General features: G+C 72.9%; 53 protein-coding genes and 1 pseudogene (2 of these 54 running past the window's edge). 28 read left to right on the top strand and 26 right to left on the bottom strand.

What is annotated here, in order from left to right; translation table 11 throughout:
- Positions 1-606, bottom strand: the 5' portion of a protein-coding gene (locus ADK86_RS32175; protein WP_053699753.1) for an ANTAR domain-containing protein. The gene continues 72 nt to the left of window position 1, outside the view; 606 of the gene's 678 nt are visible here — the first part of the coding sequence; its start codon is at positions 604-606; its stop codon lies beyond the left edge, outside the window.
- Between the two features lie 669 nt (positions 607-1,275).
- Between ADK86_RS32175 and ADK86_RS42705 the strand changes: the two genes are divergently transcribed.
- Both ADK86_RS42705 and ADK86_RS32170 read left to right on the top strand, forming a co-directional pair.
- Positions 1,276-1,557, top strand: coding sequence for a hypothetical protein (locus ADK86_RS42705; RefSeq protein WP_159394009.1), 282 nt, complete (start codon positions 1,276-1,278; stop codon positions 1,555-1,557).
- Positions 1,554-2,063: a hypothetical protein gene (locus tag ADK86_RS32170; protein WP_107088616.1), complete on the top strand. Its 510-nt coding sequence runs from the start codon at positions 1,554-1,556 to the stop codon at positions 2,061-2,063. Before ADK86_RS42705 ends, ADK86_RS32170 begins: the two co-directional genes overlap by 4 nt.
- A gap of 656 nt (positions 2,064-2,719) precedes the next feature.
- Here the strand turns inward: ADK86_RS32170 and ADK86_RS44965 are convergent.
- The 3 genes from ADK86_RS44965 to ADK86_RS32160 form a co-directional block, all read right to left on the bottom strand.
- Entirely contained in the window at positions 2,720-3,223 is a 504-nt protein-coding gene (locus ADK86_RS44965) for an SH3 domain-containing protein (RefSeq protein WP_234346144.1), read from the bottom strand.
- A gap of 342 nt (positions 3,224-3,565) precedes the next feature.
- Positions 3,566-3,949 (bottom strand): hypothetical protein, encoded by a 384-nt coding sequence (locus tag ADK86_RS43470; RefSeq protein ID WP_159394008.1) that lies wholly within the window; start codon positions 3,947-3,949, stop codon positions 3,566-3,568.
- 13 nt (positions 3,950-3,962) lie between these two features.
- Positions 3,963-4,337, bottom strand: coding sequence for a hypothetical protein (locus ADK86_RS32160; RefSeq protein ID WP_053699750.1), 375 nt, complete (start codon positions 4,335-4,337; stop codon positions 3,963-3,965).
- A 195-nt stretch (positions 4,338-4,532) separates the two neighbouring features.
- Here ADK86_RS32160 and ADK86_RS32155 point away from each other — a divergent pair, with 195 nt between their 5' ends.
- Positions 4,533-8,393, top strand: coding sequence for a WD40 repeat domain-containing protein (locus ADK86_RS32155; protein ID WP_053699749.1), 3,861 nt, complete (start codon positions 4,533-4,535; stop codon positions 8,391-8,393).
- Between the two features lie 262 nt (positions 8,394-8,655).
- Positions 8,656-9,639 (top strand): DMT family transporter, encoded by a 984-nt coding sequence (locus tag ADK86_RS32150; protein ID WP_053699748.1) that lies wholly within the window; start codon positions 8,656-8,658, stop codon positions 9,637-9,639.
- 4 nt (positions 9,640-9,643) lie between these two features.
- On the opposite strand, the gene ADK86_RS32145 is transcribed toward ADK86_RS32150, so the two are convergent.
- Entirely contained in the window at positions 9,644-9,997 is a 354-nt protein-coding gene (locus tag ADK86_RS32145; protein WP_053699747.1) for a cupin domain-containing protein, read from the bottom strand.
- Between the two features lie 197 nt (positions 9,998-10,194).
- Here ADK86_RS32145 and ADK86_RS32140 point away from each other — a divergent pair, with 197 nt between their 5' ends.
- From ADK86_RS32140 to ADK86_RS32125, 4 genes are all read left to right on the top strand, one after another.
- Positions 10,195-11,688 carry a PLP-dependent aminotransferase family protein gene (locus ADK86_RS32140; RefSeq protein ID WP_234346143.1) on the top strand — a complete coding sequence of 498 codons (1,494 nt, stop codon included), beginning with the start codon at positions 10,195-10,197 and terminating at the stop codon, positions 11,686-11,688.
- A gap of 153 nt (positions 11,689-11,841) precedes the next feature.
- Positions 11,842-12,522 (top strand): dienelactone hydrolase family protein, encoded by a 681-nt coding sequence (locus tag ADK86_RS32135; protein WP_053699746.1) that lies wholly within the window; start codon positions 11,842-11,844, stop codon positions 12,520-12,522.
- The gene (locus ADK86_RS32130; protein ID WP_199834511.1) at positions 12,512-13,861 is read left to right on the top strand and encodes an erythromycin esterase family protein; all 1,350 of its coding nucleotides are present in this window, start codon (positions 12,512-12,514) and stop codon (positions 13,859-13,861) included. The genes ADK86_RS32135 and ADK86_RS32130 overlap by 11 nt, the downstream gene beginning before the upstream one ends.
- A gap of 61 nt (positions 13,862-13,922) precedes the next feature.
- Positions 13,923-14,609, top strand: a complete 687-nt coding sequence (locus tag ADK86_RS32125) for a phosphoribosyltransferase (RefSeq protein WP_053699745.1) — start codon at positions 13,923-13,925, stop codon at positions 14,607-14,609.
- Between the two features lie 28 nt (positions 14,610-14,637).
- Here the strand turns inward: ADK86_RS32125 and ADK86_RS32120 are convergent, their stop codons facing one another.
- A complete protein-coding gene (locus tag ADK86_RS32120) occupies positions 14,638-14,931 on the bottom strand; it encodes a hypothetical protein (RefSeq protein WP_053699744.1) in 294 nt (97 codons plus the stop codon).
- Complete coding sequence (locus ADK86_RS32115; RefSeq protein ID WP_053699743.1) at positions 14,928-15,395, bottom strand: hypothetical protein; 468 nt, start codon at positions 15,393-15,395, stop codon at positions 14,928-14,930. The genes ADK86_RS32120 and ADK86_RS32115 overlap by 4 nt, the downstream gene beginning before the upstream one ends.
- Before the next feature lie 271 nt (positions 15,396-15,666).
- On the opposite strand from ADK86_RS32115, the gene ADK86_RS32110 reads away from it, so the two are divergent.
- Both ADK86_RS32110 and ADK86_RS32105 read left to right on the top strand, forming a co-directional pair.
- On the top strand, positions 15,667-16,617 hold the full coding sequence (locus tag ADK86_RS32110; RefSeq protein ID WP_030589139.1) for a GlxA family transcriptional regulator: 951 nt from the start codon (positions 15,667-15,669) through the stop codon (positions 16,615-16,617).
- Positions 16,618-16,702: 85 nt separating this feature from the next.
- Complete coding sequence (locus ADK86_RS32105; protein WP_234346142.1) at positions 16,703-17,341, top strand: HAD family hydrolase; 639 nt, start codon at positions 16,703-16,705, stop codon at positions 17,339-17,341.
- 27 nt (positions 17,342-17,368) lie between these two features.
- On the opposite strand, the gene ADK86_RS32100 is transcribed toward ADK86_RS32105, so the two are convergent.
- Positions 17,369-18,220 carry a class I SAM-dependent methyltransferase gene (locus tag ADK86_RS32100; RefSeq protein WP_053699741.1) on the bottom strand — a complete coding sequence of 284 codons (852 nt, stop codon included), beginning with the start codon at positions 18,218-18,220 and terminating at the stop codon, positions 17,369-17,371.
- 109 nt (positions 18,221-18,329) lie between these two features.
- Between ADK86_RS32100 and ADK86_RS32095 the strand changes: the two genes are divergently transcribed.
- From ADK86_RS32095 to ADK86_RS32085, 3 genes are all read left to right on the top strand, one after another.
- Entirely contained in the window at positions 18,330-18,920 is a 591-nt protein-coding gene (locus ADK86_RS32095; protein ID WP_053699740.1) for a TetR/AcrR family transcriptional regulator, read from the top strand.
- Between the two features lie 160 nt (positions 18,921-19,080).
- Complete coding sequence (locus ADK86_RS32090) at positions 19,081-21,723, top strand: SpoIIE family protein phosphatase (protein WP_199834510.1); 2,643 nt, start codon at positions 19,081-19,083, stop codon at positions 21,721-21,723.
- 298 nt (positions 21,724-22,021) lie between these two features.
- Positions 22,022-22,564: a GNAT family N-acetyltransferase gene (locus tag ADK86_RS32085; RefSeq protein WP_053699739.1), complete on the top strand. Its 543-nt coding sequence runs from the start codon at positions 22,022-22,024 to the stop codon at positions 22,562-22,564.
- A 10-nt stretch (positions 22,565-22,574) separates the two neighbouring features.
- Here the strand turns inward: ADK86_RS32085 and ADK86_RS32080 are convergent, their stop codons facing one another.
- Both ADK86_RS32080 and ADK86_RS32075 read right to left on the bottom strand, forming a co-directional pair.
- Positions 22,575-23,369: a GNAT family N-acetyltransferase gene (locus tag ADK86_RS32080; protein WP_053699738.1), complete on the bottom strand. Its 795-nt coding sequence runs from the start codon at positions 23,367-23,369 to the stop codon at positions 22,575-22,577.
- A gap of 149 nt (positions 23,370-23,518) precedes the next feature.
- Positions 23,519-24,064 (bottom strand): YrhB domain-containing protein, encoded by a 546-nt coding sequence (locus ADK86_RS32075; RefSeq protein ID WP_053699737.1) that lies wholly within the window; start codon positions 24,062-24,064, stop codon positions 23,519-23,521.
- Between the two features lie 115 nt (positions 24,065-24,179).
- On the opposite strand from ADK86_RS32075, the gene ADK86_RS32070 reads away from it, so the two are divergent.
- The 4 genes from ADK86_RS32070 to ADK86_RS32055 all read left to right on the top strand — a co-directional run bounded on the left by ADK86_RS32070 (position 24,180) and on the right by ADK86_RS32055 (position 26,654).
- Positions 24,180-24,401: a hypothetical protein gene (locus ADK86_RS32070; RefSeq protein ID WP_003981743.1), complete on the top strand. Its 222-nt coding sequence runs from the start codon at positions 24,180-24,182 to the stop codon at positions 24,399-24,401.
- 244 nt (positions 24,402-24,645) lie between these two features.
- Positions 24,646-25,089: a hypothetical protein gene (locus tag ADK86_RS32065; protein ID WP_053699736.1), complete on the top strand. Its 444-nt coding sequence runs from the start codon at positions 24,646-24,648 to the stop codon at positions 25,087-25,089.
- Positions 25,086-25,736: a hypothetical protein gene (locus ADK86_RS43985; protein ID WP_199834509.1), complete on the top strand. Its 651-nt coding sequence runs from the start codon at positions 25,086-25,088 to the stop codon at positions 25,734-25,736. The genes ADK86_RS32065 and ADK86_RS43985 overlap by 4 nt, the downstream gene beginning before the upstream one ends.
- Positions 25,737-25,844: 108 nt before the next feature.
- Entirely contained in the window at positions 25,845-26,654 is an 810-nt protein-coding gene (locus ADK86_RS32055; protein WP_053699735.1) for an SAM-dependent methyltransferase, read from the top strand.
- 82 nt (positions 26,655-26,736) lie between these two features.
- Here ADK86_RS32055 and ADK86_RS41640 read toward each other — a convergent pair.
- Positions 26,737-27,173: pseudogene (locus ADK86_RS41640) on the bottom strand (pyridoxamine 5'-phosphate oxidase family protein).
- A gap of 243 nt (positions 27,174-27,416) precedes the next feature.
- On the opposite strand from ADK86_RS41640, the gene ADK86_RS32050 reads away from it, so the two are divergent.
- The 4 genes from ADK86_RS32050 (at position 27,417) to ispH (ending at position 31,873) form a co-directional block, all read left to right on the top strand.
- Positions 27,417-27,731, top strand: coding sequence for a hypothetical protein (locus tag ADK86_RS32050; RefSeq protein ID WP_053699734.1), 315 nt, complete (start codon positions 27,417-27,419; stop codon positions 27,729-27,731).
- A 168-nt stretch (positions 27,732-27,899) separates the two neighbouring features.
- A complete protein-coding gene (locus ADK86_RS32045; RefSeq protein ID WP_053699733.1) occupies positions 27,900-28,676 on the top strand; it encodes an SDR family NAD(P)-dependent oxidoreductase in 777 nt (258 codons plus the stop codon).
- 387 nt (positions 28,677-29,063) lie between these two features.
- Positions 29,064-30,461 (top strand): hypothetical protein, encoded by a 1,398-nt coding sequence (locus tag ADK86_RS32040; RefSeq protein ID WP_053699732.1) that lies wholly within the window; start codon positions 29,064-29,066, stop codon positions 30,459-30,461.
- 413 nt (positions 30,462-30,874) lie between these two features.
- Positions 30,875-31,873, top strand: a complete 999-nt coding sequence (gene ispH / locus ADK86_RS32035) for a 4-hydroxy-3-methylbut-2-enyl diphosphate reductase (protein WP_053699731.1) — start codon at positions 30,875-30,877, stop codon at positions 31,871-31,873.
- Between the two features lie 56 nt (positions 31,874-31,929).
- Here ispH and ADK86_RS32030 read toward each other — a convergent pair whose 3' ends face one another.
- Complete coding sequence (locus tag ADK86_RS32030) at positions 31,930-33,087, bottom strand: FecCD family ABC transporter permease (protein ID WP_107088614.1); 1,158 nt, start codon at positions 33,085-33,087, stop codon at positions 31,930-31,932.
- A complete protein-coding gene (locus ADK86_RS32025) occupies positions 33,084-34,172 on the bottom strand; it encodes a FecCD family ABC transporter permease (protein ID WP_420718892.1) in 1,089 nt (362 codons plus the stop codon). The genes ADK86_RS32030 and ADK86_RS32025 overlap by 4 nt, the downstream gene beginning before the upstream one ends.
- Positions 34,173-34,314: 142 nt before the next feature.
- Between ADK86_RS32025 and ADK86_RS32020 the strand changes: the two genes are divergently transcribed.
- The 4 genes from ADK86_RS32020 to ADK86_RS32005 all read left to right on the top strand — a co-directional run bounded on the left by ADK86_RS32020 (position 34,315) and on the right by ADK86_RS32005 (position 40,889).
- Positions 34,315-35,292, top strand: coding sequence for an ABC transporter substrate-binding protein (locus tag ADK86_RS32020; RefSeq protein WP_053699730.1), 978 nt, complete (start codon positions 34,315-34,317; stop codon positions 35,290-35,292).
- Between the two features lie 122 nt (positions 35,293-35,414).
- Complete coding sequence (locus tag ADK86_RS32015; RefSeq protein WP_030589087.1) at positions 35,415-35,645, top strand: phosphopantetheine-binding protein; 231 nt, start codon at positions 35,415-35,417, stop codon at positions 35,643-35,645.
- A gap of 62 nt (positions 35,646-35,707) precedes the next feature.
- Positions 35,708-39,673, top strand: coding sequence for a non-ribosomal peptide synthetase (locus ADK86_RS32010; protein ID WP_053699853.1), 3,966 nt, complete (start codon positions 35,708-35,710; stop codon positions 39,671-39,673).
- A gap of 112 nt (positions 39,674-39,785) precedes the next feature.
- Positions 39,786-40,889 carry a YncE family protein gene (locus ADK86_RS32005; protein WP_053699729.1) on the top strand — a complete coding sequence of 368 codons (1,104 nt, stop codon included), beginning with the start codon at positions 39,786-39,788 and terminating at the stop codon, positions 40,887-40,889.
- Positions 40,890-40,908: 19 nt separating this feature from the next.
- Here ADK86_RS32005 and ADK86_RS32000 read toward each other — a convergent pair whose 3' ends face one another.
- Entirely contained in the window at positions 40,909-41,898 is a 990-nt protein-coding gene (locus ADK86_RS32000; RefSeq protein WP_053699728.1) for an ArsR/SmtB family transcription factor, read from the bottom strand.
- Between the two features lie 87 nt (positions 41,899-41,985).
- Here ADK86_RS32000 and ADK86_RS31995 point away from each other — a divergent pair, with 87 nt between their 5' ends.
- Positions 41,986-43,245, top strand: a complete 1,260-nt coding sequence (locus ADK86_RS31995; protein ID WP_053699727.1) for an MFS transporter — start codon at positions 41,986-41,988, stop codon at positions 43,243-43,245.
- Here the strand turns inward: ADK86_RS31995 and fes are convergent.
- Positions 43,161-44,438 (bottom strand): enterochelin esterase, encoded by a 1,278-nt coding sequence (fes, locus tag ADK86_RS31990; RefSeq protein ID WP_053699726.1) that lies wholly within the window; start codon positions 44,436-44,438, stop codon positions 43,161-43,163. The two genes, ADK86_RS31995 and fes, sit on opposite strands and share 85 nt — an antisense overlap.
- A gap of 71 nt (positions 44,439-44,509) precedes the next feature.
- The gene (locus ADK86_RS31985; protein ID WP_053699725.1) at positions 44,510-45,112 is read right to left on the bottom strand and encodes a GNAT family N-acetyltransferase; all 603 of its coding nucleotides are present in this window, start codon (positions 45,110-45,112) and stop codon (positions 44,510-44,512) included.
- Between the two features lie 171 nt (positions 45,113-45,283).
- On the opposite strand from ADK86_RS31985, the gene ADK86_RS31980 reads away from it, so the two are divergent.
- Positions 45,284-46,162, top strand: coding sequence for an alpha/beta fold hydrolase (locus ADK86_RS31980; protein WP_053699724.1), 879 nt, complete (start codon positions 45,284-45,286; stop codon positions 46,160-46,162).
- Between the two features lie 46 nt (positions 46,163-46,208).
- Here the strand turns inward: ADK86_RS31980 and ADK86_RS31975 are convergent, their stop codons facing one another.
- A complete protein-coding gene (locus tag ADK86_RS31975; RefSeq protein WP_234346141.1) occupies positions 46,209-47,021 on the bottom strand; it encodes an AraC family transcriptional regulator in 813 nt (270 codons plus the stop codon).
- Between the two features lie 6 nt (positions 47,022-47,027).
- On the opposite strand from ADK86_RS31975, the gene ADK86_RS31970 reads away from it, so the two are divergent.
- A complete protein-coding gene (locus ADK86_RS31970; protein ID WP_053699723.1) occupies positions 47,028-47,603 on the top strand; it encodes a class I SAM-dependent methyltransferase in 576 nt (191 codons plus the stop codon).
- Between the two features lie 33 nt (positions 47,604-47,636).
- Here the strand turns inward: ADK86_RS31970 and ADK86_RS31965 are convergent, their stop codons facing one another.
- The 9 genes from ADK86_RS31965 to ADK86_RS31925 all read right to left on the bottom strand — a co-directional run.
- Entirely contained in the window at positions 47,637-48,878 is a 1,242-nt protein-coding gene (locus ADK86_RS31965; protein ID WP_053699722.1) for a TolB family protein, read from the bottom strand.
- A gap of 168 nt (positions 48,879-49,046) precedes the next feature.
- Complete coding sequence (locus ADK86_RS31960; RefSeq protein WP_030589060.1) at positions 49,047-49,232, bottom strand: hypothetical protein; 186 nt, start codon at positions 49,230-49,232, stop codon at positions 49,047-49,049.
- 167 nt (positions 49,233-49,399) lie between these two features.
- Positions 49,400-50,473, bottom strand: coding sequence for a FecCD family ABC transporter permease (locus tag ADK86_RS31955; protein WP_053699721.1), 1,074 nt, complete (start codon positions 50,471-50,473; stop codon positions 49,400-49,402).
- Positions 50,470-51,522 carry a FecCD family ABC transporter permease gene (locus ADK86_RS31950; RefSeq protein ID WP_420718891.1) on the bottom strand — a complete coding sequence of 351 codons (1,053 nt, stop codon included), beginning with the start codon at positions 51,520-51,522 and terminating at the stop codon, positions 50,470-50,472. Before ADK86_RS31950 ends, ADK86_RS31955 begins: the two co-directional genes overlap by 4 nt.
- Positions 51,519-52,121: a dTDP-4-dehydrorhamnose 3,5-epimerase family protein gene (locus ADK86_RS31945; protein ID WP_053699720.1), complete on the bottom strand. Its 603-nt coding sequence runs from the start codon at positions 52,119-52,121 to the stop codon at positions 51,519-51,521. The genes ADK86_RS31950 and ADK86_RS31945 overlap by 4 nt, the downstream gene beginning before the upstream one ends.
- Positions 52,109-52,996 carry a dTDP-4-dehydrorhamnose reductase gene (gene rfbD / locus ADK86_RS31940; protein WP_053699719.1) on the bottom strand — a complete coding sequence of 296 codons (888 nt, stop codon included), beginning with the start codon at positions 52,994-52,996 and terminating at the stop codon, positions 52,109-52,111. The genes ADK86_RS31945 and rfbD overlap by 13 nt, the downstream gene beginning before the upstream one ends.
- Positions 52,993-53,991, bottom strand: a complete 999-nt coding sequence (rfbB, locus tag ADK86_RS31935; protein ID WP_053699718.1) for a dTDP-glucose 4,6-dehydratase — start codon at positions 53,989-53,991, stop codon at positions 52,993-52,995. The genes rfbD and rfbB overlap by 4 nt, the downstream gene beginning before the upstream one ends.
- 51 nt (positions 53,992-54,042) lie before the next feature.
- Positions 54,043-55,110, bottom strand: a complete 1,068-nt coding sequence (locus ADK86_RS31930) for a glucose-1-phosphate thymidylyltransferase (RefSeq protein ID WP_053699717.1) — start codon at positions 55,108-55,110, stop codon at positions 54,043-54,045.
- A 7-nt stretch (positions 55,111-55,117) separates the two neighbouring features.
- Positions 55,118-56,700, bottom strand: the final stretch of a protein-coding gene (locus tag ADK86_RS31925; RefSeq protein ID WP_159394007.1) for an ABC transporter ATP-binding protein. It continues 2,071 nt past the right edge of the window; 1,583 of the gene's 3,654 nt are visible here — the last part of the coding sequence; its start codon lies off the right edge, out of view; the stop codon is at positions 55,118-55,120.

Genomic DNA, 56,700 nt, shown 5'->3' with positions numbered 1-56,700 from the left:
GCGCAGCCGCACCAGTGCCTCGTCGACCGCCACGCCCAGCCGGTGGCTGAGGACGCCGGCGGCCTGATAGACCTCGATGCGGTGCACCTCCACCGCACCCGCGGCCCCCCGGCCTCCGTGGGCGGCTTCGGCGCCCGGGCGCCAGGCCAGCAACTGCCCGGCCAGCACATCGGCCACCCGCAGCCCGTCGTGCGCCTGCCGCCCGGTCAGCGGACCGGGCCGGCTGCGGTAGCCGGTCAGGGTGCCGAAGCGGGCCGCGCCGGCCCGCAGCGGCCAGACGAACACGGCCCGCACGCCGAGCCTGCGGGCTTCGGCGGCGAACTGCGGCCACCGCTCGTCCAACTCCTGGCCCAGGTCGGCCACCTGGTAGGGCACCTGATCGAAGTCCGGGGCCAGGCCCGGACCCTGGCCCAGGGTGAACTGCGCATCCTCCAGCCGGGCACTGGTGTCGTCGCTGAACCACACCAGCTCCGAGTTCAGCGAAGCCGCTATGCCTTCCAGCTCCAGCGCCCGGGCACACCGCTGCGCCCACCGGCGGCGCTCCTCGGCTTCGGCGGCCTGCGCCAGGCCGTCCAGCAGCTGGGGCAGAACACCCGCGTCCTCCATCGCGGCCTCCCTGCGACGATGGCGCGCCGACTCCGACAGGCGGTCACACGCCGTACTCGCAGGTTAGTGGCGCCACGGCGCCGCGGAGCCCTGGACGCGGAAAGCACCGTTCAGCTTGGTAGCGGACCTGCTGCAGTGGTATTGCCCGTGTCACCTTTGTGACGGATGCGGTGTGGCGGGCGGCGCCGGACAAGCCGTGCGCGCGGAAGGGGATATGGGGCCGCGTTCGGTGGGCTCGGGGGGAACGCGGCGATCGCATTGCAGGGAAAGCGGGGCTGTACGACGAAGGACCGCACAGCGCCGGTCGGCCGAGGCAGCCCGGCCGTTCCCTGCGACGCCGGTCCGGCGCCGCGGACGGGGTGCGGCACGCATCGGCGGTGCCGGCGCGCGAAACGGGCAGGTAACCACCCGAACGGATGGCGCGACGACTGCACGGACGTTCGCGTGTTCCGGGCCCAGACTGGTGCCACTACGGTGCTCGTGTGCTGCCCGCGGTGTCCTGCCGACCGCAGACGCCGCGAGCTGACCGGCTGTCTCACGGTGGAGAGCGCATGTCCGAGCAGCAGCACCGCCGTTCGGCAGCCGTACCACCCGGCCCGGCGGGCTTGACCGGCCGCTGGTGGCTGTGCGGCTACCTGTTCTGTGATGTCACCGTGGTCGACCTGCACGGTGAGTTCAACCCGCTCGGCACGCGGCCGCCTCACCGCGGCCATGGACGCTGCGGAGTCGGCCGTGCTGCTCGACCTGCGTCCGGCCACGTTCTTCGACTGCTCCGGACCATGGTTACTGCTGTGCGCGCATCAACGCCTGAGCGCACGGCGCGGATGGCTGAGGGTGGTGGGCGACCACGTACCGACACTGCGCCTGCTGCACGTCACCGGTATCGCGGCAGTGGTGCGGCCCGCCCTGTGTACGGGCTTGCCTGCGCACGGCACCACTACGGCCGGGTGATCCGTGACTACCGGGTCGCGGAGATCGGCAGCCTTCGCAACAGCGGTTTCGTCCGCCAACTGCTGCTCGGTGCCCGGCAGGGCTTCCAGCGGATCGGTGTCATGCACGGCGAGGCTTGGTCATTGATCGAGCTTGCGGTCATCGCCGCAGGCAGCGGGCTGCCATCCCAGGCGCTGGCGCTGTGCGAGGAGGCAGCCGCCCTCTTCGCCTCGTACGACAACCGGCGCGGTGAGGACTGGGCTCGCTTTCTGCGCTGCACGCTGCTGCCGTATGCATCAACGGGCGGCGCGGAAACCGGCAGACAGGTGGCTCTGGAAGACTTCTCACAATTGATCCGAGCTGCACATCCGCTGCGCGACAGCAAACTGGCAGACTGCATGCCCGCATTCGCGCTGCTGCTACAGAGCGAGGCGGAACTGGAAGCGGGCTTGCCGGCGTGGCGCCCGGGCATGATCCCCAGCCGTCGCCCGCGAGAGGTCAAAGGCGCAGCGGTGACAGATCCGTAACCGTGCCCCCGGCCTGGTAAGAGAACTGCAAAGTCACGGGCCGGGCGATCGGTGCCTCTCGGGCCGCTCGGACGCTGGCCCGATCCCGGCGGGGACGGACCGGGCGGTGCCCGGCAGGCACAGCGGACGGCGGGCGCTCTTGGTCTTGTGCCGCTTGTGCCGACGCCATGGGCGGCGGCCGAGCATCCGGTGGCCCTCCGTGGCGGGCCGCTGGGGGTACGTCATCGTCTTCTCCGCCCGACGAGATCACGACCAGGGCGATGCGGGCCGGCGGTCTGCTCGCCTTGGTGGCCTGAGTGGTGCGAGGAGGCGACCGGTGCGGCGCGCCGGAATGGGCACGCCGCGAAAATCCGGTGCTCGTGCTGATTCCGTGTTCGGGGAGAATCAGGCAGTGGAGGGCCTGTTCAGCACTGGGGGATGCAGGGCCACGGGCTCGTTGTTCTTGCCGCCCCGGATGAAGACGCTATCGGTCCGTCCCCCGCCGTGGGCGGTGATGTACGTCCACCAATGGTTGGTGGACCGGCCCTACGCCACCTGCTCGCCGATGTTCCGGAAGACGGCGGTGACGTTGCCGGTGCCCACCTGGCCGAGGGTCCGCTCCGACCCCGCAGTACGGTCTTCAGGTGTGGAGGCCGGTGGTGTGGCGGGTGATCCAACTAAGGGCGCTGCTCGTCCAGGTACTGGCCGTGGATCCAGACATTGCGTGGACCGCCCCACAAATTCCCCTTGAACCAGGGGCCCGCCCAACTGGTCACGTCGAAACCCTGCCCCCTGTGCACCTGGCCCAGCGAGGGGTAGTTCGTTCCCGGGCCGGTGCGGAAGTTGACGTTGTTCTCCTGCACCCAGCAGGTGTGCGGCACGTGGCAGAGGCCGCGTGCTCCGCTGAGTGGTACGGAGACGCTGGCTGCGCTCGGCGCGATAGCCGGGGCGGGGGCATTGGGAGAGTGGTTGCCTCGTTCTTCTGTCGGGGTCTGCGCGCACCCTCCGGCGCACTGGGGTTTGCCGCCCGGCTCCTCGACGAACGCCCCACTGCTTACCTCCGTCGGCGGCTTGTTGGGGACATGGTTGCCGGCTGCGGCGGGGGAAGCTCCGAAGAGGGGCATGACACTGAGAGCTGCGGCGATCAGGGTGCCGCTGGTGTACCGACGGTTCTTCTTCATCGTTTCTCCTGTCTTGTGGCCCGGCCTTTGGGGCGGGTGTTGCCCCGAGCAGGGGTGCGCGGCGGTGACGGTCCCCGCGAGCGCGCCGGCCCGCTGGATGACATCTGGCCGTTCTGCTGTGGGGTGCGGAATCGTGAGTCCACCTGGTTCCTCATCGATTGGGGCACCCCCGGGGACCGGTAGGTCGATCAGGACACTCTGCTGGCATGCACATCCGACAGGTGGCGGCCAGACACTTGCTTGGCCAGGGAGTGGGGCTGTACTGCCCAGCGGTTCGGGGAGTGGCCCGCGGTGCCCCTGGTGCTCGGGCCACGGCGCCCTGGGCAGAGCTGGGCCGTGACCTCAGCAGACGGGAATTCCGGGGACGGGTTCGTTGTTGTTGCCGCCCCGGACGAAGACATCGGAGATGTAGCCCATTTCTCCGCTGCCGGGAATGGTGATCAGCGTCCACCAGTAGTTGGTGTAGCGGCCGTAGGTCACCTGATCACCGGGGGTCTGGCATCGGGCGGACACGTTGCCGGGGCCGACCTGCCCTAAGGCGGGCTGCCATACGTTCGGTCCCCAGCGGACATTGACCTTGCTGGCCCATACGTACGCGGTCACGTCCCTGGGGCCTAGGACGGCAGGTGCGGCCGCCTGGGCTGTCGGGACAGCGGTGAGTGCCGCTGCCGCTGCCACCGTCGCCAGCAGGCCGGCGCGGCGTCTTGCGCTGTATGCGCTGGGCATGTGCGTGGCTCCTTCAGGGACAGATGCCGATGCCGGGAACGGGTTCGTTGTTGTTGCCGCCCCGGATGAAGACGTTGTTGATCCAACCGCCACCGTGGGCGGTGATGTACGTCCACCAGTGGTTGGTGTAGCGGCCGTAGGTCACCTGCTCGCCGGTGTTCTGGCAGTGGGCGCTGACGTTGCCCGGACCTACTTTCCCGAGGACCCGTTCCGAGAGGTACGGGGCGTAGCGGACGTTGACGTTGCTGGCCCATACGTATGCGGTGACATTACGGGTGTCGGCGCCGGCGGAGGGAACTGCGCCAGCTGCCGGGGCGAGGGCGATCCCGCCTGCGCCCACGGCGGTCAGTGCCGCCGCTACCAGGTGCCTTCTTTTGGCCTTGGTCATCGATGGCCCTCCTCTTCGGTCGCTTGATGACCGCGTTCTAGCAGTGATGCGTTGTTCAGTGTCTGGGCCCTGGCGGTGAACAAACGGTTCGTGAACAATGCGGGCCTCGGGGGAGCACGTAGGCGAATGGGTCTCGGGGCGCCGTAGGAGACCAAACCCTGTGCCGCCGGGCACGAATGTGCGAGGGGTGGGGTGATGCCTCGTAAAGAGCGTCCGCTTGACCAGGAGGACAGTGCGCTGCTGCGGTTCGCCGCGCAGCTGCGCGAGCTGCGGCATGCGGCCGGCAGTCCTACGTACCGGGAGTTGTCCGCCCGCGCGCACTACTCGGCTGCTGCGCTGTCCGGTGCTGCGGCGGGACGGCAGCTGCCCTCCCTGGCGGTGACCTTGGCGTATGTCCAGGCTTGCGGGGGTGACGTCCGGCAGTGGGAGCGGCGCTGGCACGAGGTAGCCGCTGAACGGGCTGTCGAGGCGGCTGAGGTGGTGCCGGCCGCAGGGGAAGCGGAGGCGCCGTATGTGGGACTGGCGGCCTTCCGAGCCGAGGACACGGACCGGTTCTTCGGCCGGGAGAGCCTGGTCGACGAGCTGGTGCAACGGCTGGCCCGGCAACGGTTCGTGGCCGTCTTCGGTGCTTCGGGCTCGGGCAAGTCTTCGCTGCTGCGCGCGGGTCTGCTTCCCCGCATACGGGCCGCCGACAGCAGGCCACTGATCAGCGTCCTATGTACGCCAGGCGCTCACCCGCTGGAAGAATGCGCGGTCCACCTGGCACCGCACGCCGGCATCGCGCCGGGCCGACTCCACGAGGATTTCGTGTCCGACCGCGCCAACCTGCACCGGGTGCTGCGCCAGATCGCCCTGCACCACCACGACGACGCGGAGGTCGTCATGGTGGTGGACCAGTTCGAGGAGATCTTCACCCTGTGCCACAGCGACCTGGAGCGCGCCGCCTTCATCACCGCGCTGGTCACCGCGGCACGCGCCCCGAACAGCCGTTGCCGGGTGGTGCTAGGTGTACGTGCCCATTTCTACCCGCACTGCACACGCCACGCGGAGCTGGTCGAGGCGCTGCGTGATGCCCAGGTCACCCTGGGGCCGATGAGCAGCTGTGAGCTGCACCGGGCCATCGTCCAGCCGGCCACCCGCGCCGGATGCCGGGTGGAGGGGACGCTGCTGGCGGCGCTGACCGCGCAGGTTCACGGGCAGACGGGCATGCTGCCGCTGCTCTCCCACGCCCTGCTGGAGACCTGGCGGCGCCGGCACGGCACCACGCTGACGCTGGCCGGCTTCCAGGCGGCCGGCGGCCTCGACGGCGCGTTGACCCAAAGCGCGGAAGCCGTCTACACCGCCCTCACCGCTGCCCAGCAACGCCTGGCCCGGCAACTCTTCCTACGGCTGACCGCCCTGGGCGAGGGCACCGAGGACACCAAACGCCGCATCCCGCGCAGCGAACTCGACGAAACCGCGGACCTCACGGCCGTTCTGGACCGTGCCGCCCGCGCCCGCCTCCTGACCCTGGACCGTGGCCATGTGGAGATCACCCACGAGGCATTGATCCGTAACTGGCCCCGGCTGCGTCGGTGGCTGGCCGAAGACCGCGACCGGCTGCGCCTGCACTGCCAGCTCACCGAGGCCGCCCGGGAATGGGAGGCGCTCGGCCGCGATCCCGGCGCACTGTACCGAGGTACCCGACTCGCCCTGGCCAAGGACCTCCTCCACCACGACGAGACCACCCTGACCGTACGCGAGCGGGCGTTCTTGGACGCCGGCCTGGCCGCCGAAGCCGCAGAGAGCGCCACGGCCCGCCATCGCGCCCGCCGACTGCGCCAACTCGTAGTGCTGCTCGCGACGTTCGCCGTGCTGTCCGCCGCGACCACCCTGTTCACCGTCGGTGCCGAACGTCGGGCGACCGAGGAGCGCAACAGCGCCCTGGCCCGCAAGGCGGTGGCGCAGGCCGCCGCCCTGCAGGTGCAGGATCCGGCGCTGGCGGCGCAGCTGCGGCTGGCCGCCCACCGGCTCGCACCGCAGGACGAGACGCGCGACAGCGTACTCAGCACCTCATCGCAGCCGTACACGACACGGCTGGCCGGGCACCACCGCGGCACCACCGACGTGGCCTTCAGCCCCGACGGCACCGTACTCGCGACCACCAGCATGGACAGGACCATCAAGCTGTGGGACATCAAGAACCGGCACCGCCCCCGGGAACTGTCCACCTTGAGGGGGCACACCGCCACCGTCCAGGCTGCCGCGTTCCGCTCCGACGGCCGTGTACTGGCCACCGTAGGCTGGGACCGGACGGTGCGCCTGTGGGATGTCGCCGACCCGGCACGGCCCCGCCGGCTGTCTGTAGCCACGGGCCACTTCGGGGATATCAGCACGCTGGCCTTCCACCCCGCTGGTTCGCTCCTGGCCACAGCGGGCCAGGACGGTACGGCACGGCTCTGGGACGTGACCGATCCACGCAGGCCGCGCGCGCTGGCCGTGCTGAGGAACCATCGCGACAACGTCAGTTCCGTGGCCTTCAGCCCTGACGGCAAGACCCTTGCCTCGGCCGACTACGACGCCACGACCCACCTGTGGGACGTCACCCGATCCGCTCGCCCCCGCCACCTCACCACCCTGACCTCGGCGGGCTACGCGGCGGCCTTCAGCCCCGACGGCAAGACGCTCGCCACCGCCGGGACCGGCCGGACCGTCCAACTGTGGGACATCACCGCGGCTTCGCGGCCCCGCCTGCGCTCGGCGCCGCTCAGCGGCCACACCGACCTCGTCAACGCTCTCGCGTTCAGCCCCGACGGCGATACGTTGGCCAGTGCCAGTACCGACGACACCACACGGATCTGGCAAACCGCCGATCCGCCCCGGGCAACGCTGCTGACCGTCCTCACCGGTCACACCGACATGGTCTCGTCAGCCGCGTTCAGCCCGGACGGCACCACATTGGCCACCGCCAGTGACGACTACAGCGTCCGCCTGGAGGACCTGCGTGCCCTGACCGCACGTCACACCGGGATCGCCTACAGCGCGGCCTTCAGCCCCGACGGCCGGATACTGGCGACCGGGAGCGCCGACCGCACGGTCCGGCTCTGGGACGTGACCGACCCCGCCGCGCCCTACCGCATCGCCACCCTCACCGGTCATCGTGCGGCTGTCCATACGGTGGCTTTCAGCCCCGACGGCCGGGTGCTCGCCACAGGCAGTGCGGATCACACCACCCGGTTGTGGAACGTCAGCAACCCCCATCGCCCCGAACACCTCACCACTCTCCCCGAGCCCGCCGGTACTCCTGGCGGTGGGCCCGGGAGCGGTGTCATGTCGGTCGATTTCCACCCCCGCGGCCACCTCCTGGCCAGCGCCGGCGCGGACCGGGTCATCCGCCTGTGGGACCTCACCCGCCCGTCTCAGGCCCGGCGCCTGGCCGCCATCCCCATCCGCACCGGTGCCCTCATGTCGGTGAGCTTCCACCCCGGCGGCACCCTCCTGGCCGCCAGCGGCATCGACCCCACCGTCCGGCTCTGGAACATCACCGACCCCCGAAACCCCAAGCGGCTACGCGGCATGGGCGGCCACACGGACGTCACCGGTCTGTCCTTTGCCGCACGCGGCGACCTCCTGGCGAGCTACAGCGCGGACCGCACCATCAGACTGCGCACCGTGACGCTGACAGGGGCCACCCGCGAACTGTCGGTCCTGCGCACCCACACCGCCACCCTCCAGGACGCGGCCTTCAGCCCCGACGGCACCAGTCTCGCCAGCGTCGGCAACGACCAGATCGTCCGCCTGTGGAACACCGCCGACCCCCAGCGACCCGTGGAGACAGCACGGCTCACCGGACACACCGCCAAGATCTACTCAGTGGCCTTCCACCCGCGCGGGACCACCCTCGCCACCACGGACGCAGACGGCTCCGTCAAGCTGTGGGACACCGATCTCGACCGCGTCACCGCCCGCATCTGCCGCACCGTCCACCCGGACATCACCCGCGCCCAATGGAAGCAGTACTTCCCCGGCATCGCCTACAGGCCGCCCTGTCCAAGTACGCCGACACACCGCGAATGACCTGGCTTTCCGTACGAGCGGCTCGGCGGCCGCGTTCGCTCAGCGGTCGGGTGGCTTCTTGGATCTGTCGGTGGCCTGCCCTGGCAAGAACCGAACCCGCCGCCCCGAAAAGCCACATCAGCCGGACCGATTTCCTCGCCCCAGGCGTGCTCCTGGCCGACATGGGCGGCAACGTGTCGGCGGTAGTCCGTCTGCATGCCAAGCCCCGACAGGCGCACCAGCGTTCAAGACCCGCGGAGGCCATGACCGCCACAGTCCCCCCATGACCAGAACGAAGACCCCAGCCAGCCCCTACCTCCTCCTGTCGATCACCATGATGCTGTGGGGCAGCGCCTTCTCCAGCTCCAAGTCGGTGGTGGAGCACCTGCCGCACTCCGTGGCCGCCCTCCTGCGCTTCGGCGGCGCCGCCCTGGTGCTGCTGATGGTGCTGGCGCTCTTCGGAAAGCGGTTCGGCGACGGGCAGAAAAAGACACTGCCCCGGGCCGCCGGCCGCCCGGCCCTGGCAGGCATAGTCGGCGTCTTTGCCTACAACGGGTTCTTCTTCTGGGGGCTGTCGCTCGCTCCCTCCCTGGACGCCGGCATCCTCATCCCGGTCATGAGCCCCGTCCTGACCAGCCTCTTCCTTCTGCTGACCCGGAGGGAACGGGCATCGACGGTCCGTCTGGCGGGGCTCGGTCTCGGACTGGCCGGTGCTGCGATCTTCTTTCTGGGCGCAGGGGGCAGTGCGCACGGGAGTCCGACGCGGCTTGCCGGGGACGCGTTGTTTCTGCTCAGTGCGGTGTGCTGGGCGGTCTACACCCTCGCCGGTCCCCGCGTCCTTGCCGGCGTCGACCCGCTGCGTGCCACTACGTATGCCACCTGCGCCGGAGCCCTGCTGCTGGGCGTGGTCGCCGCCCCCGATCTTCCGGATGTGGACTGGAGCGGTCTGCCGTCCGCTGTTTGGTTGAACGCCGCCTATTTGGCGCTGGGTGCTGCCGCCGTCGCCAATCTCCTGTACTACCGGGGCGTCGCGGCCGTGGGGCCCGCCTCGGCCTCGCTGATGATGTTCACCGTGCCGGTGGTGAATACGGTGTGCGGCACGCTGTTCCTCGGCGAGACCTTCGGACCCGTACAGGCAGTGGGTGCCCTGGTGCTGCTGGCGGGTGCGGTGCTCGCGGCGCTGCATGGACGGCTCGCGCGGCGGAAGGGTGCACTGTTTGTTTCCGAGGAGGAGGGCAGGGGGCGGCGGGTCGCCGAGCGCTGCTAGGGACTCAGTTCCCGTACTGCTTGGTGTCCGGGTGCTCGATGAGCAGGACGTGGGCGGCCTTCTCGGCCACGGGGCGGTGCCGTACTCCCGCGGGGACGACGAAGAGTTCGCCGGGCTTCAGCACCACGGGGCCGTGGCCCTCCAGCTCGACCCGGAAGGTGCCGTCCCAGCACAGGAACAGTTCGTCCTCGTCGTGGTAGTGCCAGGGGAAGGAGCCTTCCAGTCGTGCGAGTCGGACGGCCGTGGTGTCGTTCACCCTCGCCAACTCGTGCTGCTGGAAGGGGCCGGGGAGTGCGGTGATGGCTTCTGGTACCGAGACGGTGGTGAGGTGGCCCGGGATCTCGTGTCGTGTCGTCATGCCATGATCCTCGCCGCCGTCCGGGGTGCGGCACAGAGCCAATGGGCGAGGATTGGTCCGCTCGTTGGGACGGCCCCATGGCCGACCAGCCCGGCGCGTTCATGCGAGGGCCTGCCTCCCCGCGCGAGCGCGCACCCCCTACAAGGACGTGACTGTCCTCTCCGCATCCACCACCACCGCATCGAAAGACGACGCCCATGACCATGGCCCCCACCGCACTCGCCGACCGCCTGGGCCGGTGGTCGGCCGGCCGCGGTCCCCTGTACCTCCTGCTCGCCGCGCGGCTGCGGCGCCTCGTCGATCAGGGGGAACTCGCCCCGGGGACCGTGCTGCCGCCCGACCGGTCGCTGGCCGCCGCGCTCGCGGTGGGGCGCGGGACCGTTGTCGCCGCGTACGAGCAGCTGCGTACGGAAGGCCGGATCGTGCGGCGCCAGGGGAGTGGCACCCGGGTGGCCGGTCCGGCGCGCGACCGGAACCGCGAGACGACTGGGGCGCCGGTTTTCCTTCATCTGCTGGAGCGGCAGGACGCCGACGTGATCCTGCTGGCGTGTGCCGCGCCCGCCGCGCCTCCGCCGGTTCTCCTGTCCGCGTACGAGCGGGCCGTGGCCCAACTGGCCACGCTCACGGGCGACATCGGCTACCACCCGTCGGGCCACCCGCGGCTGCGCCGCGCTGTCGCCGACCACTACACGCGCCGTGGGGTGCCGACCGCCCCCGAGCAGATCCTCGTCACCAACGGTGGCCAGCAGGCTCTGTCCCTGCTCGCCCGCGCCTTTGTCGGGCCCGGCGGCGAGGTGCTGGTCGAGGCGCCCACGTATCCGGGCGCGCTGGAGGCGTTCCGTGAGCGGTCCGCCTCGCTGCGGACGCTGCCCGTCGGCCTGGACGGCTTCGAGACGGCGGTCCGCTCGCCGGCCCACCGCCCCGATCTGGCCTACGTCGTCTCCACGCACCACAACCCGACCGGCGCGGTACTGCCGCCGCTGGCACGCCGTCGGCTCGCCGTCGCCGCCGCGGCGGCCGGTGTGCCGCTGATAGACGACGAGGTCCTCGCTCAGCTGTCCTTTCCCGGTCATGACACGCCGCCTCCGCTGGCGGCGTACGGCGCGACGGTCATCACCGTCGGGTCGCTCAGCAAGAGTGTCTGGGGCGGGCTGCGTATCGGCTGGATACGGGCCACGGAAGCGGTCGTGGACCGCCTCGCGCGGCTGCGCGCGGTGCATGACCTGGGCGGCAACCTTCCCGCGCAGCTCGCCGCCGCGGAACTGCTGCCCGGTCTGGAGCGGTGGTGCCGGGACACGGCGGCGGACCGCCGGGCACGTCACGATCACCTGCTCGCGGAGCTGGCGCGGCGGCTGCCGCAGTGGCAGGCCCGGCCGGTCGGCGGCGGCCAGACCCTATGGGTACGGCTGCCCCACGGCGACGGGGACACCTTCGCGCAGACGGCCCTGCGGCACGGAGTCGCCGTACTGCCCGGCAGCGGACTGGACGCCTCCGGAGCGAGCACGGAGCACGTCCGTCTTCACTTCCTCGCCGCGCCGGACGACCTGACCGAGGCGGTACGCCGCCTGGCGGTGGCCTGGCACGCGTACGGGGGCGGCCGGGGCAGCGGCGCTCCGGCCGGTGCCGGTGTGACGGCCCGGGCGGACGAGCGCTCGGCCGATAGGCGGAACCCGGTGCGGCGTACAGGATAAGAAGCGCGTGGCGCGGTACGTGACGAAGGCAGGTGGGCGTTTGTTTGCCCGGCGGGCCGTGAGGAACCCTCAGGGCCGAGGAGGAACGGTCCGGCCCGGGTGTGCGCGCGTGCGGCCGGTGCCGTCCGGAGTCAGTGCCGGAAGGAGGATGCAGTGACAACGCAGGAAACCGTGTCCGCACCCGGCGGGGTGGTGCTCGACGGCGATCTGGAGCTGCCGGACTCACCGCGCGCCGTGGTGCTGTTCGTCCACGGCAGCGGCAGCTCGCGGCGCAGTCCGCGCAACCGCGCGGTCGCCCTCGCGCTGCGCCACTCCGGCCTGGCCTCGCTGCTGCCTGATCTGCTGACCCCGCAGGAGGCCGAGGAGGACGCCGTCTCCCGCAAGCACCGCTTCGACATCCCCCTGCTGGCCGAGCGGGTGGTCGCGGCGGTCGACTGGCTGAGCGAGCACCCGGCGACCCGGGAGCTGCCCCTGCACCTGTTCGGCGCGAGTACGGGCGCGGCGGCGGCTCTGGTGGCGGCGGAGCGGCGGCCCGCGCGGGTCCGGTCCGTGGTGAGCCGCGGCGGCCGGCCCGACCTGGCGGAGGAGTCGCTGGAGCACGTACGGGCGCCCGTGCTGCTGCTCGTCGGCGAGCTGGACACCGACGTACTGCGGCTGAACCGCGAGGCGGCGGCCCGGCTCCAGGCGCCCTGCGAGGTGGAGATCGTGCCGGGCGCGAGCCACCTCTTCGAGGAGCCCGGGACCCTGGAGCAGGTGACCGAGTCCGCCCGGAACTGGTTCCTGCACCCGCCGGCGCCCGCGGGCAATCACGGGAGCGGCGGCGATGTCCGCTGAACCGGCGGCGTCGGACCTGGAGCTGATCCGCGGGACGGCCGTACCGCTGCCGGACCCCGGCGCGCTGGACCCGCTGCTGGACCGGATCGGCGACGCCCGCTACGTCCTCCTGGGCGAGGCGTCGCACGGCACCGCCGAGTACTACTGGTGGCGGGCGCGGCTGACCGAGCGGCTGATCGCGGAGAAGGGGTTCTCCTTCGTCGCCGTCGAGGGGGACTGGCCCGACTGCCTCGACCTGCACTGCTCGGTCACCGCCGAGCCCGGCGCGCCCGCGGACCCGCAGGCGGCCCTGGAGGGCTTCCGCCGCTGGCCGCGCTGGATGTGGGCCAACACCGACGTGGCCCGCTTCGCCCGGTGGCTGCGCGAGCACAACACCGGCCTTCCGCCGCGGGAGCGGGTCGGCTTCTACGGCCTGGACGTCTACAGCATGTGGGAGTCGCTGGACGCGGTGCTGGCCTACCTGCGCGAACACCACCCGGACCACGTCGAGCAGGCGGTGGAGGCGTACCGCTGCCTGGAACCGTACGAGCAGGACCCGCAGTCCTACGCCCTGGCGACCCGGATGCTGCCCTCCGGGTGCGAACCCGAAGTGGTCCGCCTCCTGGTGTCGCTGCGCGAACGGGCCCGGCGCCCGGAGGACACCTCGTCCGTCGCGGAACTCGCCGCCCTCCAGAACGCCGAGACCCTCGCCGGGGCGGAGCGGTACTACCGGTCGGTGGTCCACGGCGGGCCCGAGTCGTGGAACATCCGCGACCACCACATGGCCGACACCCTCGACCGGCTGACGGCCCACCACGGCCCGGACGCCAAAGCGGTGGTGTGGGCCCACAACACCCATGTCGGCGACGCGCGGGCCACCGACATGGCCGGCGCCGGACTGGTGAACATCGGGCAGCTCGTACGGGAACGGCACTCCGCGGACGGTGTCGTGCTCGTCGGCTTCGGCTCGTACCAGGGGTCGGTCGTCGCCGGGAGCGAATGGGGAGCCACACCCCGGGCCCTGACCGTGCCCGAGGCCCGTCCCGGCAGCGTGGAGGAACTGCTCCACCAGGTCTTTCCCGAGAAGCGGGCCCTGTTCGTCTTCCCGCCGCGGGACGCCGCCACCGGCCTGCACCCGGAGGTGCCGCGCCCGGCCTCCTGGTCCGGTGTACGGCGCGACCACCGGGCCATCGGCGTCGTCTACCGGCCGGAACGCGAGGCGTTCGCCAACTACGTGTCCACCACGCTCGACCAGCGATACGACGCTTTCCTGTACCTGGACCGCACCCACGCCCTGACTCCGCTGCACGCCGAGCCGTCCGCCACCGGTGAGGCCGAGACCTGGCCCACCGGCCAGTGACCCGCGGCCCACCGCCACCGACCCCGAGCGCCCCTCCCGACCGAGGGCAAGGAGCAACACCATGCGCTTCACCGACCGCCGGCACGCAGGCCGGTCCCTCGCCCAGTGGCTGCGATCACCGGACGACGACACGGCCGGTGCCACCGAGGCCGGTACGTGGCCGTACGGGGCGGCCGACCCGCTGGTCCTCGCCCTGCCGCGCGGCGGCGTCCCGGTGGCCGCCGAGGTCGCCCGGGAGTTCCGGGCGCCCCTCGACGTCCTGGTGGCGCGCAAGATCGGCGTACCCGGCTCGCCCGAGACCGGCATCGGCGCCATCGTCGCCGAGGAGCCGCCCGTCTTCGACCGGCGGGCCCTGCAGTTCCTGGGCCTGGCCGAGGACGAACTCGCCCCCTCCGTGGCCCGGGAACGCACCGAGCTGCACCGCCGCGAGGACCTGTACCGCCGCGGCCGCCCGGAGCCCGGCATCACCGGCCGGACCGTGCTCCTCGTCGACGACGGCCTCGCCACCGGCCTCACCGCCCTCGCCGCACTGCGCCATCTGCGCCGCCGGCAGCCCGCCCACCTGGCGCTGGCCGCACCTGTCGGCTCCCGCAACGCCGTCGGCGAACTGTCCGAGGAGGCCGACCGCGTACTCGTCCTGCACCAGCCGGACCACTTCCGGGCGGTCGGCGAGTGGTACGACGACTTCGGGCAGGTGAGCGATGACGAGGTGATCGCGCTGTTGGGGACGTCGTCTTCCGTGGCGTGACGGGCGGTACAGCCGGTTCCGGCCGACGTCATTCCCGTACGGGGACCGGATCACCCCGCTCCGCGCCCCGCGTCAGGCGCCGTACGGCCAGCATGCCGCCGACGCCGGGCAGCAGGGACAGGCCGACGGCCGTGGCGGTACGGCGTGGATCGCGGGCGGTGGCGACCACGGTGAAGAGGTAGGCGCAGCCGTGCAGCGGGCCGGCCAGGGAGGAGATGGCGGGCAGGTGCGCGGTCGCGAGGTTGCCCAGCAGGACGACGAGCGAGGCGAGTTCTACGGCCGCGGCGATACGCAGGGCCCGGCGGTCGCGGCGCACGGTCACGCTCCCGTGGTGGAGCCGGGGCGGATGATCATGAGTACCGTCACCACGGCCCAGAGCAGGTTGAACGTGCCGGTGAGCATGGCCAGCCGCGCGGTGGCGCCGCGGTCCACGGGCGGCCCGGAACCGTCGAGCCGGCCGAGCAGCCGCTCCTGGCCCGGCAGGACCAGCAGCGCCAGCACGCCGGCCGCGGCGGCGGTGAGCACGATCGACGTGATCAGCCAGGCGTCGCCGAGGACCCCGAGGCTGCTGGCGGTGGCGAAGCCGAACACCGGCACGGCCATGCCGAGGGCGGCGTAGACGCGGCAGACGCGGTGCAGCAGCCGTACGCCGGACCGGCCCGCGGCGTCCGGCCCGGCCGCCTGCGCGCGGCGGACGGCCGCGGGGAACATGCTGGCCGCCACGGTCACCGGCCCGACCGCGATGATCGCGGCCAGCACGTGGACGGCGAGGAGGAACTTGGTCACCGCACGGCTCCGGACCGCTCAGTGGCTTTGTCGGCAGACACGGGCATGGCGGGATGCTCCTTCTCGTCGCTCAGGGGCGGGCGGTGCGCTTTTGCGCGACCACCCGGGAATGTGCCGCGCCAGGCTAGGCCGGGCCTCGACCGGCACCCCAGGGGCTGAAATGACAATTTCCAACGGGTTCCCGCCACCGGGCCCTGCCTGCGGCAACCGCCGGCCCAGCCCTGACACCTGGGCATTTGTGAACGGCGGTTTCTCGCTTACCGTGTCCGGCATGCATACGGTGGCGGTCCTGGTGCTGGACCAGGTGGTGGCGGCCGACATGGCCTGCCCGATCGACTCGTTCGGGCGCGCCCGGCTGGCGGACGGGCGCAACCCGTACCGGGTCCGGGTCTGCGCACCGGAACCCCAGGTGGCCTCCGAGGCTTTCACGATCATCGCGCCGCACGGCCTGGAGGCGCTGCGGGACGCGGACACCGTGGTCGTGCCCGGCTGCTCGGAGGCCGCCGCGCCGCCCGCCCCGGAGGTGCTCGACGCGCTGCGCGCGGCCGCCGCCGCGGGCACCCGTATCGCCTCCATCTGCACGGGCGCGTTCATCCTCGCCGAGGCCGGGCTGCTGGACGGGCTGCGTGCGACCACGCACTGGGTGGCGGCCGACCTGCTGGCCGAACGGTTCCCGCGCGTCGACGTACAGCCGGACGTGCTCTACGTCGACAACGGCCAGATCCTCACCTCGGCCGGGGCCGCCGCCGGGATGGACCTGTGCCTGCACCTCATCCGGCGGGACTTCGGCTCGGCGGTCGCGGCCGACTCGGCGCGGCTGGCGGTCGTGCCGCTCGAACGGGAGGGCGGACAGGCGCAGTTCATCGTGCACGCCCGGCCGCCGGTGCCGCGGGGCTCGCTGCTGGAGCCGGTGCTCAAGTGGATCGAGGACCACCTCGCCCAGGAGGTGACCCTCGCCGAACTGGCCGCGCGCAGCGGGCTCAGCGAGCGGACGTTCAGCCGACGCTTCCGGGAGCAGACGGGTACCACACCGTTGCAGTGGCTGCTGCGCGCCCGGGTGCGGCGGGCGCAGTTCCTGCTGGAGACCACCGACCACGGCGTCGAACGCATCGCCGCCCAGGCCGGTTTCGGCTCGCCCACCGCGTTCCGCGAACGGTTCAAGCGCGTCGTCGGGGTGACGCCGCAGTCGTACCGGTCGGCGTTCCGGGCCAACGGGTCCTGAGGGCGGCCGGACGTCCGGTGCATTTCTTCGAGCCGTGTACGGGGTGATGCCGGCGGGCCGGGAGCAGATGGCACGATCACCTGTCATGGACTTGCCTGCCATGGACATGGACGCGCCTGCGTACGACGCGGTGCTGTGCGACTTCGACGGGGTCGTGAACCTGTGGGACCCGGACGGGATGACCGCGCTGGACCGCTCCTGGGGGCTGGCCGAAGGCACCCTGGCCGCGGTGGCGTTCGAGGCCGGGCTGCTGGAGGCGGCCGTCACCGGACACCTCAGCGACGAGCAGTGGCGGCGCCGGGTCGCGGACGGCCTGGCACCGGCCTGCGGCTCGGTAGGGCGGGCCCGCGATCTGGTCGCCGCGTGGAGCGCGCTGACCGGGCGGGTGGACACCGAGGTCGTGGCCCTGCTGGCCGCGCTGCGCGGCACGGTGCCGGTGGTCCTGGTCTCCAACGCCACCACCCGGCTGGAGACATACCTCGCCGCCGTGGGGCTGGCGGAGGCGTTCGACGCGGTGGTCAGCAGTGCCCGTATCGGCGTGGCCAAGCCGGACCCGCGCGTCTTCACGACGGCCGCCGGCCGGGCCGGGGCCGAACCGCGCCGCTGTCTGTTCGTCGACGACAGCCCCGGCAACGTCACCGCGGCCCGGGCGGTGGGCATGGCGGGCCTGCACTACCGGCACATCGGTCAGCTGCGGGAGGCGGTGGCGCCGCTGCTGGGGTGAGCGGCAGCGGCCCACGTACTGACCGGCTCAGCTGATCTCGTTCCGCCTCGCGGCGACCGCCAGCGTGCTGTACCGCATCGTGAAGCTGCCGCCCGCCGCGTCGATGGCCGCGCCGATGCCCGCGAGCACCTTTTCCAGTTCGGCGGGGGAGAGCCGGGTGTGGCTGCCGGTGGTGGGGACCTGGTCGAGCCATGCGTCGCGGGTGTACGTGTGCTCCCAGTCGAAGCGCCACTGTTCCGGAGCGCCGTACGCGTTCGCCGCCCGTATGCCGTCGGCCGCCTTCGCGCACAGCGCTGCGTACCCGTCCACGGCCGAGGCCGACCACTGGCGGGCGGCGAGCGAGTCGGGCAGGAGACGGCGGTAGACGTCGGCGAAGGACGCCGCCAGTCGGGGCGGGGGACTGCCCGCGTTCCAGAACACGGTCAGCAGACCGCCGGGCCGCAGCGCCTGTGCCGCCTTGGCGGGCCCGGCCACCGGGTCCACCCAGTGCCAGGTCTGCCCGGAGACGACGGCGTCGAAGGTCCGGCCGGCCGGGTCCCACGCCTCGAACGCGGCGACCTCGGCTTCGAGCCCGTACTGCCGTGCCAGTCCGGCCATCCGCGCGTCCGCGTCGACCCCGAGCACCCGGCACCCGGCCGCCGCGAACTGCCGGGCCACAATGCCCGTGCCGCAGCCGACGTCGAGCACGCCGGCGCCGGGCGCGGCGGCGAGAATCCGGTCGATCAGGGCCCGGGGGTAGCGGGGGCGGGCCCGGTCGTAGCGTTCGGCGTCCGTGCCGAACGATTCGGCCACTTCGCGGTGCCGGTACGGCTCCGGAGCGGGGCGGGGGGACGGTTCCCGGGCAGGAGGGAGCGAGCCCTCCGACGGTATAGTGGGCATGTGCCCACTATGAGTGGGCGAGTGCCCACTCGTCAACGGGTATGCGGGGCAAGCGGAGATACACGAGGTGCGTGGGGTACGCCCCGGCGCACGGAAACGGAGACTCACGGTGCCGACAGGGGTGGCCATCCGCGACGCACGCGAGCAGCTCTTCGACGCGGCCGAACGCGTCCTGCTCCGCGACGGGCCCAGCGCGCTCAGCAGCCGCGCCGTCACCACGGAAGCGGGCTGCGCCAAGGGCGTGCTGCACCGGCACTTCGACGACTTCGACGCCTTCCTCGCCGAACTCGTACGGGACCGCATCGCCCGGATGGACGGCCGTGCCGCCGCGCTGCGCGATGCCGCCGGGGCCGGGACCGTCGTCGGCCACCTGACCGAGGCGCTGACGGAGCTGTTCGGGCCGGTCGCGGTGGCGATCGTCGGCCTCGTCACCTCGCGGGACGAACTGCGCGCACGGCTGCGCCGTACCACGCCGACCGGCATCCCCCTGCTCACCGAAGCCGCCGCCGCCCTGGCCTGCTACCTCGCCGCCGAACGCGAACGGGGCCGCATCGCGCCGGACACCGACATCGACAGCCTCGCCCCCACGCTGATCGGGAGCGGACATCTGCTCTTCGCCGACCGGATGGGGGAGCGGCCGGAGGAGGAGGCGGTGCGCAAGGTGGTGGCTGCGGTGATGGGCGGGGTTGTACGGGGGTAGGCGGGGGCTTCCTGGAGTGATGCGCGGTGGCCGCCGGGGAGCCTTCCGGGCGGCCGGGCACCGGCCCCGCTCACCCGGTCGGCGGATTCCCGCGAGCGGGTCGGCGGAACTCGCTCCGTAGCGCAGAGCCTCGGGAAGCCGTGTGCAGCACACTGGCGGCATGGACCACATCAGTCAGCCGGAGGAGGCGTCCTCGCGGAGTTTTCCGCCGCGGCCGGAGAGCGTGGCGTCGGCCCGGCACTTCGTGCGGGCCGCGCTCGCCGGGGCTGACCCGAACGCAGTGGAAACCGCCGAGTTGCTGGTCAGCGAGCTGGTGACCAACGCGGTGCTGCACGCGCGCACGGAGGTCGACGTGTCGGCCCGGGGTCTCGACGGCGAGGTACGGGTGCGGATCGGCGACCGGCGGCCGTGCCGCGCGCTGGTGCCGCAGCGGTCCCTTCCGTACCCCGGACCGGGGCAGGGGCTGGCGTTGGTCGAGCAACTGGCGTCCGCCTACGGGGTCGACTCCGGCGACGAGGGCAAGGCGGTGTGGTTCGCGCTGCGGCGCGACGGGCGACCGCCCCCGCCGTCCGGATGGCAGACCGCCGCCCCGGACTGCGGCCCCACCCGTACGGCGTCCCTCGTCGACCTGCCGGGCGCGCTCTACCTGGCGGCCCAGAGGCACCAGCACGCGTTGCTGCGGGAGCTGACCCTCGCCGCCTTCGCCGGGACGGACACCGGTGTACGCCCGGAAGACCTCGCCATCGCCCATGACATGAACAACGTACTCGTCGCCGGTATGACGGCCGCGCTGGAGGAACAGCCGTCGGTCACCCACGGCCACTCCCTGAACGTGACCCTTCCGGCGGACGTCGCGCAGGCCCTGCCGACGCTCCGTCAGGTCCTCGACACCGCCGAGAGGCTGGCCCGGGACGAACGTCTGCTGGTCTGGCCGTCGCTGCCCCAGAACCGCGTCTTCCGGCAGTGGCTGTTCGACCAGATCACCGGCCAGTTCGCGGGCGGGCCGCCCACCGCGTGGACCGTGATCCCCCGCGAGCCGAGCGCCAGCACCTCGGACCTGGTGCCCTGGGACGCCAGTCATGCCTGGGCCAGCCGGGTCCCCACCATCGCCGCCGACGACGAGAACCGCATCATCGTGGCGAACGGGCCCGCAGCGGACATGCTCGGCTGGCAGACGGGCGAACTGGTGGGGCAGCGGCTGACCGTGCTCGTCCCGGAGCACCTGAGGGAGCGCCACATGGCGGCGTTCACCCGGCTCCTGCGCAGCGGGCGGCCGCACATCCTGGGCCGCTCCGTACCGCTTCCGGCGCTGCACCGGGACGGCCGGCTGGTTCCCGTACGGCTGTTCATCCAGGCCCAGGGCACCGCGGACGGCCGTACGGTCTTCGTCGCGCAACTCGCCCCCAGAACGGCCCCGCCCGTCCCCGCGCCGTTGTCACCGGGGGAGAGCCGGGCCGCGTCGCCGGAGCGGCCCGGCGGGCCGGACCTGCTGGAGGGCGGCCCCGAGCGCATCGCGACGAGTGCGGCGGGCGAGGCGGACGGCGGAGCGGCGCGGGAGCGCAGACTGCTGGCCGACATCGGGGAGTCGCTGAGCAGCACCCCGAACCTGGACGAGGGACTGCAACGGGTCTGCCAGATCCTCACACGGCGGCTGGCCGACTGGTGCGTGGTGGACCTGCTCAACGACTGCGACCAGCTGGAGCGGTTCTGCGTCGCGCACCACAGCCCCACGCCCCTGCCGGCCGAGGCGTACGCCGGCCGGCTCCCGCCGGTGACGGGGGCCGCGCGGGGGCCGCTGGCCCGGGTGCTGCGCGGCGCCGGGCCGCTGCTGCTCACCGGGCCGCCGGAGCCGAGCGACGTCAGGAGCCCGCTCGACACGCACTATGTCGAGCTGTTCGAGCGGGTGGGCGCGAACAGCGCCGTCGTCGCGCCGCTGCGGACCCGCGGAGCGGTCTTCGGCGCCCTGACCCTCGTCCGTACCGGCCGGAACCGGCCCTTCACCGAGGACTCCCTGCTCCTGATCGGCGACCTGGTCCGCAGTCTCGCCCTCGGGGTGGAACACGCGCGCCTCTACCAGGAGACCCGGCACATCGCCGAGCGCCTCCAGCGCTCCCTGCTGCCCGTACTGCCCGAGATCGAGCACCTCCAGATGGCCGCCCGTTACGCGCCGTCCTCCACGACCGCCCAGATCGGCGGCGACTGGTACGACAGCTTCGTGGTCCCCGGCGGGAAGACCGCCGTGGTCATCGGTGACGTCGCCGGGCACGACCTGGAGGCGGCCGTCGCCATGAGCCAGCTGCGCAGCATGCTGCGCGGCATCGCCATCGACCGGGAGGAGCCGCCCGACGAGGTGCTGCGCCGACTGGACATCGCGAACCACAGCCTCTCCCAAGAGGCCACCGCCACCTGCATCTACGCCCTCGTCACGGGCCCCGCGAGCGGCCCATGGGAACTGAAGCACTCCTCCGCCGGGCACCTGCCGCCGCTGCTGACCACACACGAAGGCGACACGCGCTATCTCGACGGAGGCTCGGGCCTCCTGCTCGGCATGGAACCGGACATGCCCCGCCCCTGCGCCACCGACGCCCTCCCGGCCCACTCGACCGTCCTGCTGTACACGGACGGTCTCATCGAACGCCGCGACGAATCCCTCGACCACGCCATGGACCGGCTCCGCCGCCACACCGCAGCCCTGGCCCGCGAACCCCTCGACGTCTTCTGCGACGAACTCCTCATCGGGCTGAGCGCCGACAGCGCCGACGACATCGCGCTGCTGGCTCTGCGGCCGGTGCCGCGGGGGTGAGGGGGTGGGTGGGGGCCGTGGGTGTGCTGCGCCCACGTTGTCGCCGCCCCGCCCGGGACGGGCTGAGCCGGGGCACGGTGCTGTTGCCGGCCTGCACGCACCGGCCCAAACCACGCACCTGGACTGGGAAGTGCTCCTCGACCACGACCCGCAGGAAGCCGAACGCTCACGCGAGGTGAGGACTTGTCGGGGCCCGCGCCTGGCCGGGCACTCGGGCGCGGGACCCCGCCGTCCGACCGCGTGGCGCATTCGCTGATCGGCCAGCGCTGTTGTCAGTGGCTGGTGCCACACTCCCGGGATGCACGACGACTCTCTTGAACTGCGCCAGTTCGTATCGCCCCATATGGTCGACGACCGGCTCCGCCAGGCCCTGATCGACTGCTGGGTCGATGTCACCAACGCCGGCGGGGCGGCCGGCTTCCCGTTCCCGCCCATCGACGACCGGCAGGCGGCGCCCGCCCTCGACGCCATCCTCACCAGCCTCGCCCCGGACACCTGCCGCCTGCTCGTGGCCCTGTCCGAGGGGGAGGTGGCGGGCTGGCTGAACCTACGCCGCGACCCTTTCGCCCTCATCGCACACTGGGGGACCCTGCACCACGTCCAGACCCACCCCCGCGTCCGCGGCCGCGGCATCGGTGTCGCGCTGATGGAACTGGCCCAGCAGGTCGCCCGGGACGAGATGGACCTGGAACACCTGCACCTGGCCGCACGCGGCGGAGTGGGGCTGGAACGCTTCTACGGACGGCTCGGCTGGAAGGAAATAGGCCGCTGGCCCGACGCACTGCGCCTGGCTCCCGGGGACGACCGCGACGAGATCCTCATGATCCTCGCGCCTCTCTGATGGCGCCGCATCAGGAATACGTGGCGTGGCGGGGTCGGTACACGTACGGAGTCGTGGTGGTCAGGGCGGTGAAGCCCAGGCGCTGCAGGATGGGGCGGCTCTGGGTGGACGCGTCGACCTGGAGGTAGTGGTAGCCGCGTTCGGCGGCGATGCGGGCGCGGAAGCCGATCAGGGCGCGGTAGATGCCCCGGCCGCGCCAGGCGGGCACCGTTCCGCCGCCCCAGAGCCCGGCGAAGCCGGTGCCCGGCACCAGTTCCATCCGGGCCGCGCTCACCGGGACGTCACCGGCCATGGCGACGACGGCGACGACCGTGTCCGGCCGCTCGGTGAGCTGTGCCAGGAGTTGCTGCCGGTGCCGGGTGCTGTCCCTGCCGAACGCCTCCTCCTGGGCCTGCGCCATCAGCTCCACGCCGGCGGCGTCCGTCACCGGGCGCAGTTCGATGCCCGCGGGGAGTGCGCTGTCGGTGGGGAGGTCGGCGATGCGCGCGACCATGAGGGTTTCCGGTTCCTCGGGGACGAATCCGGCGGCCTCCAGCCGGTCGGCGAGGTCGTCCGGCTGGTCGTGACCGTACAGTTTCCACTCGAATTCCCGCCCGAGCGCCGTGTAGTGGCCTATCTGCTCCGCGATGGCCTCGTCCGCGCGGGACCGGTCCAGCGCGGACCACAGCACTCCGTTCCAGGCGGTGTCCGGGCCCGTCTGGCGCACCACGTCCCCTACCCGTTCGACGTACGCGCCGGGGGCGTCCGGCGGTGCGTTCTTCCTCATCCGGTCGTCGAACACCGCAAGCATCGCGTCGTGATCCATGCGCGAATGAGACCACCGGGGTGCGCGTTCGGCAATCGGTTATGGCGCGGGCCTCGCGAGGACTCGCCGCGTCGTCGGCCGGTCGCTGCCGTCAACATCGCCAACGCCGGACCGAGATGCCGGACGCGATGCCGAGCCGCGATGCCGGCCTACGGGCGTCCGGCCTCCGGGGACGCCGCGCGGACCGTCCATACGCCATGGACGGGATTCGGTTCCGGGACGAGCGCTTTGGTGACGATGGCCGCGAGAGCGGCCGGGGGAGGGCCGGAATGGAGGGCGGTCGTGTAGGTGGCCGCTTGGGTGGGGCTGAGGGCGGGGACTCGGGTGCGTAGCAGGCGCATGGCGGGGATACGGCCGTGTGCCGCCAGGATTGCGCGCAGTTCCTCGTGCAATGCGTCCACCGCCGTCCGTACCGGAAGTCCCCGGATGCGGGTGCGGTAGTCATGCTCCCATTCCCTGTTCAACGCGGCTGCCGATCCGACGGCATGCACGCTGCCGTCGACGCGGTCGACCAAATAGGGGCCGTGCCCCACGAAGAAGTCCCGGTAGTCGCCGGAGCGGACGAATTCCGCGGACTGGAAGCCGACGATCCACACCAGTTCGTGTTCCTCGGCGCCGGTCACCAGCAGCCGTCCCGGGTCTTCGAGGTCCAGGATTTCCTGGACGGTACGCATGGCGGATTCGCGTTCGATCATGTTGTGAGTTTCTCGCACGCCCACCCGCCCCCACTCCGCGGCGGCGGCCGCCGGTTGGCCGAATCCGGGCCGGTGCCGGGTCGCGGTCGCCGGGGAGCGGGACCAGGCTGGGGGTATGACTGCGCCGATCACCGTGCACCGGCCGTCCGCGAGCGGCGGCCGGCGGGTTTCCGTGCGTACGGCCGGGCTCGACACCGACCTGGGCGTGGCGTACTCGGACGCCGATGTGGAGGAGTTTCTGCGGCGTGCCGGGCTGCCGGAAGGGGTGTCGCTGCTCGATGACCCGACGTGGGTGGACTGGTCGGGCGACCGCGGGTGGGATGCCGGGCAGCACTGACGCCGCCCCCCCCAGACGTGACGGGCATCAGGCCTGGCGATATGACCCGGCGATCAGACCCGGCGGAAGCCCGCACCGAAAAGCGCCGCCCGAAACGCCGCCCGAAACGCCGCCCGAAGCGCCGCTCGAAGCACCACCCGAAGTGACGCCCGACACAACGCCCCACGAAATGCCCGACGAAGGCTTGTTATGTGGTGACAGGGCGAGCGTGGCATTCGGCGGAAGCGCATGTCACAGTCGGGCCATGAAGAAGATCACGGCGTTTCTGTCACCCGTCGCAGCTGCAACGATCCTCCTCGCCGGGGCCGCCGCGCCCGCGAACGCGGCACCGTGGTGGAACAAGAAGGAGAGGTGCAGCGCGGTCGACCCCGACGGCCGGGAGATACCGACGCGCATCGGCAACGCCGAACTGGGCTGGAACCACTTCACCGGACGGCACAACATCCGCAAGTGCGATCTGCTGAACATTCCGATCGGCGGCAAGGTCGACAAGAAGAACGGGGCCAACCTGCAGTACGAGGGCATTGCCTCGAACCGCCAGTACGGTCGGGTGACCATCATCGTCAAGGCCCGCTACGCGCGGAAGACGGACGACAAGCGTTACGACGCCGGGAAGGGGAATACGATCGGCGTGATCACCGCCTATTGCAAGGGCATGCAGAAGTGTCCGAACTGGGTGAATCAGTGACGTACGAGCGGGAAGAGATCGTGGAGCAGCAGGCCGACATCGCGGGCCTGCTGATCCACCACGTGGACGCGCCCCTCGTCGAGGACCAGTACGTACGCGGCGTCCTCCCGGCGCCTTCCGCGACGGACGCCGTGCGCGTCGTGCTCGGCGACAAGGGCGAGTACGCCCCGGACCGGCTCACCGCATACGAGATCCCCCTGCGTACGGGCGACGCGCTGCGCACACCGCACGACATCGCCGCCCTCCTGCGTACCGTTCACACGGGCACCCACATCTACCCCCGCGACAGGGTCGGCACCGTCATGGGAATGACCCTGTTCACCGTGGACCCCGCGACCGTGACACCGGCCCCCTTCACCAACGACGACTGGAGCCTCACGCTCCTGCGCTGTCTCGCCTCCCCCTCCACCGAGGAACCCCCGGAGGCGCGTTTGTGCGGCTTCCTGTTCCTGGCCCCGGACCGGCTGCGTCTCTATCTCGACGCCGAGGAGGCTCCCCCCGGGGTGACGGCCGCCGATGTACGTCCCGGCGGCGCTCTGACGGCGCTGCTGGCGGCCCTGCCGTCGCTGCTCGACGAACAGCGCCTCACGACGACCGGCGCCGACGATCCGCACTGTGCACGCGTGGTCGACCTCACCGACTGGTAGGCAGCCGGTAAAACCGCAGGCCACTGGAAGGGCGCTGATCGGCCGCAGCCTAGACTCCCCCTGGCACCGGACCGTCGTGGTGCCGTATGACCGTAAGGAGCAAGGGTGTTGGACCAGGGATACCCGGCGGACCGTATCGACACCGGTACGGCGCACTCGGCGCGTGTGTACGACTACATCCTCGGCGGCAAGGACCACTACGCCGTGGACCGCGAGGCCGGCGACGCGATGTGCCGGGAGTGGCCGGCGCTGCCCGTGCACATGCGGGCCAACCGCAAGTTCATGCACCGCGCCGCCCGTTACCTCGCCCAGGAGGAGGGCATCGGGCAGTTCCTGGACATCGGCACCGGGCTGCCCACCTCGCCCAACCTGCACGAGGTGGTCCAGGAGATACGGCCCGACGCGCGGGCGGTGTACGTCGACAACGACCCGATCGTGCTGACCCACGCGCGGACGCTGCTGACCGGCTCCGCCGAGGGCCGGACCGCGTACGTCGACGCGGACATGCGCGACCCCGAGGCCATCATCGGCTCCGCGCAGTTCCAGGAGCTGCTGGACCTGCGGAAGCCGGTCGGCCTGATGATCATCGGCATTCTGCACTTCATGCTCCCGCCCGAGGACCACAGCCTGGTGCGGCGCCTTCTGGAGCCGCTGCCCGCGGGCAGTTTCGTGGCCATGACGATCGGCACCGCCGACTTCGCGCCGCGCGAGGTCAACCGGGTCGCCGACGAGTACGCCGGCCGGGGCATGCCGATGAAGCTGCGGACGCGGGCCGAGGCGGAAGCGTTCTTCGCAGGGATGGACCTCGTCGCCCCGGGGCTGACGCAGGTGCACCACTGGCGCCCGGACGCCGACCAGGAAGCGGTCGACGACCGGGACATCGCCATGTACGGGGCGGTCGCCCGCAAGACCGCCTGACGCGCATGTTCCATAGCCCGTACGGCTCGTAGGCCCCTACGGGCCGTCCGCGCCTCCGGCCCCGCACCGGCCCCCGCGCCGGTCAGCCGGAGGCGCTCCAGATCTCCGGCTCCCACACGCCGGAGCGCCGCAGCGACGCGGGGCAGTGCAGGTACACGCAGGTATATCTCGTCGATGTCGAGGAGCAGGGCGAGCGTGGGCCGCTGCCCCCCGGACCGTCATGGCGTCGAAGAACGGCGCGTCGGTGAGGACGCGTGCCCTGCCGTTGATGCGGAGTACGTCCTTGCCGCCCGGTATCAGATAGAGCAGCCCGGCGTGCGGGTTCTCCAGGACGTTGTGGAAGGTGTCGGCCCGCCGGTTTCCCGGCCGGTCCGGCAGGGCCGGTGTGGTGGCGTCCAGGACCTGGGTGAAACCGGGCAGGTCGCCGTGTGGGGAGACGTCGCAGTTGCCCTGTGCGTCGGACGTGGAGACCAGGCAGAACGGCGACCGGCAGCGGTCGGCGGGGCCGGGGGGCAGTATGTCGCCGGCGGGGGTGGGGGAGGGTTACCTTGCTTGAGGGCTCGGAAAGGGGCGGCCGGTGCGGCGGTTGGGCCGCTGACCTGCGGCGAAGCGCTTGCCGAGCACCGTCCGGCCGTCCTTGGACACCGCCATCCGGGGGATCACCCCCGGGCCACCCGGCTGCCTCCGCCGGCATGCGGCGGCCGGCGGGAGCGGGTGTGCTGAAGACGTACGTAGCTGGTTCACGACTTAGGAGCGATCTGCATGCGTATACGTCTCACCCTGGCCGGCGCGGCGCTGGCCGCGGTTACCGTCGTCGCCGGAGCCCCCGTCGCGGGAGCGACCGACGACCCCGGGACACCGCCGAAGACGAACGGCCAGGCCGGTAAGACGAACGGCCAGACCGGCACCAAGAAGGACACGGCGACCACCGGCACCAAGAAGGACACGGCGACCACCGGCACCAAGAAGGACACGGCTGCCGCGGACACGAACACCAACACTCCCGACCTGGGCATGGCCGCGATTCCCGCGGGCAACCGGGAGCTCGTCGGGCGCATCATGACCGGCCTCGGCTGAGAGGGTTTTCCCCCGGTTCCGGGACGCCGGCGTCAGCTCCTTGGCGCCGGCGTCCTGTGATGTGCGGTGCGGGCCGCGGTGCCCGGTGCGGACGGGAACAGAAAGCCGGGCCCGTCGGTTCCCTGGGCAACAGCTTTCAGGTCTGCACCACTTGAGGGGAAACTGATCATGAGCAGCGAGGGGCGCTTCGCCGGCAAGGTCGTGATCGTCACCGGCGCCGGGTCCGGGATCGGTGCCGCCACGGCGCACCGTTTCGCACGCGAGGGCGCCACCGTCGTCGCGGTCGGGCGTACGGAGGAGAAGCTGCGCCGGACGGTCACCGGGGCGCCCGACGGTTCGACCGTCGTCGCGCACGTGGCGGACATCTCCGACGAAGCGGCGGTCACCGCTCTGGTCGAAGCGGTGACCGGCGACCACGGCCGGCTGGACGTGCTGGTCAACAACGCGGCGGTCGCCACCGGCGGCACCGTCGAGCACACCGACACGGCCGGTTGGCGTCGGATCATGAGCGTCGACGTGGACGGCACCTTCTACATGTCCAGGGCCGCCGTACCGCATCTGCGTGCCGTCGGCGGCAGCATCGTCAACGTCGGGTCGGTCTCCGGCCTCGGCGGGGACTGGGGCCTGGCCGCCTACAACGCGGCGAAGGGCGCGGTGGTCAACCTCACCAACGCCATGGCGCTCGACCACGGGGCCGAGGGCATACGGGTCAACGCCGTACACCCGAGCCTCACCGCCACGGAGATGGCCGGGCCCCTGCTCGCCGACGAGTCCCTGGTGGCCGCGTTCCGGCAGCGCATCCCGATGCGGCGCCCCGCCGAGCCCGAGGAGGTCGCCGATGTCATCGCGTTCCTGGCGAGCGACGACGCCCGGTTCGTCAACGGCGTGCACATCCCGGTCGACGGCGGCCTGAGCGCGTCGTCCGGCCAGCCCCGTATCTTCTGAGGGGGCGGACGCGGTGGTACGGCGCCCGACGGGCGGAAACCCGGTGCGGGTGCCTTCTCCTGTACGCGGAAACCCAGTGGTCTCATCTCATATTAGTAATTGCCCGATAGAGCGAATGTAGGAATATCGCTCACCGTGCGTGGGCATCGCGCCAGACGAAGAGTGCTCCCTGCATCCGCCTGGTCAGAAGGCGTCGCACGACTGCCACGCGTGCCGCCGCCGAGTCCCCGCTGACCGGTGCCTGCGCACCGGCGGGACGGCTTGCGAAGTCCTCCCGGCCGGACACGGAGGTGCGGGACACCTGCCAAGACGACGGGCGTTCAGCTGTATGACGCTGCCCGGGTCGCGGCGCAACCCTGGTGCGGTTCCACGCGTTGGAGGAGGGGGATGGCCGCCGACCGTCGCGCAGCCAACGATGCCCTGCGGGCGCTGCTCTCGGCAGCCGGCTGGACCTATGAAGCCCTGGCGAGGAACGTCAACGCGCTCGGTGCCGAGAACGGTATACGGCTGCGCTACGACCGCACCTCGGTGGCGCACTGGCTGGCCGGGTCGGTTCCCCGCCCGCGTACCAGGGAATTGATCGCCGAGGCGTTCACCCGCAAACTCCGCCGTCCCGTTCCCCTCGGAGCATTGGGCATGGGGAAATCCGCCGCCCCTGATGTCCTCGACAGCCTCGACGCGTACGTGCGGAAGGGTGCCGACGGGGAAAGGCGCGCGGTGCCGCTGCTGGCCACGCTGTGCGGAATGGACGCCGACCCCGCGCGGCGGCGTCTGGTGCAGCAGTCCGTCTACAACGCCGTGGAAATCGATGCGCCGGTGTGGCCGGGAAGGAGCGCCGAAAGCGCCGTTACGGAGCGGCCGTTGTCGCGGAAAGACACCGGCCGCCCGGGAGGCGCCGCGGGACTGCGCAGCGCCACGGATTTCTTCCGCCGTGCCGGTGACTTCGGCGGCCGCCACGCCCGTTCGGCCCTGGTGTCCTATCTCCACGACGATGTGGTGCCCCGGCTGCATGCGGGAGGCCCCGAGAGTATGTACCTCCCGCTGCTGGCCGAGGCGGCGCGGCTGGTCCATGTGCTCGCCGGCATGTACGTCGACGACGTGTGCAACGGCGCGGCCCAGCACTATCACCGTGCCGCTCTCCTCCTGGCCGCCGAGGCCGGTGACCGTACGACGTACGCCGTCGTGCTGCGGAGCATGAGCGGCCACGCCCTTGACCTCGGCCACCGCCGCACGGCCCTGCGCCTGGCCGTGGCGGCCCTCGGCATCGCCACGGCCGACGCGCCCCCCGAGGTGCGGGCGCCGCTGCTGGCCCAACTCGCGCTCGCCCAGGCCGCGGTCGGGGACCGCCGCCGCGCGCTGGCCTCCCTGTCGGAGGTGGCGCGGCAGCAGTACGAGATGTCCGATCGGCGCACGTCAGGGCGCTGCGTACCCGGTTCCTCCGGGGCCGCGCTCGCCTGCCGGAAGGGGCGGACGCTGGCGCTCCTGGGGGACCGCACGGCGGCGATCACCGCCCTGCGCGCGTCCCTGGAGCAGCGCTCGGCGACCGCGTACCTCCCCTGCGCGCTCACCCGCGCGGAGATCGCCCGGCTGCTCCTCGGCGACGGCCGGCTGGAGGAGGCGTGCGCGACCTGGCACCGGTTCCTCGACGACTACCTGCACCTGCGCTCCGGCCGCGCCGACCGCATTCTCGCCGGGCTGCGCGGGGAACTGCGGGTGCACGCCACGCGCCGACCGGTCCGGTCCCTGTTGCGCCGGGTGGACGCGTTCGTACGGAATCCGGAGTGAATGCCGCGCGTGCGAACGCCTGTTGTTGCGCCATTGCCGCACAACACGTTCAACACGCTGCGGTCGCCGAACCGGAATGAGGGCCTTTCGGCGCGTGAACTCATGGAGTGACACCGCGATTTCCACGGACGGGCCGGAGAGGTTCGCCCATGCGGATGTCCGGTCGTCGCTGTAAAGGGAGCCGCGGTAACGGGAAAGGGGAAATGTGGGGGAGCGGCCGGAGCCGTCCGTGCCGAGCACCCCGGTCAGGGGACCGCACAAACTCTCCGGCCGCGTCATCCGCCCCACGGGACGCGGCCGGAGGCCGGAATACGGCGCGCCCGGAACGCACGACTCCCTCGAAGGCCCCCGTTCCCGTCGGCCGTACGGGCCGCGCCGTACCAGCTCGCCACCATCGCCACCGTGAGGACCCCATGACGTACTCCGTATCGTCCGCTGCCCGTTCCGCCGCCGCGACCGCGGGACCCGGGCGGGTCCTGCTCGCCTCGCCCCGCGGCTACTGCGCGGGGGTGGACCGTGCCGTCGTCACCGTGGAGAAGGCCCTGGACCGGTACGGGCCGCCGGTGTACGTCCGTCAGCAGACCGTCCGCAACGCGCATGTGGTCCGCGCCCTGGAGCGCAGGGGAGCGGTCTTCGTCGGGGCGGCCGACGAGGTGCCCGAGGGCGCGGTCCTGGTCCTCCCGGAGCACGGGACCGCCTTCGAGGCCCACGCCGAGGCGGCGCGGCGCGGTCTCACCACCGTCGACGCGAGCTGCCCGCGGATCACCAAGGTCCCCGTGGAGGCCCGGCGGTTCGCCCGCGAGGGCTATGACATCCTCCTGATCGGCCGCGAGGGGCACGAGGAGGTGCTCGGCGCGTTGGGTGAGGCGCCGGACCGCGTCCACCTGGTGGGCGGCCCCGACGACGTCCCGTACCTCCGGGTCGCGGACGAGGGGCGGGTGGTCTGGCTGTCGCAGACGACGCTGTCGGTGGACGAGACGGCGGTGACCGTCCACGCGCTCAAGGCACGGTTCCCCGCGGTGCTCGGCCCGCCCGGCGACGACATCTGCTATGCGGCGCGCAACCGGCAGGCGACGGTGCGACGGCTGTCCGGCGTCTGCGACCTGGTACTCGTGATCGGCTCACGGAAGTCCGCCGCCGCGGCCCGGCTGGCCGAGACGGCGGTCCTGGCCGGTGTGCCCGCGGCCCATCTGGTCGACTGCGCGGAGGAGATCGACCCGGCCTGGCTGCGGGGCATGTCCATCGTGGGGCTGACCAGCGGCGCTTCGGTGCCGGAGATTCTGGTTGCCGAGGCGTTGGACCGGCTTGCCGCGTATGGCTTCGATGATGTCGAGGTCATTCGTGCCGAGGGGGGTGGGCCGGAGTGGGGGCCCGCTGCGGTTGCTTGGTGGGGGGACGGTCGCGGGTTCTGAGCCGGCTCGGCCGTATGGCGATGTCCGCCCGTACGGCCATGCCCGCCCCCACCGGGTCACCGCCGCCCCGTCCCCCGCTCCGGGCGGAAGAGTACCCACAGCAGGAAGGGGCCGCCGAGCACGCTGGTGATCACGCCGACGGGGATCTCGACGGGGGCGATCACCCGGCCCAGTGCGTCGGCCCCGGCGATCAGGGCGCCGCCCACCAGCCCGGAGGCCAGTACGGGTACCCGCGACCGGCCGCCGAGGCGGTCGGCGAGGACGGGGGCGGCCAGTGCGACGAAGGCGATGGGGCCGCCGATGCCCGCCGCCGCGCCGGAGAGCACCACCGCGAGGGCCAGCGCGAGGGCGCGGATGCGGCGGACGGGCACGCCGAGTCCGGCGGCCGTGTCGTCGTCGAAGCGCAGCAGTTGCAGCCGGTTCCCGGTGGCGAGGGCGAACGGAAGCAGGACGAGCAGGACCAGCAGCAGCGGTGTGCCGACCGACCAGTCGCGGCCGCTGAGGCTGCCGACCGTCCACAGGAAGACGCCGCCCGCGGTGTTGTCGTTCTGGCGGGACATCACGAGGTCGGTGACGGCGCCGACGACGGTCGAGACGCCGATGCCGACGACGAGGACGCGGTGGCCCCGGTGGCCGGCGCCGCCCGCGCACAGCACGACCAGCGCGGCGGCCAGCACCGCGCCGACCGGCCCGAGCCACCACTCGCCGATCATGCCGGTGGACGAGCCGACGACGGAGGCGACGACGGCCGCGGTGGCGCCCTCGTTCACGCCGATGATGTCGGGGGTGGCGAGCCGGTTGCCGGCCAGCGTCTGGGTGAGGCAGCCGGCGATGCCCAGTGCCGCGCCGACCATGACGCCGACGGCGATCCGCGGCAGCCGGAAGTCCTGGACCAGCATCACGGTGGCCGGATCGCCCGTACCGAACAGGCCGGAGAGCGTTTCGGCGAAGCCCATGCCGGTGGAGCTGGCGAGTGTGCCGAGTGCGACCAGGACCAGGATCAGCAGCCCCAGCGCCACGGCGACCAGCGCGCCGCGGCGGGGGAACAGCCAGGAGAGGGCGCCGGTCCGCAGGACGAGGCTGTCGGGCGGGGTGACGTCCGGGGGAGGTGCGGAAGCCGTGGAGGGGGCCGGGTCCGTATGGGGGCCGGTTTCGGCGGGCGGCCTGGGGGAGGGGATACGGGCCGCCCGGCCCTTCGCCGTCGGGTCCGTCATGCCGTGCCTCCCGCCGTGGACAGCCGCCGGGAGCGGGCGATCCAGATCAGCAACGGTCCGCCGACGAAGGCGAGGAGGACGCTCACGGGGGTCTCCCAGGGGCGGATGGCGACCCGGGCGAAGATATCGGCCGCGATCATCACATCGGCGGCGATCAGGGCCGACAGGGCGAGCTGCGCCGCCATGCGCGGGCCGGTGACGGCGCGGGCGGCGTGCGGGGCCAGCAGGCCGAGGAAGGCGATCGGCCCGGCGATCGCCACCGCCGACCCGGCCAGCAGCGTCACCGCCCCGGCGACGACCACCCGGATCAGGCCGGGGCGGTGCCCCAGCGCCCGCGCGCCGTCGTCGCCGAGCGCCAGGGCGGCCAGCGGACGGGCGGCGCCGAAGGCGACCAGCAGGCCGATGGCGATGAGCGGGATCAGCGGGTAGGTGTCGGAGGTCTTGAGGCCGGCCAGGGAGCCGATGGTCCAGTAGCGGAAGGTGTCGAAGGTCGACTGGGTGCTGAGCAGGACGTAGGAGGTCATGCCGTGGAAGGTGGCGCCGAGCGCGGAGCCGGCCAGCACCAGCCGCAGCGGTGACGCCGCGGCCCGGCCCGAGGCGGCGAGGAGCAGGACCACGGCGCTGGCGGCCATCCCTCCGGCGAGCGCCCAGCCGAGCAGGGCGTACGACGACCGCACCCCGAAGTACGTGAGGCCGATGACGACGCCGAGCGCGGCGCCCGAGTTCACGCCGAGCAGTCCGGTTTCGGCCAAAGGGTTGCGGGTGACGGCCTGGAGGAGGCAGCCTGCTGCGCCGAGGGAGACGCCGACGAGGACGGCGGCGAGGGTGCGGGGCAGCCGTACGTCGAGGACGGCGAGCCGGAGTTGGGCGTCGGCGCGGGCGGACGGGTCGCCCAGGAGGAAGTCCCAGGCACGCGCGACGGGACTGGAGCCGGTGCCGATGAGCAGGGACAGCACCATCAGGACGGCCAGCAGCGCGGTCAGGGCGACGGCGGCGGTCAGGATGCGCCGGCGGGGTCCGGGCGGCCGGGGCGGAGGGGGCTCGGTGCCGCCTACAGGGGCCCCGGTCTCTTGCGCAACCAACATAAGGTTAGCCTAACCTAAGGATCGATCGGGGTTTCTGTCGCCCGACAGGACCGAACGCCTTGGTATTTCCGGCATGCCCCGAAACAACCGTTCCGTCAAACGCCGCCCCGGCGCCGGACTTCACGACTCGGAGACTACAGACATGTCCACGCACCCCTCGCCGCGCGTCCGCCCGACCGCGGCGGCCGTCGTCACCACCGCCCTGGCGCTGGCCCTCACCGCCTGCGGAGGGGACGGGGCCGGCGGCTCGGAGAAGGCGAAGACCGGCGGCGCCGGCAAGGTCACCGTCACCGACGCCACCGGCGCCGAGGTCGAGGTGCCCGCCAAGCCGGCCAAGGTGGTCGCGCTCAGCGAGATGGACCTCGACTCCGCGCTGGCGCTCGGGGTCAAGCCGGTCGGGCTGACCGCGGGCCGCGGCCAGAAGGGCGCCCCCGAATACCTCGCCGGGCGCGCGGACGGCATACCGGTCGTCGGCGCCGTCACCGGCCCCGACATCGAGAAGGTGCTGCGCGCCAAGCCGGACGTCATCCTGGCCGGGCAGCTCGCCGACCAGAAGGTGCTCCAGCAGCTGAAGGCCATCGCGCCGACCGTCGTCACCATCGGCAAGGACAAGGACTGGAAGAAGGCCCTCGACCTCACCGGCCGGGCCCTCGGCAAGCAGAACGAGGCCAAGAGCTTCGTCGCGGGCTACGACGCCAAGGTCGCCGGGCTGAAGAAGAAGCTGGGCGCGCACGCGGGCGCCACCGTCTCCGTCGCCCGCTACTCCGCCAAGGGCACCGCCGTGATGCAGCAGGGCGTCTTCATCAGCGATGTCCTGAAGGACCTCGGCTTCAAGCGGCCCGGCATCCAGAACGAGCGCGGCCAGGGCCACTCCACCCCGATCAGCGACGAGGACATCAAGCAGATCGACGGCGACTGGCTGTTCATCGGCACCCTCGCCGCCAAGGGCAAGGACGCCGACCTGTTCGCCGAGCTGAAGAACAAGCCCGCCTACCGGCAGCTCGGCGCCGTCCGCGACGGCCACGCCACCGAGATCGACGGTTCGAAGTGGACCAGCCTCGGCGGCGGTCTGGCGGCCATGTCCGTCCTGGAGGACATTCACCAGGCCATGACCAAGTAACGGACCGCGCCGCCACCGGCCGGGCAGCGCCCGGCCGGGCGCCCGCCCCGCGGCCGTCCGCCGACGTACGGCCCCCTCCCGGCCGGCCCCGCCGGCCACACGCTCAAGGAGAACGACACGCCATGGCACTGACCATCGATCACCTGCGCGCGGACGTCGCCGACGTGCTCGGCGAGGACCCGGCCGACATCCCGGTGGACGAGAACCTCGTGGACTACGGCATGGACTCGGTCCGCATCATGGCGCTCCTGGAACGCTGGCGGCGCGACCACGACACCCGGGCCGGCTTCGTGGACCTCGCCGAGCAGCCCGCCATCGAGGCGTGGGCCCGCATCCTGGGCGTCGCCTCGTGACGGCGCCGGTCGACACCGGAGCGCGCGTCCGCGACACCGGTACGGACGGCCCGGATGCCGGTATGCGCAGCCGGGAGACCGCCGAGGGTCTGCCGCTGACGGCCGCGCAGACCGGCCTGTGGTACGCGCAGGCCCTGGACCCGGCGAGCCCCGCGCAGAACACCGCCGAATACCTGGAGATCCACGGCCCGGTGGACCCGGCGCTGTTCTCCGACGCACTGCACCGGGTGGTCGCCGAGGCCGACGCGCTGCGGGTCCGCATCGTCGAGACCGACGGCGGGCCGCGCCAGCTTCCGCTGAGCACCTGCCCTGCGCCGCTGCCGCTTCATCTGGCGGACCTGCGTACGGAAGGCGACCCCGACGGCGCGGCGCGCGCCTGGATGCGGGCCGACCTGTCCGAGCCGTTCGACCTGGCTGCCGGTCCGCTGTTCGCGCACGCGCTGTTCCGTGTCGGCGACACCCGCTGGCTGTGGTACCAGCGCGTCCACCACGTCGTCATGGACGGCTTCGGCTACTCGCTGCTGGCCCGCCGGACCGCCGAGGTCTACACGGCGCTCGCGGCCGGCGAACCCGTCGGCCCCAGCCCCTTCGGGCGGCTGACCGACCTGGTCGCCGAGGACGCCGCGTACCGGGCGGGGGAGACGTACGAAGCCGACCGGCGGCACTGGAACGAGGCGTTCGCGGACCGGCCCGAGGCCGTCGGTCTGGCCGGGCGCACCGCCCTGCCCTCCCGCACCCACCTGCGCCGCACCGCGCACCTGGACCCCGAGGCCACCGGCCGGCTCAAGGAGCTGGCCTCCTCGGTCCGTGCCACCTGGCCCGACGTGCTGCTCGCCGCCCAGGCGCTGTACCTGTCCCGCGCCACCGGCGCCGAGGAGGTCGTCCTCGGGCTGCCGATGATGGGCCGGATGGGCTCGGTGGCGCTGCGCGTCCCCGGCATGGTCATGAACGTACTGCCGCTGCGGCTGACCGCGAGCCCGGCCGCCACCTTCGCCGAACTGACCCGCCAGGTCGTCCTCGGCATCCGGTCGGCCCGCCGCCACCAGCGCTACCGGTACGAGGACATCCGCCGCGACCTCGGACTGCTCGGCGCGGACCGGGCGCTGGTCGGGCCGCTGGTCAACGTGATGCCGTTCGACTACGGACTGGACTTCGCGGGCGCCCCGGCCACCGCGCACAACCTGTCCACCGGACCGGTGGACGAGCTGACCGTCAACGTCTACGACCGCGCCGACGGCCGCGGCCTGCGCCTCGACTACGACGCCAACCCCGCGCTGTACGAGGAGGCGGAACTCGGCCGCCACCAGGAACGGTTCCTCGACCTGCTCTCCCGGCTGGCGCACGCCGACCCGCACGAGCCCCTGGGCACGCACGGCATCGCCACCGCGGCCGAGCGGACCCTCGTACTGGAGACGTTCAACACCACATCCCGGCCGCTGCCGCCCACCACCCTCATCGGCCCCATCGAGGCCCAGGCCGCCCGCACCCCCGACGCCACCGCGCTGGTCCACGGGGACACCGCGTGGACCTACGCCGAACTCGACGCCCGGGCCAACCGGCTGGCCCGCCACCTCGCGTCCCTGGGCGTGCGCCCCGGTACGCCGGCCGCCGTCGCCGTACCGCGCTCCGCCGACCTCGTCCTCGCCCTGCTCGCCGTCCTCAAGGCGGGCGGCGCCTACCTGCCGCTGGACCCCGACTACCCCGCCGACCGGCTCGCGTACATGCTCGACGACGCCCGGCCGGTGTGCGTGATCACCGACCGGGAGGGCCGCGTACCGGGCGACGGGCAGGTGCCGGCGGTCGTCCTGGACGGCCTCGACCTGACCGCGTACCCCGGCACCGTCCCGCCGCGCCCGCTCACGCCGGACCACCCCGCGTACGTCATCTACACCTCGGGCTCCACCGGCCGCCCCAAGGGCGTCGTGGTCGGCCACCGGGCCATCGACAACCGGCTGCGCTGGATGCAGGGGCAGTACGGCCTGGAACCGGGTGACCGGGTGCTCCAGAAGACGCCCTCCGGCTTCGACGTGTCCGTGTGGGAGTTCTTCTGGCCGCTGCGCCAGGGCGCCACGCTGGTGGTGGCCGACGCCGGCGGCCACCGCGACCCCGCCTACCTGGCCCGCGTCATCCGCGAACAGGCCGTCACCACTTGCCACTTCGTCCCGTCCATGCTCCAGGTGTTCCTCGCCGAACCGGACGCGGCGGCCTGCACGGGGCTGCGCCGGGTGTTCTGCAGCGGCGAGGCGCTGCCGCGCGAGACGGCCCGCGAGTTCGCCCGGACGCTGCCCGGAGTCGAACTGCACAACCTGTACGGCCCCACCGAGGCCGCCGTCGACGTCACGTACCACGCCTGCGCGCCCGACGGTGAGGGGCCGGTGCCCATCGGGGCGCCCGTCTGGAACACCCGCCTGTACGTCCTGGACGCGGCCCTGCGCCCCTGCCCGCCCGGCGTCCCCGGCGAGCTGTACCTCGCCGGAACCCAGCTCGCCGACGGCTACCTGGGACGGCCCGGGCTGACCGCGACCCGCTTCGTCACCGACCCGTACGGGCCCGCGGGAAGCCGTATGTACCGTACCGGCGATCTGGCCCGCTGGACCGATCGCGGCGAACTGCTCTACCTCGGCCGCACCGACCACCAGGTCAAACTGCGCGGCCAGCGCGTCGAACTCGGCGAGATCGAGGAGGCGCTGGCCGCCCTGCCCGCCGTCGGCGCGGCCTGCGCGGTGGTGCGCGAGGACCGGCCCGGCGACCAGCGGCTGACCGGCTATGTCACGCCCGAGAGCGGCGACGGCGCGGCCCCGCCCGACCCGGAGGAACTGCGCGACGCGCTCGCCCGCACGCTGCCGGAGCACATGGTGCCCAACAGCGTGCTCGTGCTGGACGCGTTCCCGCTCAGCCCCAACGGCAAGCTGGACCGCAAGCAGCTCCCCGCCCCCGCCTTCACCTCGGGGCCCGGCCGCGCCCCGCGCACCCACCGGGAGGAGACCCTCACCCGGCTGTTCGCCGAGGTGCTGGGCCTGCCCCGGGTCGGCGTGGACGACGCGTTCTTCGACCTGGGCGGCACCTCGCTGCTGGCGGCCCGCCTGATGGCGCGCGTACGCGACACGCTCGGCGTGCGACTGGCCATCGGCGCGCTCTTCCAGGACCGCACCCCGGCCGCGCTCGCCGCCCGCCTGGACGGCGACGGGTCCGGCGGCGACGCGCTGGACGTGCTGCTGCCGCTGCGCCAGGCCGGCGACCGCGCGCCGCTGTTCGTGCTGCACCCGGCGGGCGGCATCAGCTGGTGCTATTCGGGCCTGCTGTCCCGGCTCGGCCCGGCGCAGCCGGTGTACGGCCTCCAGGCCCGCGGCCTGGCCCGCGACGAACCCCTCCCGGCGACGATGGAGGAGATGGCCGCCGACTACGTACGGCAGCTGCGCACCGTCCGGCCGCACGGCCCCTACCGGCTGCTCGGCTGGTCCGTGGGCGGCGTCCTCGCCCACACCGTGGCGGTGCGGCTCCAGGAGGCGGGGGAGGAGGTCGACTTCCTGGCCCTGCTGGACGCGTACCCGTCCGACCAGTGGCGCGACCAGGCCGTACCGAAGGAGACCGACGCGCTGACCGCTCTGCTGCGGATGGCGGGCTTCGAGCGGACGGACGAGCTGACGCGGGAGGACGTCCTGGAGACGCTGCGCCGCGAGGGCAGCGCGCTGGCCGGGCTGTCCGACCGGACGCTGTCCGCGGTCGTGGACATCGTCGTCAACAACGCCCGCCTCATGCGGGAGCACCGGCACCGGGTGTTCACCGGCGACGTGCTGTTCTTCACCGCCGCCGCGCCACGCGCCGAGGACTGGCTGACCCGGGAGGCGTGGACGCCGTACGTGCAGGGCGAGCTGGCCAACCACGACGTGGAGTGCCTGCATCCGCAGATGACGCAGCCGCGCTGGATGGACGGGATCGCGGCGGTGGTCGCGGCGCGTCTGGCCGAGCTGGACGGTGCAACAGCCGTTCGCACGGTGGGAGTTGGAGGCGGCGCGACTCCGGCCTGAACACCTGCTTTCAGTGCGCAACTTAGGTAAGGCTAAGCTAACCTTTGATCGTGTCGGGTGGATCACCCCCCGGACCTTCCTCTTGCCTGCCTCTCCCCGAGGAGTGAAGACCATGAGCGCCACCAAGTCCCCGCAGCCCCGCACCGTTTCCCGCCGTCTCGTCCGCCGCGCGACCGCCCTCGCCGTCGCCGCGGGCAGCGTCCTCGCGGTGAGCGGCACCGCCGTCGCGCACGACCGGCACCCGCACGGCGGGGCCGCGCACCAGCCGTCGTACCGCGTGGACACCGCCCAACTGGCCACCGGCCTCTACCAGTCGGCCTACTCCGAGCGCCACCACGTCCTGTGGACCACGACGGCCGTCGGCCGCCCGCCGGTCACCCAGTCCAGACTGCTGAAGGTCGATCCGAAGACGCTCAAGACCAAGGCCGCCTACACGCCGCCGGTCACCGACCAGGCGACCGGCGCGGTCGAGGCGGTCTACGGCGTGGCCGTGGACGACGAGCACGACACCGTATGGACCACCAACACCCGCAACAACTCGGTGGCCGTCTACAACCAGCGCACCGGCAAGCACCTCGCCACCCTCCCGGGCGTCGCCCACGCCCGCGAGGTCGTCATCGACAAGCGCCATGACCTCGCCTGGGCCAGCGGCTTCGGCGACGGCTCCCTGGTCGCCTTCGACACCCGTACCTTCAAGGAGAAGAAGCGGGTCAAGGTCGAGGGCGCGGGCACCGCCGGACTCGCCGTCGACACCCGCACCGGCACCGCCTACGCCACCGACCTGACCAACGACCGGATCATCGTGGTCGGCCCGTACAAGTCCGAGCCGCGCTTCATCCCCACCGGTGACGCCCCCATCGGCATCGAACTGTCCGCCGACGGCCGCACCGCCTACACGGCCAACCAGGCCGCGGGCACCCTCTCCGTCGTCGACCTGCGCAAGGGCACCGTCACCCGGACCGTCACCACCGGCGCCGGCGCCATCTCCGTCGCGGCCGACCACCGCTCCGGCCGGGTCTTCGTCGCCAACCGGGGCAGCGGCACCACGACCGTCGTGGACCCGGAGAAGGGCACCGTCCTGGCCGACCTGGCCACCGGCCCCAACCCCAACCACGTCACGGTCCGCCGCGGTACGGCCTACGTCGTGGACAAGTCCGCGGCGGGCGCGGACCGCGTCGACTCGGTGCACCGCATCAGCCTGACGCGCTCGCGCTGAGGTCACGGGCGTACGGCGGTCACCGCTGCGGGGCGTCCCCCGTCAGCTGATCGCCGAGGGTGCTGCGCCGGTACAGCACCTGCCGCCCGTGGCGGGCGCGCGTGACCAGCCCGGTCGCGTGCAGGACGCGCAGGTGCTGGGACACGGCGCTGGGCGTCACCCGCAGGCGGCGGGCCAGTTCGACCGTGGGCAGCGGTTCCTCCAGGAGGGTGAGCAGTCTCGTGCGAGGGGCGCCGATCAGCGACACGAGGTCATGCGTGCCGGTGGTCGGCGCCGGCGCCCAGAGCGTCCCGATCCCGCGGCTGGGATAGACCAGGGACGGGGGCGCCTCCGGGCTGACCGGTGGCGCGGGCTTGTGGGCGAACACCGAGGGCAGCAGGAGCAGTCCCCGGCCCGAGGCCGCCGCGTGGTGCCTGCTGATCATCTTGTCGATGTACAGCACGCCGTCGTGCCACCGCAGGTTGGGATGCATGTCGGCGAAGAGCAGCCGGGTGCCGCCCATGGCCAGCTGCCGCGCGCGATACGTCATGTCGGCTTCCACCACGAGCCGTATCTGCGGCCACCACGGCCGCACGGCGCTCTCCCAGTAGTCCCGCAGCAGCTCACAGATGGTGTTCCGGAGCCGGACGACCGGCGCGTCGGCACGCGAGGCCGCGTCGCGCAGCGCTTCGGGGAGCGGGTCCGGCGCGTGGGTGGCAAGCAGGTCACGGCGTACCAGGTCCGGGGGAGTGGCGCGGACCTGGGCCAGTTCCTCTTCGAAGGCCGGGGCGAAGCCCGCGGGCCTGGGGGTCAGGAAGTCCGGCAGCGTCAGCCTGCGCGCCACCAGGGACATCAGCAGACCGGTGTCCAGCGCCCCGAGCCTGCCGAGCACGGACCGGCGCCACGGGAGATGCAGCGCGAAGAGCCCAGGACTGTGCAGGACCCGCAGGCTGAACACGGTTTCCTGCAACGGCGAGACCGCGAACCGGGTGTCCGCGAGGTCCTCGACGTCGAGTGCGAAGCTGATCATTAAGCTCTACGCTACATCGATGGGCTCCGGGCCGCCGGTGCCGTGGACTGTGGCCATGACGCATCCCCGCACCCCTGCGGCCCGCCGATGAGCCGTCGGCTGGTCCTGCTCCTGGCCGTCACCTGCGCTGTGGCCGTGGGCAACATCTACTTCCCGCAGGCCGTCACCCCGCTCCTCGCGGACGGACTGCATGTGCCGTCCGACACGGCCGCGCTGGCCGTGACCGCCACACAGATCGGATACACGGCCGGCATCGTCCTGCTGGTTCCCCTCGGCGACCGGTTCGCGCACCGCTCGTTCCTCGTCGTCCTGCTCGCTCTCACCGGACTGGCCTTGCTGGCCGCGGGCTGCGCGCCCGCCCTGCAACCCCTTGTCGTGCTCAGCGCCGTGGTCGGGCTGACCACGGTGGCCGCGCAGGTCGTCGGCCCACTGGCGGCCGGTCTCGTGGCTCCCGACCGCCGGGGCGCGGTGATCGGCACTCTGTTGAGCGGGTCCACCGGCGGCATGCTGCTGGCCCGTACGTTCAGCGGCACGCTCGGCGAATGGCTGGGCTGGCGTGCCCCGTACCTGGTGGCCGCGGCCGTGGCCCTGCTCCTCGCCACCGTGCTGGCGTTCGCGGTGCCCGCGACGGCTCCTGGCTCCCGGCAGTCCTACCCCGCGCTTCTGGCCGGGCCGCTGCGCCTGTTGCGCACCGAGCCGGAGCTGCGCCGCTCCTGCCTGTACCAGGCGACCGTCTTCGCCGGATTCTCCGCCGTCTGGACCTGTCTGGCGCTGCTCCTCGACGGCCCGGCCTACCGGCTGGGCGCTCCGGCCGTCGGCCTGCTCGCCCTGGTCGGCGCGGCGACGATGTTCTGTACTCCGCTCGTGGGCCGCCTGGTGGACCGCTTCGGGCCCGATCCGGTGAACACCGTGTGCCTGGCCGCCGTTCCCGTCTCGGCCGCGATCCTCGCCGTGGGCGCTCGCGGCGGCGCGCCGGGCCTGGCCGCGCTGGTCCTCGGCACGCTGCTCCTCGACGTCGCGATGCAATCCGGCATGGTCGCCAACCAGGCCCGCGTCTACGCCCTGCGCCCCGACGCCCGCAGCAGGCTCAACACCGCCTATATGACCTGCGCTTACCTGGGCGGCAGTGCGGGTTCCTGGCTCGGGGCGCGCGTCTGGAGCCGGGCCGGGTGGTGGGGCGTGTGCGCGCTCGCGGCGGGACTCGCCGCGGTCGCTCTGATCCGCCACCTGCGGGCGCTGTACGCGGCCTCAGCCTGCCGCCGTCAGCTGTCGGCGGACCCGGCCGTCGCCCCCGGGCCGAGCAGCGCGCACAGCCCGTCGGCCAGTTCCGTACGCCAGCACAGGTAGTCGTGGCCGCCGTTGTACTCGCGGTAGACCGCGTCCTCGTAGCCCTTGGCCGCCAGGGTGTCGCGCAGCCGGCGGTTCGCGGGCAGGGCGACCCACTCCTGCTCGCCCGCCGACAGCCGGAACCGCACCGGCAGCCGCGGGGACGCCCCGATCCGGTCGGTCAGCCACTGGGCGCCGGGCCCGTTCGGCCACCAGAAGGAGCCGGACTGCGCCAGGACGCAGCCGAACCGGCCGGGCGCGGTCACCGCGGTGTACGCGGCGGTCAGACCGCCCAGACTCTGGCCCGCCACGACCGTACGGGCCGGGTCGGCGGTCAGCGGCAGGTCCGCGGCGGCCCATGGCAGCAGCTCGTCCGCGAGGAACCCGGCGAACCGCGGGTCGCAGGTCATCTCGGCCCAGCGGGCGTCCGCGCCCAGGGACTCCGGCAGCAGCGCGGCCAGCGGCGGAATCCGGCCGTCCGCGATGAGGTTGTCCAGCAGGGTGGCCACCCCGAGCCCCGGCTGCCACATCTCCCCGTCCAGGAGGACGAGTACGGGCAGTTCGGCACCCGGTTCGGCGCCACGCGGCGGCGCGTACCGCCACACCCGGCGCGCGTTGCCCAGCCGGGCGCTGTGAACCGTATGCACGGAGACGCTGCCGCGGGGCACGCCCGGCCGCTCCCGCCACTCCTCGCCGCGCGGCGCGCCGGGCAGCGCGACGCAGGAGGCCGGGGGACCGCCCCAACGGCTCGCGAGGGTATGCGGATTGAGCGGGTCCAGGCGCCGTTGCGCACGCAGCCACGGCCAGTACGCCTCGTCGTCGGCGGCGGGACCGTCGCCCTCGTCCACACACAGCGTGTACGTGGCGTGCCAGTCCCGGCGCATCCGCACGGACCAGTGCCACACGTCCGTGCCGGGTACGCGGTCCATGAGATTGCCCGCCGGATCGCGCGGATCGGCGAGCTTGTTGGGCGACACCAGAACCGCGCGGGTGGCGGCGGAGCCGCGCCAGAGGAACGTGACCAGCGCGTGGTCCGCCGCACCCCACGGATCCGGCCCGACCAGCGGCGTACCGTCCCGCTCCACCGTTCGCCAGAAGTCCGCCCCGGCCGCCCGGCGGACCATCCGCTCGTCCGTGACACGCGGCACGGGGGAGGGCCGCGGCACGCGGGGAGGATGGCGCGGCGTGTCGGCGGGCGGGGCGGCTGCGGTCATCGGGGCGGTCTCCGTGTCCGGGGCGCGGGTGGCCGGGTGGTCGATAAGGTAAGGCGAGCCTTACCTTATCGTCAGCGTTCCGGGCGTCGCATCATCCACAGCGTCGGCCCGTTCTCCGGCAACTGCACCTCCTGCAGCACGGTGAAGCCGAAGTGCTCGTAGAAGGGCAGATTGGCCGCCTTGGAGGACTCCAGGTACACCGGCAGGCCCGCCGCGTCGGCCTTGGCCAGCCCCGAGCGCAGCAGGGCGGCCCCGTGCCCCTGACCCTGGCCGGCCGGGTCGGCGCCGATCACGGCCAGGTACCAGTGCGGCTCCTGGGGCGCGTGCTCGGCGGCCGCCCCGACGATCTTCCGGAACAGGGGCCCGCGGTCACCGAGGAGGCCATCGAGCTCCCGCAGTGTCTCCTCGCCGGGAACGGCCTTGTCCCGCGCCTCCGGAGGCACCCAGAAGGCGGCCGCCGCTCCGGTGCGCTCGCACACACCGTGGTGGGCGTACTGCCGGGTGAAGATCGTGGTGAAGTAGCGGCCGAGCCGCTCCTCGCGGGCGTCCTCGCCGGGCAGGAACCAGTGCATCATCGGATCGTCGTCGAAGGCGCGGGCCAGGGTGCGACTGATCATCGAGGCATCGTCGAGCGTCGCCGTCGTCGGCGTGTTCGGTATCGACATACGGGTCATTCTGCACCCCGGTGATCATGGGCGGCGGGCGGGGTCGGGTTCCTCCCGGAGCCCACACGGCGGCGGGGCGGTGCCAGTTGGGAACTCCGCACCCTGCGCCCGGGCGGGTGAGCGCGCCGGGACCGCCACCGCCCACCGTTTAGGACCGACCGCTCCGGCTACCCACCCGGGATGAACGATTACGTGGACACCGCCACCCTGCGGATCGCCTACGACGTCAGCGGCCCGGCGGACGGGCGGCCGGTGGTGGCGGTGCACGGCTGGCCGGACGACATCCACTGCTGGGACGGGGTGCTGCCGTACCTGCACCGGGCCGGCTGCCGGGTCCACCGGCCGTATCTGCGCGGCTTCGGGCCCACCCGCTTCCGCTCCGCCGGCCGGCGGCGCAGCGGGCAGATCGGCGCGCTCGGCCGCGACCTGGCCGACTTCGTCGAAGCGCTGGACCTTCAGGACGTGGTGGTGGCCGGACACGACTGGGGAGCCCGCGCCGGATACGTCGTCGGCGCGCTGTTCCCCGGCCGGATCGGCGCGCTCGTCGCGATCTCGGCGGGCTACTCGACCAACCGGCCCGACAGCGCGGTGCCGTATCCGCTGGCCCACGCCTACTGGTACGAGTGGTACATGGCCACCGCCCGGGGGCGCCGGGCGATGACCGAGGACCGCCGCGGCTTCTGCCGCTACCTGTGGACCACCTGGTCACCCGGGTGGGACTTCGCCGACGCCGACTTCGAGCAGGCGGCCGGGGCCTGGGACAACCCCGACTGGGCCGACATCACCGTCCACGCCTACCTGCACCGCTGGGGCGAGGCGCCCGGCGATCCGGCCTACCAGGACATCGAGGACCGCCTCGCCGACCCGCCGCCCGTCCGCGTCCCCGCGCTCGTACTCCACGGCGAGCAGGACGGGGACAACCGCGCCGGCACCACCGAGGGGCAGGAGGGCCTGTTCGCCGGCTCCTACGAACGTGTCCTGCTGCCCGGTATCGGGCACTTCCCGCCCCGTGAGGCGCCGCGGGCCACCGCCGAGGCGATCCTGCATCTGATGCCCTGACCTGCCGTGCCGTCAGGGCGCGAAGGCCGTCACGGCAAGAAGAGCGTCACGGCGCGAAGTAGACCCCGGGCGGCACCCCCACCACCCGCCGGAACGCCGCCACGAACGCGCTCGGTGACGCGTAGCCGACCCGTGCGGCCGTGGCCGCCACCGTCGCGCCGCCCGCCAGCAGCGGCATCGCGGCCTGAAGGCGTACCCGGGTACGCCACTGCCCGAACGGCAGTCCCGTCTCCGCGGCGAACGCGCGGGCCAGCGTCCGGGCGCTCGCGCCCACTTCGGTGCCCCACTGCGCCAGCGTCCGGTCGTCCGCCGGATGCGCGCGCAGGGCGCGGGCGACATGGCGCGCCCGCGGGTCCCGGGGCAGCGGCGCCAGTACGGTCGCCACCGACAGCGGCACCAGCTGGTCGAGCGCGACCGCTTCGGCCCGCTGTCTGGCGTCCGCGCTCAGACCGTCATCGGCCAGGTACACGATCAGCTCGCGCAGCAGGGGCGGGACGCCCACGACGGTGGGCACCGACCAGTCCACCGGGCAGCGGTCGGGGCGGCACCACAGGCTCCGGCCCAGGACCGGGCCGGACGCGCCGGTCGCGTGCTCGGTGCCGGCCGGTATCCACAGCGCCATGGTCGGCGGCAGCACCCAGGTGTTGCCCAGGGCGCGTACGGCGATGACCCCGCGCTCGGCCCAGGCCAGTTGGTGGGTGGTGTGCCAGTGCCGCCCGTACCACTGGCCGTCGCCCACCGCGAAGCTGCCGACGACGACGGCGGCCTGCGGATACCCGCCGCGCGGCGCCAGCTGTCCGTATCGCGACAAGGTGTGTCCCCCCACCTCGTGGTGGACATCCTCCGCGGTTCCTAGCATCGCCGCATGACCTCCATGAATCGGTTACACCAGTGGATCTGCAGCTCCGACAAGTGGGCCCGCGGGGTCGAACAGCGCCTGCTCCCGTGGGCCCTGGACGGAGTGGAACCCGGCGCCGCCACCCTGGAGATCGGCCCCGGCTACGGCGCCACCACCCGCGTTCTGGAACGGCGCGTGCCCGGCCGCCTCAGCGTGCTGGAAGTCGACGCGGACTTCGCGAAGGACCTCCAGGAGACGTACGGGGAACGGGTCGAAGTCGTGCACGGCGACGGGACGTCGATGCCGTTCCCCGACGGCGGCTTCGACACCGTCGTCTGCTTCACCATGCTGCACCATGTGCCGTCCCCGGAACAGCAGGACCGCCTGTTCGCGGAGGCCGGGCGGGTGCTGCGCCCCGGCGGCGTCTTCGCGGGCTGCGACGGCTGCGCGAGCGTGAAGTTCCGCCTGCTGCACCTGGGCGACACCTACGTGCCCGTGCCGCCGGACACGCTGCCGCGGCGGCTGCGCGCCGCCGGGTTCGGGCAGGTCGGCATCACCGTCACGCAGGGAAGGTTCCGCTTCCGCGCCGTACGGAAGAGGTGACCCGGTGACGCTCGCCCGCGGGGGAGGCGAGCGTCACCGGCACAGCAGGAACACGTCCTCGGTGTCGTTGGTGTCGCCGGGCACCAGGTCCGTCGCCCAGGAGGAGAAGGCGATGCGCCGGGCGTGCGCGTCGGGCGCGGGCCGGCCGTGCCGTCCGGTACCAGGGGCCAGCACCCGTCGCGTCCGGCCCGTTTCGAGGTTGCGCACGCTGATCCCCGTACCGTCCTGGAAGACGAGGTGCCGGCCGTCGGCGCTGAAAGTGCCCGCCGAAGTGCTCCCGCCGGGCTCGGTGGCGTCCAGCCGCCAGGTCGTGGCGTGGCGCAGGTCGCGGACGAAGACGTTGTCCCCCCGGTTGGTGTCACCGGGCGTGATCTTGTCGGAGCGGGTCTGGAAGAGGACGTGGCGGCCGTCGGGGCCGATACCGGTCAGCGTGGACATCCGGTCCGAGGGCCCGGCTCCGTCGTACGGCACGTCGACCTGCTGCGTGCGCCCGGTCTTCCGGTCGGTCACGTACACGTCCTGCACCGGCGGCCCGGACACCTTCGACACGTACAGCCCGTACGCGACGAAGCGGCCGTCCGCGCTGATCTTCGGGCTGGCGGCGGCCCGGGCCCAGTCGGCCGGTGGGGCGCTCACCCGCTGGGTGACCCCCTTGACCAAGTCCCGCACGTAGATGCGTACTTCACCCAGCACGCCGAGCGGGTACCACGGTGTGTCGTCCGCCATGAAGGCCACGAAGCGGCCGTCCGCACTGAGGGACGGGCTCCGGGAGACGATGCCGTAGCCGTCGTCCAGGCCGACGTTCGCCTTGACGGTGCGGCCGGTGCGCAGATCCCGTACGTACACGTCCGCGACCTCGCCCGGAGGGCCGGGGCGCCCGTCGTCGGTGTGCGAGACGGACGCGAACGCCAGGTGACGGCCGTCGGCGCTCAGCGCGGGATCGTCCGTCCACGCGTCCGCGGGCGCGCCCACGTCCCGGGCGGTGACCCGGGTGAGAGCCCCGGTGCGCAGGTCCTTCCAGAAGACCTGCGGCCGGTACTTCACGCTGTCCGGCGCGAAGTTGGTGGCCTGTGAGGCGAAGGCGGCGACACGGCCGTCGGCGCTGAGGGAGGGGGCGTGCGAAAGGCCGTCGCCCTGGGTGCCGTTCGCGGTGACGCTGATCCGCTCGGTACGCGGTGGACCGGCCGCAGGTGCCGGAGCCGCCGCGACCGGCACACCGCCGACCGTCACCACGACCGCCGCCAGCCCGGAAATCAGCGCGGCTTTGGGGCTCACGCGTCTGCTGCCACCCATGGTCCCCCCCCGGAGCGATCAGGCCCCGGGCCCGTACCGGAGCACCCCGGAACACCCTCGCACCGGCGGTGACGGAAAACCCCTGCTCTTTCCGGCCATCCCGTCCACCACCGCGACGCACCCGCGCACACCGCCCCTCGGCGCGTGCGGTCACGAGGCGGCAGGCGCGTCCCCGTCCGCGACCGCCGCTCCCGGGCGCTCGGTTCCGGCCGAGGAAGGAGTGTCCGCGGCGTCGTCGCTCGTGCCGTCCGGGGCGCCGCGCCGTTTGTCGGCGAGTTCCTTGGCGAGCTTTTCCGAATAGAGGCGCATCTCCGCTTCCGCCCTGAGGTCGAACACGATCCCTCCCAGTGGTCCCCGCGGCCCGGCCCTGATACTTGGCCACTTCCGTGGGGCGACGGGCCGCAAACGAGACGGACGGGTATGCCGCTTAGCCGGTTGGCGCACCTCGGGCATGTGGCGCCCCGGCGTACGCCAGGCGCAGAGCCGTCGGGATTCCCCCCGCGCTACACCTTCCCCGACCTCCGCTCCAAGAACAGCAGCCAGGCCAGATACGCCCCTCCGCCCACCCCGGTGATCACGCCCACCGGCAGGATGCCGGTGCCGGAGACGCGCTGGGCCGTCCAGTCGGCGAGGGCGACCAGGACGGCGCCCATCCACGCCGCGGGCAGGACGTTGGGGCCGGGGGAGCGGGTGAGGCGGCGGGCCAGTTGGGGGGCGGCGAGGGCCACGAAGGGGATGGGGCCGGCGGCGGCGACGGCCAGGGCCGTCAGGCCGGTGCCGGTGGCGAGGAGGGCCAGGCGGCTGCGTTCGGGGGCCACGCCGAGGGCCGCCGCCGTGTCGTCGCCCATCTCCAGCAGGGTGAGGCGGCGGGCCAGGGCCAGTACGGCGGGTGTCAGGACGGCGACGCCGAGCGCGGCCACGCTCACATCGGACCAGCCGCGTCCGTTGAGGCTGCCGATCATCCAGGTGGCGGCCTCGGCGGCCTTGCCGAGGTCGGCCCGTACGTACAGATAGCTGGTCAGCGAGCCGAGGACGGCCGAGCCGCCGATGCCGACGAGCACCAGCCGGTAGCCGTGCACACCGCGCCGCCAGGCCAGCAGGTAGACCGCGGCGGCGGTGGCCAGGCCGCCGAGCACCGCGCCGAGGGCGATCTGCGCGGTGCCGGCCTCCAGGAGGATGACGGAGACCAGGGCACCGGCCGAGGCGCCGCTGCCGAAGCCGATGATGTCGGGGCTGCCGAGCGGATTGCGGGCCAGCGACTGGAAGACCGCGCCGCTCATGCCCATGGCGAAACCGGCCAGCAGGCCGTCCAGCACCCGGGGCAGCCGCAGGTCCGTGACGACGAAGTCGGCGCCGGGCGGGCCGTCCCCGAAGAGGGTGGAAAGGACTTCGGCGGGGGTGAGGTGATAGCTGCCCGTGCCGAGGGACAGGACGGCCACGACGGCGCCGGTCAGCGCCAGCAGCCCGCAGACCAGCAGGGCACGGCGGCCCAGCCGCAGGGACAGCCCGCGGCGGGTGCGCAGCACCGTCGGACGTGGCGCGGTACGGCGTACGGCGGGGGTACGGACGACGTTCACAGCTGGGCCACCTTGCGCCGCCGGACGAGATGGATGAACACCAGGCCGCCGCAGAACGCGGTGACCACCCCGACCTCGATCTCGGCCGGCGGGGCCAGCACCCGGCCCACGATGTCGGACCCGAGCAGCAGAATCGGGGCGTAGACGGCGCAGTACGGGAACAGCCACCGGGTGTCCGGGCCGCAGAAGGCCCGGACCGCGTGCGGGATCATCAGGCCGACGAAGCCGATCGGCCCGCAGACGGCGGTGGCGGCACCGGACAGCAGGGTGATGGCCACGATGGACAGCACCCGGGTCCGGCCCAGCCGCGCGCCGAGGGAGCGGGCGGTGTCCTCGCCCAGGGCCATGGCGTTCAGCGGGCGGGCCACCGCCAGTGCCAGGACGGCGCCCGCGAGCAGGAACGGCAGCGCGGTCAGCAGCAGATCGCCGCGGCGGCCCGCGAGCGTGCCGACGGACCAGTGCCGCATGGTCTCCAGCGCGCCCAGGTCCGTCAGTTGCAGCCCGTTGACGTAGCCGAAGAGGGCGGCGTTGACGGCGGTGCCCGCCAGGGCCAGACGTACGGGGGTGGCGGCCCGGCTGCCGCCGAGCGCGTTGACCAGGACGGCCGCCACCCCGGCGCCGGCCAGCGCGAACCACAGATAGCCGGTGAACGAGGTCACGCCCAGCACGCTGATCGCGGTGACGACGGCGGCCGAGGCGCCCGCGTTCACGCCGAGGAGCCCGGGGTCGGCCAGCGGGTTGCGGGTGAGGGTCTGCATCACGGCTCCGGCCAGCCCGAGCGCCGCGCCCGCCGCGACGCCCAGCGCCGTACGCGGCAGGCGCAGCTCCCGCACGATCCGGTCGTCGGCGGTGCCGGTCCACCCGAACAGCCCGTGCCACACCTGGTCGGGCGGGATGGCCTTGGCACCCACGGCGATGCTCGCCAGCACCACGGCGGCCAGCAGCGCCAGGCCCAGCAGCAGCCCGCCGGCCCGCACCGCCCGGCGCCCGGCGGGCGGCGCGGCCGGGACGGGCGGGGCGGCGCGCGGCGCGGTCACGGTCGTCGTCACGCGGCGCTGCCTTCCCGGACGGCCCGGTGGCGCACGCACTCCTCGTACGAGGGCAGCAGCCCCAGCCGCTCGGCCTCCGCCAGGGTGGGCGCGGCGGCGTCCTTCGCGGACAGCACCGGGGCGGCACCGGCCGGCCAGTCGATGCCCAGGTCCGGGTCCAGCGGGTGGATGCCGTGCTCGCGGCGCGGCTGGTAGCCGGTGGAGCACAGGTAGACCACGGTGGCGTCGTCGCTCAGGGCCATGAAGGCGTGCCCGAGCCCTTCGGACACGTACACCGCGCCCGACCCGTCCTCGTCCAGCGGCACGGCCTCCCACGCGCGGTAGGTGGGGGAGCCGGTCCGCAGGTCCACCACCACGTCCAGCACGGCGCCGCGTACACAGGTGACGTACTTGGCCTGACCGGGCGGCACCTCGCTGAAGTGCACGCCGCGCAGCACACCGCGGCGCGAGACGGAACAGTTGGCCTGCGCCAGCACCGGGGCGAGGCCGGTCGCGCCGGTGAACTCCGGCCCGGTGAACCACTCGTGGAAGGAGCCCCGGTCGTCCCGGTGGACGAGCGCTTCCCTGACCCAGGCTCCCTCGATGCTCAGCGGGCGCACGATATGGCTCCTTCCAGTGTCGCGGTCACCGCGGCGAACTCGTCGGCGAGCGCGACGCGCCAGTGGCGGGGCGCGGGCAGCCCGGCGGCGGCCCAGCGGTCGTGGCCCAGCACGCTCCAGGCGGGGCGGCGGGCGGGGCGGTTCAGAGAAGCGCTGCCGGTGGGGCGTACGCGGTCAGGGTCGGCACCTGCCAGCCGGTAGACGTCGCGCGCCAGGTCGTACCAGGTGGTCAGCCCGCCGGCGGTGGCGTGGAAGACGCCGGGGCGGGCGGGTCCGCGCCCCAGGGCGAGCAGCCGCTCGGCCACGTCACGGGCCGGAGTGGGCTGCCCCGTCTGGTCGTTGACGACCTGCGCGGTGGCGTCCCGCAGCGCGCGCTCGGCCATGGTCCGTACGAAGTTGCGGCCGTGCGCGCCGTACAGCCAGGCGGTGCGCACGACGGTCCCGGTGTGCGGCAGCGCGGTCAGCACCGCGCGCTCGCCGGCCAGCTTGCTGCGGCCGTACGCGGTGCGCGGGCCGGTCGGCGCGTCCTCCGCGTACGGGGTGGTGGCGTCGCCCGCGAAGACGTAGTCGGTGGAGACGTGCAGCAGCCGGGCGCCGCGGCGGGCGCAGGCCAGGGCCAGGCCGCGCACCGCGTCGGCGTTGACGCGCCATGCCTGCTGCTCGTGGGTCTCGGCCGCGTCCACGTCCGTGTACGCGGCGCAGTTGACGACGACGGTCGGCCGGGCCCGCCGCAGGGTGAACTCCACGGCTCGGGTGTCGGTCAGGTCCAGGGACCGGCGGTCCAGCGGGAGCGCGCATTCGCCCTCGGCGGCCAGCAGGCGGCACACCTCGCGGCCGAGCATCCCGCTCGCACCGGTGATCAGCCAGCGGTTCACCGGGCGGCACCTCCCAGGGCGGGAGCGGCGGGGGTCCACCAGTCGGCGTGGTTGCGGTACCAGGCGACGGTTTCGGCGAGCCCGTCCTCGAAGGAGTGCCGCGGCTCATAGCCCAGCTCGGTACGGATCTTCGTCCAGTCCACCGAGTAGCGCCGGTCGTGGCCCTTGCGGTCGGTGACGTGCTCGACCCGGTCCCAGCCGGCGCCGCAGGCGGCCAGCAGCCGTTCGGTGAGTTCCCGGTTGCTCAGTTCGGTGCCGCCGCCGATGTTGTAGACCTCGCCCGGACGGCCGCCCTCCAGGACCAGGCGCAGTGCCCGGCAATGGTCGTCGACGTGCAGCCAGTCGCGGACGTGCAGCCCGTCGCCGTACAGCGGGACGCGCCCGCCCGTCAGCAGCCGGGTGGTGAAGAGCGGGATGACCTTCTCGGGGTGCTGGTAGGGGCCGTAGTTGTTGGAGCAGCGGGTCACCGACAGGTCCAGGCCGTGCGTACGGTGGTGGGCCAGCGCGAGGAGGTCGGAACCGGCCTTGGAGGCGGCGTACGGCGAGTTGGGGGCCAGTGGCTCGTCCTCGGTCCAGGAGCCGTCCGCGATCGAGCCGTACACCTCGTCGGTGGAGACGTGCACGAAGCGGGCGATGCGGTGCTGTACGGCGGACTCCAGCAGGACCTGCGTCCCCAGCACGTTGGTGGCGGCGAACTCGGTGCCGCCCGCGATGGACCGGTCCACATGCGACTCGGCGGCGAAGTGCACCACCGCGTCGTGCCCGGCCAGCAGGGAGTCCACCAGCGGCCGGTCGCGGATGTCGCCGTGGACGAAGGAGAACCGCGGGTCGCCTTCCACGGGGGCGAGGCCGGCGCGGTTGCCTGCGTAGGTCAGCGCGTCCAGGACGGTGACGTACGGCCCGCCGCCGGGGCCTTCGGAGGCGTCGGGGCCGAGCAGGGTACGGACGAAGTGGGAGCCGATGAAGCCGGCTCCGCCGGTGACGAGAATTCTCAAGGCGTCAGTCCAAGAAGGGGAACGAACGGGGGTGGGGGTGCGGACGCGGTATCAGGGCGCTATCTGCACCTGGCTGTGGTCGCCGAGCACCAGGCGGTGGGCGCGGGGCGCGCGGGCGGCGCCGCTCATGCGGACCATGCGGCCGATCAGCGAGCCCTCGATCCGGCCGGCGTTCTCGATCCGCGAGTCGTCCAGGACGATGGAGAACTCCACCTCGCTGCCGCTGATCACACAGCCGTCGGCGACGGAGGTGGAAGGGCCGATGTAGGAGTCGCGCACGACGCTGCCCGCGCCGATCACCGCGGGCCCGACGATCCGGGACCGCACGACGCTGGCACCGGCCTCGATGCGGACCCGGCCGACCAGTTCGCTGTCGCCGTCCACCTCGCCCAGGACGGCGGACGGCAGGGCCTCCAGCACGGTGCGGTTGACCTCCAGCATGTCGGTGACGTTGCCGGTGTCCTTCCAGTAGCCGGAGATGACGGTGGAGCGCACGGTGCGCCCGGCGTCGACCAGCCACTGGAGGGCGTCGGTGATCTCCAGTTCACCGCGCGCGGACGGCCTGACGGCCCGTACGGCCTCGTGCACGGCGGGCGTGAACAGGTAGACGCCGACCAGGGCCAGGTCGCTGCGCGGCTCGCGCGGCTTCTCCTCCAGGCGCAGCACGCCCCCTTCGGGGCCGAGTTCGGCGACGCCGAAGGCGCTGGGGTCGGCGACCTTGGTGAGCAGGATGCCCGCGTCCGGGCGGGAGCGCCGGAACTCCTCGACGAGTTCGGTGATGCCGCCGACCACGAAGTTGTCGCCGAGGTACATCACGAAGTCGTCGTCGCCGAGCCAGTCGCGGGCGATCAGTACGGCGTGCGCGAGGCCGAGGGGCTGTTCCTGGGGGAGGTAGGTGACGCGCGCGCCGAAGCGGGAGCCGTCGCCCACGGCCGCGCGGATCTCCGCCGCGGTGTCCCCGACGATGATGCCGATGTCGGTGACACCGGCCGCGACCAGGGACTCGATGCCGTAGAAGAGCACCGGCTTGTTGGCGACGGGGACGAGCTGCTTCGCGGCGGTGTGGGTGATGGGGCGCAGTCTGCTGCCGGTGCCTCCGGAGAGGACAAGTGCCTTCATGAGCGGGTCATCCTTGGGGGGTGAGGGGCGCGGGTTCGGCGGACGAGTGGTGGCGCCACAGCCGGGCGTACGGGCCGTCGGCGGCGAGGAGCTGCTGGTGGGTGCCTTCCTCGGCGATCCGCCCGCCGTCCAGGACGACGATCCGGTCGGCCCGCGCCGCGGTGGCCAGCCGGTGCGCGACCAGGACGGTGGTGCGGCCGGTGGCCAGGCGGTCCCCGGCGTCGAGCACTGCGCGTTCGGTGGCCGGGTCGAGGGCGGCGGTGGCCTCGTCGAGCAGCAGCAGCCCGGGGTCCACGAGGTGGGCGCGGGCCAGCGCGATCAGCTGGCGCTGTCCGGCCGACAGGTGCTGCCCGCGCTCGCCGACGGGCTGGCGGAAGCCGTACGGCTGGGCGGCCACCGCGGGCAGCGCGCCCACCGCCCGTACGGCCTCTTCGACCTCCCGGTCGGTGGCCTCCGGCCGGCCGTAGCGGACGTTGTCGGCGATGTCGCCGGTGAACAGGTGGGCTTCCTGGGGGACGACGCCGAGCCGCTGCCGGTAGGCGGGCGGGTCGTAGGCGCGCACGTCCGTGCCGTCCACCAGGACACGGCCCTCGGTGGCGTCGTAGAAGCGGGCGAGGAGCTTGACGACGGTGGACTTGCCGGCCCCGGTCGCGCCGACCAGCGCGACCGTCTCGCCGGGCTCGGCCCGCAGACTCACCCGGTCCAGCGAGGGCCGCTCGGCGCCGGGGTAGCGGTGGGTGACCTCGCGCAGCTCGATCGCGCCGCGCAGCCGGTCCGGTACGGGCTCCGGCTCGGCGGCGGGCCGTACGGAAGGCGTCACGCGCAGCAGGGCGAGGGTGCGGCGCAGGCCGACCGACGCCTGCTGGTAACTGTCGAAGGCGAGCGACAGTTGCTGGATGGGCGAGAAGAACATGCCGAGGAAGAGCGTGAAGGCGACCAGGACGCCGGGGCTGAGGCCGCCGTCCGCGACGCGGTACGCACCGGCGAGCAGCACGGCGGCCTTGGCGAGTTCGGCGGTGAGGTTGACGCACGGGAAGTACACGGCGGCGTAGCGCTGGGCCCGCAGCCGGGCGGTGCGGTAGTTCTCGGAGAGCTTGCCGAACGCCTCGGCCGTCTCGCCCTCGCGGGTCTGTGCCTGGGCGACGCGCAGCCCCGAGACGTTCTCCTGGAGGCTGGAGTTGACCTCGCCGATGCGCCGGCGCGCGTCGGTGTACGCGGCGGACGACAGCCGCCAGAAGACGGCGGTGGCCACCGCGATCAGCGGGACCAGGGCGAGCGCGGTCAGGGCCAGCGGCAGGTCGACGGCGAGCATCGCCACGACGGCGCCGCACAGCGTGGCCAGGGCGGCGACGGACGTCAGCAGATGGGTCTGGAGGAACGCGGAGAGCGCGTCGATGTCGTTGACCATGGCGGTCATGATCTGGCCGCCGCGTTCCCGCTCGTAGAAGTCGAGCCCGAGTCGCTGGAGATGGGCGAAGGTTTTCACCCGCAGCCCGTACAGCACCCGTTCCCCGGCCCGCCGGGTGACGCGTGCCTGGAAGGTGAGCACGCCCCAGCCGGCCGCGACGACGAGCAGCGCGATCAGGACGG

This window comes from Streptomyces sp. NRRL F-5755 (genome assembly GCF_001279365.1).
Taxonomy (GTDB): Bacteria; Actinomycetota; Actinomycetes; order Streptomycetales; family Streptomycetaceae; genus Streptomyces; species Streptomyces rimosus.
This window is presented reverse-complemented; position numbering and strand designations above follow the sequence as displayed.

Coding starts and splice junctions, on each gene's coding strand:
- ADK86_RS44965 (WP_234346144.1), bottom strand. CDS start 3,223: ATGAAGAAGAACCGTCGGTACACCAGCGGCACCCTGATCGCCGCAGCT.
- ADK86_RS43470 (WP_159394008.1), bottom strand. CDS start 3,949: ATGCCCAGCGCATACAGCGCAAGACGCCGCGCCGGCCTGCTGGCGACG.
- ADK86_RS32160 (WP_053699750.1), bottom strand. CDS start 4,337: ATGACCAAGGCCAAAAGAAGGCACCTGGTAGCGGCGGCACTGACCGCC.
- ADK86_RS32155 (WP_053699749.1), top strand. CDS start 4,533: ATGCCTCGTAAAGAGCGTCCGCTTGACCAGGAGGACAGTGCGCTGCTG.
- ADK86_RS32150 (WP_053699748.1), top strand. CDS start 8,656: ATGACCAGAACGAAGACCCCAGCCAGCCCCTACCTCCTCCTGTCGATC.
- ADK86_RS32145 (WP_053699747.1), bottom strand. CDS start 9,997: ATGACGACACGACACGAGATCCCGGGCCACCTCACCACCGTCTCGGTA.
- ADK86_RS32140 (WP_234346143.1), top strand. CDS start 10,195: ATGACCATGGCCCCCACCGCACTCGCCGACCGCCTGGGCCGGTGGTCG.
- ADK86_RS32130 (WP_199834511.1), top strand. CDS start 12,512: ATGTCCGCTGAACCGGCGGCGTCGGACCTGGAGCTGATCCGCGGGACG.
- ADK86_RS32125 (WP_053699745.1), top strand. CDS start 13,923: ATGCGCTTCACCGACCGCCGGCACGCAGGCCGGTCCCTCGCCCAGTGG.
- ADK86_RS32110 (WP_030589139.1), top strand. CDS start 15,667: ATGCATACGGTGGCGGTCCTGGTGCTGGACCAGGTGGTGGCGGCCGAC.
- ADK86_RS32105 (WP_234346142.1), top strand. CDS start 16,703: ATGGACTTGCCTGCCATGGACATGGACGCGCCTGCGTACGACGCGGTG.
- ADK86_RS32100 (WP_053699741.1), bottom strand. CDS start 18,220: ATGCCCACTATACCGTCGGAGGGCTCGCTCCCTCCTGCCCGGGAACCG.
- ADK86_RS32090 (WP_199834510.1), top strand. CDS start 19,081: ATGGACCACATCAGTCAGCCGGAGGAGGCGTCCTCGCGGAGTTTTCCG.
- ADK86_RS32085 (WP_053699739.1), top strand. CDS start 22,022: ATGCACGACGACTCTCTTGAACTGCGCCAGTTCGTATCGCCCCATATG.
- ADK86_RS32080 (WP_053699738.1), bottom strand. CDS start 23,369: ATGGATCACGACGCGATGCTTGCGGTGTTCGACGACCGGATGAGGAAG.
- ADK86_RS32075 (WP_053699737.1), bottom strand. CDS start 24,064: ATGATCGAACGCGAATCCGCCATGCGTACCGTCCAGGAAATCCTGGAC.
- ADK86_RS32070 (WP_003981743.1), top strand. CDS start 24,180: ATGACTGCGCCGATCACCGTGCACCGGCCGTCCGCGAGCGGCGGCCGG.
- ADK86_RS32065 (WP_053699736.1), top strand. CDS start 24,646: ATGAAGAAGATCACGGCGTTTCTGTCACCCGTCGCAGCTGCAACGATC.
- ADK86_RS32050 (WP_053699734.1), top strand. CDS start 27,417: ATGCGTATACGTCTCACCCTGGCCGGCGCGGCGCTGGCCGCGGTTACC.
- ADK86_RS32045 (WP_053699733.1), top strand. CDS start 27,900: ATGAGCAGCGAGGGGCGCTTCGCCGGCAAGGTCGTGATCGTCACCGGC.
- ADK86_RS32040 (WP_053699732.1), top strand. CDS start 29,064: ATGGCCGCCGACCGTCGCGCAGCCAACGATGCCCTGCGGGCGCTGCTC.
- ispH (WP_053699731.1), top strand. CDS start 30,875: ATGACGTACTCCGTATCGTCCGCTGCCCGTTCCGCCGCCGCGACCGCG.
- ADK86_RS32030 (WP_107088614.1), bottom strand. CDS start 33,087: ATGACGGACCCGACGGCGAAGGGCCGGGCGGCCCGTATCCCCTCCCCC.
- ADK86_RS32025 (WP_420718892.1), bottom strand. CDS start 34,172: ATGTTGGTTGCGCAAGAGACCGGGGCCCCTGTAGGCGGCACCGAGCCC.
- ADK86_RS32020 (WP_053699730.1), top strand. CDS start 34,315: ATGTCCACGCACCCCTCGCCGCGCGTCCGCCCGACCGCGGCGGCCGTC.
- ADK86_RS32015 (WP_030589087.1), top strand. CDS start 35,415: ATGGCACTGACCATCGATCACCTGCGCGCGGACGTCGCCGACGTGCTC.
- ADK86_RS32010 (WP_053699853.1), top strand. CDS start 35,708: ATGCGCAGCCGGGAGACCGCCGAGGGTCTGCCGCTGACGGCCGCGCAG.
- ADK86_RS32005 (WP_053699729.1), top strand. CDS start 39,786: ATGAGCGCCACCAAGTCCCCGCAGCCCCGCACCGTTTCCCGCCGTCTC.
- ADK86_RS32000 (WP_053699728.1), bottom strand. CDS start 41,898: ATGATCAGCTTCGCACTCGACGTCGAGGACCTCGCGGACACCCGGTTC.
- ADK86_RS31995 (WP_053699727.1), top strand. CDS start 41,986: ATGAGCCGTCGGCTGGTCCTGCTCCTGGCCGTCACCTGCGCTGTGGCC.
- fes (WP_053699726.1), bottom strand. CDS start 44,438: ATGACCGCAGCCGCCCCGCCCGCCGACACGCCGCGCCATCCTCCCCGC.
- ADK86_RS31985 (WP_053699725.1), bottom strand. CDS start 45,112: ATGACCCGTATGTCGATACCGAACACGCCGACGACGGCGACGCTCGAC.
- ADK86_RS31980 (WP_053699724.1), top strand. CDS start 45,284: ATGAACGATTACGTGGACACCGCCACCCTGCGGATCGCCTACGACGTC.
- ADK86_RS31975 (WP_234346141.1), bottom strand. CDS start 47,021: ATGCTAGGAACCGCGGAGGATGTCCACCACGAGGTGGGGGGACACACC.
- ADK86_RS31970 (WP_053699723.1), top strand. CDS start 47,028: ATGACCTCCATGAATCGGTTACACCAGTGGATCTGCAGCTCCGACAAG.
- ADK86_RS31930 (WP_053699717.1), bottom strand. CDS start 55,110: ATGAAGGCACTTGTCCTCTCCGGAGGCACCGGCAGCAGACTGCGCCCC.